Origin of the sequence: Paenibacillus sp. FSL R5-0749 (assembly GCF_038595085.1) — a bacterium.
GTDB lineage: Bacteria > Bacillota > Bacilli > Paenibacillales > Paenibacillaceae > Paenibacillus.
Genome location: NZ_CP152005.1, coordinates 1557127 through 1614797 on the forward strand (window position 1 = coordinate 1557127; position 57671 = coordinate 1614797).

42 protein-coding genes (2 of these 42 only partly in view) are annotated in these 57671 nt (G+C 46.4%); 26 read left to right on the top strand and 16 right to left on the bottom strand.

What is annotated here, in order from left to right; genetic code table 11:
• Nucleotides 1-31 carry the 5' portion of a glycoside hydrolase family 2 TIM barrel-domain containing protein gene (locus MKY85_RS06770; protein WP_342572164.1) on the bottom strand. 3089 nt of this gene lie to the left of the window's left edge, so only the first 31 of its 3120 coding nucleotides appear in the window; it begins with the start codon at nt 29-31; its stop codon lies beyond the left edge, outside the window.
• Between the two features lie 126 nt (nt 32-157).
• Between MKY85_RS06770 and MKY85_RS06775 the strand changes: the two genes are divergently transcribed.
• Nucleotides 158-991: an AraC family transcriptional regulator gene (locus MKY85_RS06775; protein WP_342572165.1), complete on the top strand. Its 834-nt coding sequence runs from the start codon at nt 158-160 to the stop codon at nt 989-991.
• Nucleotides 992-996: 5 nt separating this feature from the next.
• Here MKY85_RS06775 and MKY85_RS06780 read toward each other — a convergent pair whose 3' ends face one another.
• On the bottom strand, nt 997-3051 hold the full coding sequence (locus MKY85_RS06780; protein WP_342572166.1) for a helix-turn-helix domain-containing protein: 2055 nt from the start codon (nt 3049-3051) through the stop codon (nt 997-999).
• Nucleotides 3052-3537: 486 nt separating this feature from the next.
• Between MKY85_RS06780 and MKY85_RS06785 the strand changes: the two genes are divergently transcribed.
• The 7 genes from MKY85_RS06785 (at nt 3538) to MKY85_RS06815 (ending at nt 9649) form a co-directional block, all read left to right on the top strand.
• Complete coding sequence (locus MKY85_RS06785) at nt 3538-4758, top strand: amidohydrolase family protein (RefSeq protein ID WP_339240328.1); 1221 nt, start codon at nt 3538-3540, stop codon at nt 4756-4758.
• A gap of 62 nt (nt 4759-4820) precedes the next feature.
• On the top strand, nt 4821-5987 hold the full coding sequence (locus MKY85_RS06790; protein WP_342572167.1) for a hypothetical protein: 1167 nt from the start codon (nt 4821-4823) through the stop codon (nt 5985-5987).
• Between the two features lie 215 nt (nt 5988-6202).
• Nucleotides 6203-7138 (top strand): helix-turn-helix domain-containing protein, encoded by a 936-nt coding sequence (locus MKY85_RS06795; RefSeq protein ID WP_342572168.1) that lies wholly within the window; start codon nt 6203-6205, stop codon nt 7136-7138.
• Nucleotides 7139-7169: 31 nt separating this feature from the next.
• Nucleotides 7170-7658: a DinB family protein gene (locus tag MKY85_RS06800; protein WP_342572169.1), complete on the top strand. Its 489-nt coding sequence runs from the start codon at nt 7170-7172 to the stop codon at nt 7656-7658.
• 187 nt (nt 7659-7845) lie between these two features.
• Entirely contained in the window at nt 7846-8133 is a 288-nt protein-coding gene (locus tag MKY85_RS06805; protein ID WP_278296354.1) for a hypothetical protein, read from the top strand.
• A gap of 175 nt (nt 8134-8308) precedes the next feature.
• Nucleotides 8309-9001, top strand: a complete 693-nt coding sequence (locus MKY85_RS06810; RefSeq protein ID WP_342572170.1) for a hypothetical protein — start codon at nt 8309-8311, stop codon at nt 8999-9001.
• A 120-nt stretch (nt 9002-9121) separates the two neighbouring features.
• The gene (locus tag MKY85_RS06815) at nt 9122-9649 is read left to right on the top strand and encodes a GNAT family N-acetyltransferase (protein WP_342572171.1); all 528 of its coding nucleotides are present in this window, start codon (nt 9122-9124) and stop codon (nt 9647-9649) included.
• 24 nt (nt 9650-9673) lie between these two features.
• Here MKY85_RS06815 and MKY85_RS06820 read toward each other — a convergent pair whose 3' ends face one another.
• Together MKY85_RS06820 and MKY85_RS06825 are read right to left on the bottom strand one after the other, a co-directional pair.
• Nucleotides 9674-10918, bottom strand: coding sequence for a hypothetical protein (locus MKY85_RS06820; protein WP_342572172.1), 1245 nt, complete (start codon nt 10916-10918; stop codon nt 9674-9676).
• Nucleotides 10919-10932: 14 nt separating this feature from the next.
• Nucleotides 10933-11283, bottom strand: coding sequence for a hypothetical protein (locus tag MKY85_RS06825; RefSeq protein ID WP_339259462.1), 351 nt, complete (start codon nt 11281-11283; stop codon nt 10933-10935).
• Nucleotides 11284-11705: 422 nt separating this feature from the next.
• On the opposite strand from MKY85_RS06825, the gene rhaD reads away from it, so the two are divergent.
• From rhaD to MKY85_RS06860, 7 genes are all read left to right on the top strand, one after another.
• Entirely contained in the window at nt 11706-12551 is an 846-nt protein-coding gene (rhaD, locus tag MKY85_RS06830) for a rhamnulose-1-phosphate aldolase (protein WP_342572173.1), read from the top strand.
• 326 nt (nt 12552-12877) lie between these two features.
• The gene (locus MKY85_RS06835; protein WP_342572174.1) at nt 12878-14695 is read left to right on the top strand and encodes an APC family permease; all 1818 of its coding nucleotides are present in this window, start codon (nt 12878-12880) and stop codon (nt 14693-14695) included.
• Nucleotides 14696-15038: 343 nt separating this feature from the next.
• Nucleotides 15039-16001: a sugar ABC transporter permease gene (locus MKY85_RS06840; RefSeq protein WP_339240340.1), complete on the top strand. Its 963-nt coding sequence runs from the start codon at nt 15039-15041 to the stop codon at nt 15999-16001.
• Nucleotides 15998-16819 carry a carbohydrate ABC transporter permease gene (locus MKY85_RS06845; RefSeq protein ID WP_342572175.1) on the top strand — a complete coding sequence of 274 codons (822 nt, stop codon included), beginning with the start codon at nt 15998-16000 and terminating at the stop codon, nt 16817-16819. The genes MKY85_RS06840 and MKY85_RS06845 overlap by 4 nt, the downstream gene beginning before the upstream one ends.
• A 401-nt stretch (nt 16820-17220) precedes the next feature.
• Nucleotides 17221-18579 (top strand): ABC transporter substrate-binding protein, encoded by a 1359-nt coding sequence (locus MKY85_RS06850; RefSeq protein WP_342572176.1) that lies wholly within the window; start codon nt 17221-17223, stop codon nt 18577-18579.
• A 431-nt stretch (nt 18580-19010) separates the two neighbouring features.
• Nucleotides 19011-24587 (top strand): 5'-nucleotidase C-terminal domain-containing protein, encoded by a 5577-nt coding sequence (locus MKY85_RS06855; protein WP_342572177.1) that lies wholly within the window; start codon nt 19011-19013, stop codon nt 24585-24587.
• Nucleotides 24588-24719: 132 nt separating this feature from the next.
• Nucleotides 24720-24938, top strand: a complete 219-nt coding sequence (locus tag MKY85_RS06860; RefSeq protein WP_339240345.1) for an immunity 17 family protein — start codon at nt 24720-24722, stop codon at nt 24936-24938.
• A 545-nt stretch (nt 24939-25483) separates the two neighbouring features.
• Here the strand turns inward: MKY85_RS06860 and MKY85_RS06865 are convergent.
• Both MKY85_RS06865 and MKY85_RS06870 read right to left on the bottom strand, forming a co-directional pair.
• A complete protein-coding gene (locus MKY85_RS06865; RefSeq protein WP_342572178.1) occupies nt 25484-28072 on the bottom strand; it encodes a glycine betaine ABC transporter substrate-binding protein in 2589 nt (862 codons plus the stop codon).
• Nucleotides 28038-29267, bottom strand: a complete 1230-nt coding sequence (locus MKY85_RS06870; RefSeq protein ID WP_339240348.1) for a glycine betaine/L-proline ABC transporter ATP-binding protein — start codon at nt 29265-29267, stop codon at nt 28038-28040. Before MKY85_RS06870 ends, MKY85_RS06865 begins: the two co-directional genes overlap by 35 nt.
• 501 nt (nt 29268-29768) lie before the next feature.
• On the opposite strand from MKY85_RS06870, the gene MKY85_RS06875 reads away from it, so the two are divergent.
• Nucleotides 29769-30344, top strand: coding sequence for a GbsR/MarR family transcriptional regulator (locus MKY85_RS06875; RefSeq protein WP_339240349.1), 576 nt, complete (start codon nt 29769-29771; stop codon nt 30342-30344).
• Between the two features lie 128 nt (nt 30345-30472).
• Here the strand turns inward: MKY85_RS06875 and MKY85_RS06880 are convergent, their stop codons facing one another.
• Both MKY85_RS06880 and MKY85_RS06885 read right to left on the bottom strand, forming a co-directional pair.
• A complete protein-coding gene (locus MKY85_RS06880; RefSeq protein WP_342572179.1) occupies nt 30473-32098 on the bottom strand; it encodes a helix-turn-helix domain-containing protein in 1626 nt (541 codons plus the stop codon).
• A 186-nt stretch (nt 32099-32284) separates the two neighbouring features.
• Nucleotides 32285-33571, bottom strand: a complete 1287-nt coding sequence (locus MKY85_RS06885) for a DUF5050 domain-containing protein (RefSeq protein ID WP_342572180.1) — start codon at nt 33569-33571, stop codon at nt 32285-32287.
• Between the two features lie 266 nt (nt 33572-33837).
• On the opposite strand from MKY85_RS06885, the gene MKY85_RS06890 reads away from it, so the two are divergent.
• A complete protein-coding gene (locus MKY85_RS06890; protein ID WP_342573290.1) occupies nt 33838-34824 on the top strand; it encodes a Gfo/Idh/MocA family oxidoreductase in 987 nt (328 codons plus the stop codon).
• 3 nt (nt 34825-34827) lie between these two features.
• Here MKY85_RS06890 and MKY85_RS06895 read toward each other — a convergent pair whose 3' ends face one another.
• The 3 genes from MKY85_RS06895 to MKY85_RS06905 all read right to left on the bottom strand — a co-directional run bounded on the left by MKY85_RS06895 (nt 34828) and on the right by MKY85_RS06905 (nt 37442).
• Nucleotides 34828-35622, bottom strand: coding sequence for a MurR/RpiR family transcriptional regulator (locus MKY85_RS06895; RefSeq protein WP_342572181.1), 795 nt, complete (start codon nt 35620-35622; stop codon nt 34828-34830).
• A gap of 88 nt (nt 35623-35710) precedes the next feature.
• Nucleotides 35711-36544, bottom strand: a complete 834-nt coding sequence (locus tag MKY85_RS06900) for an ABC transporter permease (protein ID WP_342572182.1) — start codon at nt 36542-36544, stop codon at nt 35711-35713.
• Nucleotides 36537-37442, bottom strand: a complete 906-nt coding sequence (locus MKY85_RS06905; protein WP_339259476.1) for an ABC transporter ATP-binding protein — start codon at nt 37440-37442, stop codon at nt 36537-36539. The genes MKY85_RS06900 and MKY85_RS06905 overlap by 8 nt, the downstream gene beginning before the upstream one ends.
• A 328-nt stretch (nt 37443-37770) precedes the next feature.
• Here MKY85_RS06905 and MKY85_RS06910 point away from each other — a divergent pair, with 328 nt between their 5' ends.
• On the top strand, nt 37771-39606 hold the full coding sequence (locus tag MKY85_RS06910; RefSeq protein WP_342572183.1) for an HSP90 family protein: 1836 nt from the start codon (nt 37771-37773) through the stop codon (nt 39604-39606).
• Nucleotides 39606-40661: a hypothetical protein gene (locus MKY85_RS06915; protein ID WP_342572184.1), complete on the top strand. Its 1056-nt coding sequence runs from the start codon at nt 39606-39608 to the stop codon at nt 40659-40661. Before MKY85_RS06910 ends, MKY85_RS06915 begins: the two co-directional genes overlap by 1 nt.
• A gap of 162 nt (nt 40662-40823) precedes the next feature.
• Here MKY85_RS06915 and MKY85_RS06920 read toward each other — a convergent pair whose 3' ends face one another.
• From MKY85_RS06920 to MKY85_RS06935, 4 genes are all read right to left on the bottom strand, one after another.
• Entirely contained in the window at nt 40824-43031 is a 2208-nt protein-coding gene (locus tag MKY85_RS06920) for a serine hydrolase (protein ID WP_342572185.1), read from the bottom strand.
• Between the two features lie 51 nt (nt 43032-43082).
• The gene (locus tag MKY85_RS06925; RefSeq protein WP_342572186.1) at nt 43083-43853 is read right to left on the bottom strand and encodes a DUF3169 family protein; all 771 of its coding nucleotides are present in this window, start codon (nt 43851-43853) and stop codon (nt 43083-43085) included.
• Nucleotide 43854: 1 nt separating this feature from the next.
• A complete protein-coding gene (locus MKY85_RS06930) occupies nt 43855-44064 on the bottom strand; it encodes a helix-turn-helix transcriptional regulator (RefSeq protein ID WP_017690042.1) in 210 nt (69 codons plus the stop codon).
• 162 nt (nt 44065-44226) lie between these two features.
• Complete coding sequence (locus tag MKY85_RS06935; RefSeq protein WP_342572187.1) at nt 44227-45522, bottom strand: MFS transporter; 1296 nt, start codon at nt 45520-45522, stop codon at nt 44227-44229.
• 129 nt (nt 45523-45651) lie between these two features.
• Between MKY85_RS06935 and MKY85_RS06940 the strand changes: the two genes are divergently transcribed.
• Complete coding sequence (locus tag MKY85_RS06940; RefSeq protein ID WP_342572188.1) at nt 45652-47538, top strand: ABC transporter substrate-binding protein; 1887 nt, start codon at nt 45652-45654, stop codon at nt 47536-47538.
• Nucleotides 47539-47592: 54 nt separating this feature from the next.
• Here the strand turns inward: MKY85_RS06940 and MKY85_RS06945 are convergent, their stop codons facing one another.
• Entirely contained in the window at nt 47593-49086 is a 1494-nt protein-coding gene (locus MKY85_RS06945) for a serine hydrolase (protein ID WP_342572189.1), read from the bottom strand.
• 248 nt (nt 49087-49334) lie between these two features.
• On the opposite strand from MKY85_RS06945, the gene MKY85_RS06950 reads away from it, so the two are divergent.
• From MKY85_RS06950 to MKY85_RS06975, 6 genes are all read left to right on the top strand, one after another.
• Nucleotides 49335-50534 (top strand): DUF4367 domain-containing protein, encoded by a 1200-nt coding sequence (locus MKY85_RS06950; protein ID WP_339240365.1) that lies wholly within the window; start codon nt 49335-49337, stop codon nt 50532-50534.
• A gap of 393 nt (nt 50535-50927) precedes the next feature.
• Nucleotides 50928-52115, top strand: a complete 1188-nt coding sequence (gene alr / locus MKY85_RS06955; RefSeq protein WP_342572190.1) for an alanine racemase — start codon at nt 50928-50930, stop codon at nt 52113-52115.
• A 260-nt stretch (nt 52116-52375) separates the two neighbouring features.
• The gene (locus MKY85_RS06960; RefSeq protein WP_017690037.1) at nt 52376-52657 is read left to right on the top strand and encodes a ribbon-helix-helix protein, CopG family; all 282 of its coding nucleotides are present in this window, start codon (nt 52376-52378) and stop codon (nt 52655-52657) included.
• Between the two features lie 3 nt (nt 52658-52660).
• Nucleotides 52661-53011: a type II toxin-antitoxin system PemK/MazF family toxin gene (locus tag MKY85_RS06965; protein WP_024630714.1), complete on the top strand. Its 351-nt coding sequence runs from the start codon at nt 52661-52663 to the stop codon at nt 53009-53011.
• Nucleotides 53012-53245: 234 nt separating this feature from the next.
• Nucleotides 53246-55435, top strand: coding sequence for an alpha-galactosidase (locus tag MKY85_RS06970; RefSeq protein WP_342572191.1), 2190 nt, complete (start codon nt 53246-53248; stop codon nt 55433-55435).
• Between the two features lie 469 nt (nt 55436-55904).
• Nucleotides 55905-57671, top strand: partial view of a Tex family protein gene (locus MKY85_RS06975; protein WP_339240369.1) — the 5' portion only. It continues 453 nt past the right edge of the window; 1767 of the gene's 2220 nt are visible here — the first part of the coding sequence; it begins with the start codon at nt 55905-55907; the stop codon falls past the right edge of the window.

Below are 57671 nucleotides of genomic sequence, written 5' to 3' on the forward strand. Positions count from 1 at the left end.
CCGGAGGGGTGTATACCAATTTGTTTCGCATAACAGCAACTCCTTCTGAAATGTTATAATATTGTCATTATAGAATTGAATGATGACTTAGAGAATAAAGAATATTGCCCATATATATCACAATATGAAACTAACGATGGAGAAAGGGGGGTACTGGATGGATACCCGGATTTTTTTTGGTAAAACAGAAGAAGCTGCTCGCCTGCCCATCTATATGACCACGGTTGGTTACTGGGAACACCAATATGAAACCGAGCGTCCAGAGGGATTCCCGGATTATCAGATCCATCAGATTATTCATGGCCAGGGGAGACTGATTATACAGGAAGAAGAGTATATCGTCAGCCCGGGAGACGTTTTCTTTCTGTATCCTGATATTCCGCATCGATATATGCCCATCAGTGATCGTTGGGAGCTGGCTTGGGTGTCGTTCCAGGGGAGAGAGGCCAGCCAGTTATTATCTTACGCGGGGATAACCGGTTCAAGCGTGTGCAGACTCAGAAAAGCCACGCTGTTACGTGGCCTAGAGCAACTTCTGGTTAGAGGAGAGCATGGGGATACGACGGATTACGCAGATTACGATGTGGAATGCTCCAAACAATTATATGCCCTGCTGCTGGATCTAAAGCCAATGCTCATCGCTTCCGCCAATTATAATGATGAACTGGAGCGATTGAAGCCTGTGCTGCGTTATATTGCAGAGCATCTGGATCGTTCATTGTCGCTGAAGGAACTGGCCGATGTGGCTGTAGTATCTCCCCAATATTTGTGCAGGCTGTTTCAGAAGGCGCTCCATATCAGGCCTGTATTTTACGTGAACCAGGAACGGATCAATCGGAGCAAACAACTTATGTTCAGTGAAAGAGAGCTGCGAATCTATGAAGTGGCTGATCGAGTGGGTTACGAGAACGCCAGTTATTTCTGTGCGATGTTCAAACGGCATACAGGCATGAGTCCCGAACGTTTTCGCAAACTGCATGGACTGAATTGATGAAGTTACAATTTTGATGCTCCACCTGCCCTAGGGGCAACAGAGTACACATCACTTAAATGACATGCCAGATACACCTTCATCCAACCCTCGGAATCGTTCAGATCCACGCGTAGAATCTCCTCTATTTTGCGCAGACGCAGGTACAGCGTATTGGTATGAATATGAAGACGTTCGGCTGTGACTTGCACAGATCGATTTGCGGCAATGTAGGTTTTGAGTGTGAGTTCAAGCTCTCCTGATTTTTGCTGTTGAAGAGGCGACAGAATTTCATGAATGTAGTTCTCAATATCAGACGGTTCCTGATTCAGAAACAGCCGATTGATCCCGATTTCTTCGTAGAGCATCAGGCCCGCTTTGTTTTGTTTCAGCAAAAAGGATAACGAGCGTGTAGCCTCGTCATTGCTTTTGGACACGTACTCAAGCCCTTGATAAAGTCCGCCGATACCGATAGATAGGGCAGGGGTTTTGGAGGTGGTCCATTTCTCTACAGCCGTTTCCAACCTGCTGATGATCCAATGTCTGACCTTGGGCTCGGGTGCCGCAGCCAGAATCGTAATTTTGTGATGTGCACTGAACAACAGATGTTCACGGGTGCCTAGTTCCTTTTCGATAAAACCAATCAATTTGCGCACCCAATTTTCAGTGGTTTTCATATCGGGATGTTCCCCATAGAGCTGCAATTGTGCGACGAACAAGGACTGATGGGCTGGCAATTGAAAGCTGGAAAGTCGTGCCTCCAACTGCTGTGGATCTCTATATTGCACGAGATCGCTGAAGAAATCCTGGTTTTTTCGATAGGACATTTCGGTGAGGGAGTAGGTGTTCATCATCTCCAGCATGACAATAGCTCCGCCTTGCTCCAAAATCACATGATCCAGCTGACCTAACGGATGATCTAATTGGATGGCAAAACAGCCAAGCATCAGTGATCCATTCACAATCGGATACAGGTAATAATCGCTTTGATCCGTTCCACCGGATAAGGTGATGGGGTTAAATTGACTGTCCAGAGCAGTGTAGATATCTAGCTCACTTAGCAAGACACTTTCTGGGAGAACGGGGTACCAGTCATTTCTGGCCATGTCCACATAATAGGTAGGAAGCTTCAACATCGATCCAACCGTCTCAATGATATGTTCAAGGCTCACATGTTCAATGGAAAGGGCCGTGAATTGATTATGAATTTCATTGCGGCTAACGAGATATCGGTTCGTTTCCAGCAGTTCTGAATACATGGTGGCATTGGAGATCGCAATGGCTGCCTGATCCGCGAATCCCTGCATCACATTCAGATCATGTGGGGCAAATCGTCTGTGTTGTTCAAATTGGTATACCAGCATCACTCCGATTTTATGGGTGTTCATCGTCACAGGAACGGCGATAAGCCCTTTCGCCATAACACCATCAGGCAATGAACGTACAATGATATCCGCATTCTCCTGACTGACATTGCCCATATCCTTAAAGGCATCATCCGGTGTGCTGTACATTCGGCCAATGCCTTTCTCGTATACTTTTCCCGTAATGCCCTCATCCAGCTCGCCCTGATATTGATACACACTATCCTGAAAACCGACCTTGGCTCTAGGGATCATCTTGCCAGAGTCCGGATCAACCATCATGAACAGTCCACAGGAAAGAGAAGGGATGACATGCAGTGCATTCTCCATGATTTTGAATAACAAGTCGTTCAACTCCAGGGAACAGGTCAGCTCCCGCAGTCCGGTCAACCATCGATCATTGTGTGCACGTTCCATCTCGATCTGCTGCTTCAGCAGTCCTTCCCGAATCAAGGACTCCAGACGTTCACTTTGTAGCAGGGTGAGTTGTTTCTGGGTATCGATCACCACACGAATGTTGATATTGGACAGAAAATCAAACGTATACCTGAGAATCTTCCAGGATGGCTCGATCTGTTCTTGATCTGTATATTCAGGTACCTCTCCTTCGCGCAGCCAGTTATTCCATTGGAAATCGTATTCGTCCTTCATCCAGATTCCGTACGAAGCAGATCCAAAGACCTGAACCATAAATGAGCGAACCGCTTCATGAATCATAGCAAACGTACTCCTTTCGTGTTTACACGGTGGCAAATGCTTACATATATAACATGACCTTCACTATGCTGTGTAATTTATATTCGATATTGTGTATATCACCATAATAAATATCAAAATGCTGTTGTTATCAACAATGACATTATACATTTGCAACTTATATAATGTCATTAACTTTAACACTATACAATTTTATCGTAGTACAGCAATAGAGCTATAAATCAATAATATTGAAGTTCAACTTAACTTTTTACACGAGAACGGAGAGGACAGAAATAACGTGAAGAAGCAAAGCGTTCGCCTAAAAGCTTTCTGAAAGAAAGCTGCTTCGGAAGCATACGCCATCCCCGGATTTTCCCTTTGGAGAAGGGGATCAAAAAAATCTGGGGATAACAGCGATCGGAAGGTTATTCTGTCATCGGAGTGGAAGTGTAAATATTCTTTAGTTGAACTGACAACCAAGTCTGAAAATGAGGTGGAGTACAGATGAGTCAAATTACTGCTTTTGTAGGTGCATTGTTGATTGATGGACAAGGTGGAGAGCCTGTTTCCGATAGTGTGGTCCTGGTTGAGAACGGAAAATTCATAGCTGCGGGTGCGAAGGCGACCGTTCCAGTTCCGGAAAGTGCCAAGCTTGTTGATGTAACAGGCAAAACGGTGATGCCCGGATTAATTGATGCCCATGTCCACGTGCACGGGGCCAAAAACTTGAATATGGCTGCGGTGGCGCTCGAAGCCAATGAACTTCAGATGGGAAGAGCACTTCAGGATCTGCCGAAACTGATCAACGCGGGCTTTACAACCGTCAGGGATGTAGGCAGCCACGTTGCTGTGTACATTCGTGATCTGATTAAGGAAGGTGTGGTGAAGGGGCCGCGAATTAAAACATCCCGTCACATGCTCTCTCAGACGGGTGGACATGCAGATATTCATATGATTCCAACGGAACTGAATATGTTTACCGTGTGTGACGGCGTTCCCGAAGTGATTAAGGCAACACGTACGCAGTTCCGTGAAGGGGCGGATTTCATTAAAGTGTGTTCCACAGGCGGGGTGCTTTCGGAGAAAGATGACCCTCGCTGGTCGCAATTCCGCTTGGATGAGCTGAAGGCGATCGTGTATGAAGCGGAAGCGGTACAGTCATATGTGGCTGCACATGCGCAAGGTACACAGGGGATCAAAAATGCGCTGGAAGCGGGCGTGCGCACGATTGAACACGGAATCTACATTGATGAACAAGGTATTGGCATGATGCTGGATCAAAAGGCGGTTCTGGTTCCAACGTTGGCCATTGTACATCGGATTATCAAAGAAGGGCATAAATACGGTGTTCCCGAATTTGGCATCCGCAAAGCTAAAAGTGTATATCAGGAGCATATTGAGAACATGATTATTGCGCGTAAGGCAGGCGTAACCATTGCAGTAGGGACAGATTTCTGCACGTGTGCACCTGTTGAACATGGCGGGAATGCACTCGAACTGCGATTGCTTGTGGAAGATGTTGGATTTACGCCGATGGAAGCGATTGTTGCTGCAACACGAGATGCAGCAAGAGCGATGCAGATGGAAGCGGAGATCGGCACGATTGAGCCGGGGAAAGCTGCTGATCTGCTGGTATTAAATATGAATCCGTTAACGGATATCGGACTGCTCGAAAACACAGAGAATATCGAACAGGTCTATTTATCAGGTGAACGCTTGAAATAAGAAAGAGAAAGATGGTTCTGCATGTACTGCACTGACAACATAGAGAATGGGGAGAAGACACCATGTTTAGTCAACCGATATATATCGCCACGGTATTACTTGTTATTTTAGCTATAGGGGAACTGGTTTCGATCTGGTCCAAAGCACGAATTCCTTCCTTGCTTGTGATTCTGATTGGATATTTGCTGCTGAACTGGGCGGGGTTATTTCCCAAAGGAGTAGTATCGAGCTCCGCTCTCACTGCGTTCGGGGCTCTCATGGTGGCTCCGCTGATTGTACACATGGGCACATTAATACCGCTGAAGTTAATACGTTCCCAATATAAAGCAATACTGATCTCTTTGTTCGCCTCACTCACGGCGACAGGTCTTATCCTGTTAATCGTATCACCGTTCTATGGTTATCCTACCGCTGTTGCCGGATCAAGTCCGGTTGTCGGTGGCATTATCTCATATCTGATCACAACGACGAAGTTGCAGGAGATGAACTTGGGGCATCTGATTACGATACCAGCCGTTATTCTGGGAATTCACTCTCTCGTGGGAATGCCGATTGCAACCAACATGTTACGCAGATATGCGCTGAAACTACAGAAACAGGGTGCTTTTGAGAACAAGGTTGCAGGCGAATCCAATGTGAACATTAAAGAAGCGAATGCCAAAACATTCCTTCCACAACATTTCCAAACCGCACCTATTCTGCTGTTGCTTTTGTTCATTATGGGCAGTCTCTCCATTTATCTGGGCAATGTAACCGGACTTAGCTACAGTATCTGGGCTCTGTTGCTTGGGGTGCTAGGACATCTGATTGGACTATTCCCATCTCGTATTCTGGATAAAGCAAGTACATCGGGGATTGCCATGACAGGTCTGATCGTAGTCGTGATGACAAGTATGGAGTCGATCACTTTCGATGCGGTGGTTAGTTCCATTATTCCGGTGTTATTCATTATCGCAATCGGTGTAGTTGGGGTGCTGATCGGTGGATTTGTCGGTTCCAAGCTGTTCAAATGGGACCCGCTCAAAGGTCTGCCTGTAGCACTGACCGCACTATTCGGTTTTCCGGGGGACTATATTATCTGTGAGGAAGTAAGCCGTTCGGTTGGACGTGATGAAAATGAACGCAAAGCCATCCTCGATGAGATTTTAACGCCAATGCTGGTGGGGGGATTCACAACGGTCACAACAGCATCTGTGTTAATTGCGTCCATACTGATCAAGACACTTTAGAAAAATTGATGTTCTTTTCATCCCAATTTCAGTTTCTATTAAGGTTACGGAGGTAAGATAAGTCTTGTAAACCCCTTCTCGTGTTAAATAGATGTGTGACTGGCCCTATCGGATTGTCCTCCGGTAGGGCACTTTTTTTCTTCATTTGTGCGGTTGATGGTATGATAGATGAATACATAATGTGTAACCAACTCTAGTGATCGGAGGATTGCATAGTGGATCACAGCTTGCACCCGTTGTTTAAGCCGATTCAGATGAATGGAACGTATTCGAACAGTTATTATGTTGAGAAAATACCCGCCACCGGCTTAATGGCATATGTGGCCTGTTATTGGGAATCGGGATCTCTTTCAAGCACACGCAGGGATGTTGCTAAGGGAGCAGGTCGAGATCAGTCGGTGATATCTGTACCTGCCCGAGTATTGCCTGATGGTTGCACGGACATGCTGATTAAATATGATCACGTCCGTTCAAAGTACGCCTATGCATATTGTGGCAATTATACACAGCCATTCACTATACCTGAGCCATCTGATGATGGTCCTCCTGCTGGAGATTATACTTTTGGTGTCCGGTTCTTCCCAGGTGGAGCGCATATCTTCCATGGCATGCCTCTGGAGTGGTTTACGGATAAGCGAGTTGCCCTTCAGGAATGTTGGCCGGAGGGGCTGAACGAGCTTCAGGAACGGATGGCTGAAACGAATAGTTTTGCAGAACGGGTAGAGGTCATGAACGCATATTTGAATCCGTTGTCCGTGCAGACCAGCACATCTGAGAACGATCTGATGAAAAACGTGTTGCACCGTATTTTTATAGATGGGGGACGTATGAGTGTCCAGGAGCTGGCAATGCGTGAAGTGATCAGTGAACGGCAGTTGCATCGCAGATTCTCGGAATGGGTCGGAATCAGCCCCAAGCGATTCAGCGAGGTGGTTCGTTTTCATCGTGTACTGAGCGATATTCATCAGGGGAACACGGCAGACTGGGCCATGCTTGCCCAGAATCATGGTTTTTTTGACCAAGCCCATCTGATTCGGCAATTTCGCAAGTTTTATGGAGAGACTCCGTTGACGGCAGCCAGAGAGCATGGCAGGATGTTGTCCGATTTGTACAATAGATCTGTAGAGTCTTCAGTTATACTAAGATCATGAGTGAGAATAAAAGATAAGGGAGACATCATATATGAATGGAACATTGCAGATTCGGGATCATTTGTTAACTGAACTGGAAACAGGAGTACGGACAGGCGCTTCGTTAATTCGATTGATCCGTCCGGAGGATTGGTCGTATCGTCCACAGGAGAATATGCGTTCATTGGTGGAGCTTGTACATCATTTTATCCAGATTACCGCATCGGACCTTGCCATCATGCAGGAAAAAGATGAAGCTGAGGTTGGACTGGTAGAGAATAGCCTGTCGGGGACTCAGGATATCGAGAAGCTTGAAGCAACATTGTGGAGTAATTTCGAATCCTACAAAGCCTATATCACGGGATTAAGCGAAGAAGATTATCTGAACCGCTCTACCAAAGCTTTCTATATGGAACACGGTCACTTGCAGGCACAATGGCAGATTGAAACGTTAACGCATGTATTCCATCACCGCTCGCAGCTCTATAATTATCTGAAGCAGCAGGGCCATGAATTAAATTTCTTCATGCTGTATGCGTAGTTAAATCTGTAATATTAAAGTAAGAGTAGTTGGCTCCATCGGACGTTCCGGTGGGGCTTTTGGCGTACAGTGGTCTATTAATCTATGAAGTCTATCAAAAATGGACACTATGACAAGGGTATTCACCGTTGCTTTAATAGATTTCAAACATAGAATACCGTATCAAAGCAAAAGGAGGTGATTTCAAATGGCCATCCTTTTACCATTACAGTATTACAATCTTCCAGCTGGCGTAGGCAAGTCCTACTACGAAAACCTGGCTGGAGGCACCAATGCCAGCGCTACAGTGAACAACTACGGACCATTTCCCGTATCTCTCGTAATCACTCGTGTTAATGCACCCGTAGTCACTTACACGGTTCCAGTAAACAGCAGTCTTACGATTTCTGCAGGTGATGTTCTTGTTTTTGCATTACAAGCGAACCTTGGAGGCGCAGCTTCCGGAACAATTCAATTCGCCGTAGCAGACTTCTAATTGGTGTAATACAGTAGATTGACCTCTGCCGGACATGTTGTCGGCAGGGGTTTTTCTTTATTTTGTGTGGAATCTTCTGGATTGTAAGTGATATTATACTAGAGGTCGTTATTATTGATTAATAGGTTGTTATAAGAATGAATTTCTTATACAACGAGAAAGAAGGAGAGATTTGATGTTTAGAAAGATGTTCAACTGTATTTTGGGGATAACGTTAGGATTGACTGTAATCCTGTCACCACATGTTGCTCAGGCAGCGACTGAGATGACCACCCTGGAGTATGGCAATGGGGCTACATATTATGGAGAGACAATAAATGGAAAACCTCACGGGAGTGGAACCATGAGCTGGGGGAAAACCAAAACTTACAAGGGGAGTTGGGCACAGGGGAAACGATCAGGACATGGGGTTTATAAAGTTATAACACGCGGAGAGGACAGAATCACAGAGTCCAAGTATGATGGGAATTGGAAGAATGATAAAAAGGATGGTAAAGGTGAACTTTGGGTTAATGAAATAGCTTTGACTGGAGAAAGGCTGGAATCTCGAATCCAAACGGGGACATTTGCCAAAGATCAGTGGATCGCAGGCTATGATGTACGAAATGGAGAATATGATCCGCCATATTCATTTCTTTACAAAGATTCGAAATTGAGTCTCGAAATTTGGGGGGATGTCGGAAATATTTTGAATGGGTTGAAAGACAATTATTTCTTCTCGTTTACATATCAAAAGGGAAAAGTATATAAAAGTGTTGGTGTTGGAGATGAGTATAATCCCAAGCAATTTAGTTCTTTTATAAAAAGTGTAGAGAAAGAGATCAAGCCTCACATCAATCAATTTGAGAAATTGGCTAAGCAATTATAAGTGTCACTAGAAGGAATGCACGTATACAGAATATGAATTTTGTTTACCCTGACGCTCATTCGATTAATTTAAGGTATAGACGGCACAGACTTGTGTTGGCATACAGGAGGTTAGTCGATAATGAACAGAACCATTTTATTTGAAACCGAACGGCTGGAGTGTGCGACGTGGAACGAAGGGGATCGTGCACTGGCATTTGCGCTTTGGGGCGATCATGAGGTTGCCAAATGGATTAGCAGTAATGGATCACTGAGTGAGGATGAAGTAGAAGCGAGATTAACACAGGAGATTCAAAGGCAGAAGGAATCGGGGGTGCAGTATTGGCCTTTCTTTGAGAAAGAATCGGAGGTGTTTGTTGGTTGCTGCGGTCTGCGTCCGTATTCGCCAGAAGAGGATATCTATGAACTCGGATTTCATCTAACCCGAGATCACTGGGGGAAAGGATACGCGCAGGAAGCTGCACAGGCGGTGATTGATTATGCGTTTGACGAAAAGAACGTGAAGGCACTGTTTGCCGGACATCATCCGGATAATGAAGTGTCACGTCATATCTTGATCAAGCTGGGATTCGAGTATACAGGTGATGAACGCTATGAACCCACCGGAAATATGCATCCATCATACATGTTGAAAATAAGCAACCCCTGACCAATGAAGGACAGGGGTTACTTGTTAGGCGATGCTGAATAATACGGTTTTGCTTCCCACAAGTGTAGAGCCGCTGTTCACAAAATAATAGTTGGAGGCGGTATCCAGTGTTAAAGGACCTGTCCAGGTAATGGTCCCAAATTGACTGCTGAATATGCCTGTTGGCGGGACGTCACTCAAGGCGAGTGTAACTGTCACATTGCCATTCATTGTGGAATTGGTAATGTGAGAGTATCCTCTAACGTTAATGGTACTGTCTGACACACTGTCTACCATACGTTGAATATTCAAACCGGTATGGACCATGGTGTTGATGCGACTGTGATACAGGTACGTGTTCAGATTGCCCATATGACCGGATTGTACGATATTACCCACGACTCTGGCATTGAGCAGTTGAAACTCAATGGTTGTGAACGGGTCAACCGGAGCAACGTTCTGAAAAATGACATCGCCGCTTATAATGGCCCCGTCAGTATAGTTGGTGTGTGTGCTGACGGACGTGCCGTCATTAAACGTTCCTATGACCGTAACAGGACGAGCATCAAATGCAGGTCCTTGAACCAGATAGACATCTTCTGCAGCCTGGCTCGTTTGGATCGTGACGTTGCGGGGGATGGAAGAAGCAAAGTTGGCCAGATCAGAGTTGCCCAGTTGCCATGGACCTAGACCCAGAAGCTGCACATGCCTTGCTGGTGGAATGACAATATCCTCATTGAAGGATGAATTGCCAGCAATGAGAATAATTAGACGGGCTCTCATGCCAAAAGTAACCGCAAGTGGACTATTTGTCGCTGCATCAATAGCAGCCTGGAGAGAATTAAAGGGATCAAAAGGTGATCCGGTGCCCGGTCCTGGAGCACTCGAATCAGCCCAGTAGATCGTCTGTCCCCACTCGAAGTTGGGAGTTCCGCCTTCAGCACCAAGTAACTCAGAAGTTACCAGTCGGTGGGCAGCGACCAATTGTCCAGTGTTATTTTTACCCCACATGGAGATTTCCGTTGAGCTTTCTGCCAAGCCGCCAGTGGTGAAAATAAACTCGAAGCCATTCAGGTTGGCATAGTAGTTCCGGGTGGCAACTGCATTGGGGCCAACTGTTATAGATTCCAATACATATAACGTCCGTGTTCCGTCCAGGACATATCCTTCGATAAGAACATTTGAGGAGTTAACTGGATCGGCATTATCAATTTTGATCGTTACTGTCTGGGTGGCCCTTTGTCCAGTAAATACAGTGTTGTCAATGGGACCAGATGAGATTGTAGCCATTATAATTCCCCCTTTTATGGAGATAGTTCTTTTGAAACAATGCGTTGTGCGGTAACGATTTGCCCAGTGTTGTTTTTGCCCCATACTGAAATTTCGGTTAGCGCAGCCGCACCTCCACCCGTGGTAAATACATATTCGTATCCATCCAGGTTGGCGTAATAGGTTTGGGAGAAGACTTGTCCGGGATTCAGATTGACCGATTGTTGAACATACAATGTCCGCGTTCCATTAAGAGAATAACCTTCAATGAGTATATTGGACGTATTAATGGAATCAGTGTTGACCATTTTGATGGTGACTTGTTGCGTAGGCCTGCTGCCACCAGAGAGGTTATTCTCGATTGGGCCGGTAGAAAGAACTGCCATAGGTTCATCTCCTTTTTTATGAATGTCTTTTCCTGAGAAAAGCTAGAATAGCATATGCTAGAATAGACAAAATAGTTTGGACTGAGAGACATATGTACTGAAAGTAAAGAAGATACTGAACCCCTGTATGTTTTCATGCTTTTTTTATTTCGCTTTCAGCTTCTATTAAGGTAGCGGAGGTATGATAACTCTTGTAAACCCCTTCTCGTGTTAAATAGATGTGTGAATGACCCCGCCGAGCGCCGGCGGGGTATTTTTTTGTTTTATTTTCAAATAAACAAAACTAAACAAAAATAAATAAAAGATTATTTCTTTGTTTGTTATTGACTATCAAAGATAAACAAAGGTATAATGAATGTGAAAAAAGGAACTTACTATGTACGTGGCAAGCATATGATTTTTAATATAAGGAGAGATTGATCATGAACGTGACCCTTACCAACGTCAACACACAGGCTGCAGGTTTCCATATTCCATTTGTTCGAGAGATGGCGGAGATTACACAACATATGTGGAAGAATGGCTGGGATGAGCGCAATGGAGGCAATGTCAGCTATCTGCTGGAGGAAGAGGAAGTAGCACCATATATCGATATCCATCATGTGATCCGCAAGATCAAACCAGCATTTTCGGTGCAGGAGCTGGCAGGCAAGTATTTTATCGTGACAGCATCGGGTAAATATTTCAAAAATGTACTCGCTGATCCGGAGAGTAATCTAGGGTTGCTGCGTGTATCGCAAGATGGACAGGAGCTGGAAGTGCTCTGGGGATTGAAGTCGGGGGCGAATCCAACCAGTGAATTACCTACACATTTTATGAGCCATATTGAACGTTTGAAATTGGACCCGAACCATCGGGTGGTCATGCACAACCATGCCACTCATGTATTGGCCATGACGTTTATCCACGAATTGGATGAGGCCAGATTTACGAAGACCCTCTGGCAGATGTGCACCGAGTGTGTAGTTGTATTCCCGGATGGCATTGGCATTATTCCATGGATGATTCCTGGTTCGAACGAGATAGGCCGCGAAACGGCGGAGAAAATGAAAGAATACCACGCGGTCATCTGGCCGCAACATGGCATCTTTGGAACAGGCACAACGATTGACGAGGCTTTTGGTCTGATTGAGACGATTGAGAAGGCAGCTCAAGTGTATATGCTGGTTGCTGGTCACGAGATTCGGCAGAGAATTACGGATGAACAACTGATCACCCTGGCGCAAGCGTTTGGCGTAACCCCTCGTCCCGGCATTCTCGGCAGCTAAATATAAGCTGAATAAGGAAGCTGCACAGGTCTGGACAAGGCAGATGCAGGGAAATTACATTGCTGTACAGTCAACGCATAGATCAAGGAAGTGGTCTTTGGTTCATTGAACCGAAGGTCATTTCCTTTTTTTTGACGAACAAACGTCATTTTGGTTCAAAAAAGTTCAAATTGCTGAACAAGAATGGCTTTGTTATCGATTATTGAATCGTAGAATGCATTATCACGCGCTGGCGAAATTCGGGTGAAATGACGTATTGTCAATGGCTCTGCGATTTTGCATAATAACAATGCTTCACAGATGAGAGATGGAAGGAAGTTATAATCATGCTTGGCAAAATGAAGAGAATCTTAATAGGCAAGCCAATGAAATCGGCTGAACTGGATGGAGAAAAATTGGGGAAATGGAAGGCGCTCGCCATCCTGTCCTCGGATGCCCTATCGTCCGTTGCCTACGGTACGGAACAGATTTTGCTGGTGCTTGTTGCGGCCGGATTCGCCGCCCTGTGGTACTCTGTTCCAATTTCCATCGCCGTGCTGGGATTACTCGTCATTTTAATTTTTTCCTATCGCCAGACGATATTTGCTTATCCAACAGGGGGCGGCGCTTATATCGTAGCCAAGGATAACCTGGGTACAACATCCAGTCTGATTGCCGGAGGATCTCTGCTGGTCGATTATATTTTGACCGTTGCGGTAAGTTCGTCCGCAGGCACGGATGCGATTACATCGGCTTTTCCTATGCTGCATGACTACAGTGTTGTGATTGCACTCATTATGATTGTTTTTCTAACCATCATGAATCTGCGGGGAGTGACGGAGTCGGCGTCTGTGCTGGCGATCCCCATCTATCTGTTTATCTTTTCAATTGCAATTCTGATTATCTCGGGTGGAATCAAATTTCTTGCCGGGGGCATGGAAGCAGCTGCAACAGAATTCGGAACAAGTCTATCCCATGTGAGTATGTTTCTGTTATTGAAAGCATTCAGCTCCGGATGTTCGGCCTTGACTGGCGTGGAAGCGGTAAGTAACGCGATCCCGAACTTCAAGCAGCCAGCCGAGAAAAATGCCGCGGGTACATTACTGCTTATGGGTTGTATATTAGGAGCCATGTTCATCGGTATCACCTTACTGGCTTATGGGTACGGAGTGAAGCCTGATCCCAAAGCAACGGTCATTTCCCAGATTGCTGAAGCGACGTTTGGCAGGGGCGCGATGTATTTTATCATTCAGGGTGTAACAGCATTGATCCTGTTCCTGGCTGCCAACACAGCATATTCGGCTTTTCCGCTACTATCTTTCATGATGGCAAAAGATAAATTCATGCCACATGCATTTATGGTCAGAGGAGACCGCCTTGGTTTCTCGAACGGAATCATTTTTCTTAGTGTGATGTCTGCCTTACTGGTGGTTGGGTTCAAAGGAAATACGGAAAGCCTGATTCCGCTCTATGCGGTAGGGGTGTTCATTCCATTTACCCTGTCACAGCTCGGTATGATGATTCGTTGGATCAAAGTCAAACCATCTGGCTGGCAGATGAAACTGCTCGTGAATACGATCGGTATGCTGACTACATTATCGATCACCCTGATCTTTATTTTCACCAAGTTCACGCAGACATGGGTCATTTTTATCTTTTTGCCGGTTGTTGTCTATGTGTTCATGCGTATTCACCGTCACTATTGCAACATTGCCGATGAGCTACGAATTGACATTCAGGTGGAAAAACCAGCCCACAAAGGCAATACCATCATCATTCCCGTTGCTGGCATTACCCGGGTCGTCATGAATACGATCAGTTATGCGCAGACGATGTCGGATCACGTGGTCGCGCTGTACATTGGATTCGATGATGAGGCGATACGCAAGATGGAGCAGAAGTGGGAAGAGTGGAATCCCGGTGTTCGTCTGGTCGTGATCAAATCGAGATACCGCAGTATTATGGGGCCGCTGAAGAAATTCATTGATACCGTGGAGTGGAAAACGGCCGAGACCGATCACATCACCGTATTGATTCCGCAATTCATCACCAAGCATTGGTGGCAAAATGTACTGCATAACCAGACCAGCTTCATGATCCGGGCCTATCTGATCAATTACAAAGACGTGATTGTCACCACGGTGCCCTATCATCTGAATCGTTAACTTGAACAGCTCATCGCTTCATCCCGTTTGAAAGATTTACAGATTATTGTAAAATGAGTCACGTTCTTTAATAGGTATACGTTCATATTCCATTAACACATCGAACCGCAGGGATATCTCCAAAAAGGGGAGTTCTTGCGGTTTTTTATCGTGAGGTCCGGTCTGGATACCGCTTTCGAAAGGATGCACATTTGAGTAAAGTCCCTTGTCCATGATTAACGTTACGTTGATTCAGAATGAATTTTGCTGTGACATTCGACTCTTACACTAGATAACGTGGTGCTGAAGTGGATGTAACCTTTCACACACACTGAATGCGTGAAACAAGGGGGAAGAAAATCCGATGAGTGAGCTTGATAACCGGATCAGCTTGCCCGCGGCCAAACGGCGTGTATCAGGTACGAGTGAGCGCCGGGCAACCTCGCTGCGTGTGCAGCGAATGCGGGAGAATCTGCTGGCCTATGGTTTCCTGGCACCATCGCTGCTTTTGTTTGCAGTGTTTCTGTTTTACCCGATGTTTAAGTCCGTGTACCTTAGTCTGCATTCCACAGATCCGACGGGGCAGATTGCAGCTTATGTAGGAATGGATAACTTCAAGGCGGTGTTCCAATCGGGGCTGTTTATGCAAGGCATGAAAGTGACATTACTATTTGTCCTGTTTACAGTACCTACGGGTATGTTGGCCGCTCTGATTCTGGCTGCACTGACTCACAACCGTTTCAAGGGTATGCGTGTATTCCAATTTGTGTTCTCTCTGCCCGTGGTATTATCCGTCGGTTCGTCAGCGGTCATCTGGAAGTTTCTATTCCATCCGACCCTGGGCATGCTGAATTATCTGCTTGGCAAAGTAGGCATTGACCCAATCCCCTGGCTTACCAGCCCGGACTGGGCACTGATCTCGATCTCCATCATGACCATCTGGATGAACCTCGGATTTAACTACATTATTCTATCCAGTGGCTTGGCAGGCATACCGGATGAGATCTACGAGAGCGCCAAGATTGATGGTGCAGGAGCAATGCTTACGTTTCGTAAAATCTCGATGCCGCTACTGTCACCAACGTTATTTTTTGTTACGGTCGTATCGATCATTGGCGCTTTTCAATCGTTCGGTCAGATCAACATTCTAACCCGGGGTGGCCCGATGGACAGTACGAATGTGTTTGTCTATTCCATCTATCAGGAAGCCTTCGTTAATTTCCGCTTTGGTACAGGTAGTGCACAGGCACTGATTCTGTTCGTGGTAATTATGCTGCTGACCCTGATCCAGTTCAAATGGGTAGAAAGGAAAGTGCATTACCAATGAGTGCGAGATGGACAAAAACGCTGTTGTACGGAGCACTGACGATCTGTGCGGCACTGGTACTGTATCCGGTGATGTATACCTTTTTCATGGCTGTCATGACGCCAGAAGATGCGAGCGCTTATCCGCCGCATATCATTCCGAATTCCATCGATCTGTCCAACTTTAGCGAAGTATTCGATATTGTTCCGATCGGTCGATTTATCGGCAATACCTTCCTTGTCGCAGGACTGACGACACTTGGTCAATTGATTACAGCGAGTATGGCAGCCTATGCTTTTGCGAAAATGCAGTTCAAAGGCAAAAACGTCATCTTCAGCATGTTTGTGGCAACGATGATGATTCCATGGGAAGTCACGATGATCCCGAATTACCTTACGGTTCGCAGCTGGGGCTGGCTGGATACTTACCAGGGGCTTACGGTGCCATTTCTGGCGACGGCGTTTGGTACATTCCTGCTCAGACAGTTCTTCATGCAGCTGCCCAAGGAGTTGTTCGAAGCAGCGAGGATCGACGGTTGTGGTCATATTCGTTATTTCATATCGCATGTTCTGCCTTTGTCCCGTCCGGCACTTGGAACACTGGCAATCTATTCATTCTTAAGCATGTACAATTCGTATCTCTGGCCGCTGCTGGTGACCAATACACCGGAGATGAGAACCGCACAGATCGGGATCTCGATGCTGGAGTTCCAGGAATCCACCGCGTGGAATCTGGTATTTGCCGGAACCGCAATGGTGATTCTACCATCCTTACTACTCCTGATCTTCGGCTTGAAACAGCTTGTCCGCGGAATGGCCGTAGGCGCGTTGAAGGGGTAAGGAGATAGTATTTCACAAGTATTCAAGTGAATGGAATATCTGAAGGTTTTGATCTTAAGGTTTTGATCTTAAGTTTTTAATCTAAAGGTTCCGTATTAAAGATTTTGATTTAAACCTTGTATCTTCGTACAAGGTCTTAAGGGTTGGATACCAGGAGCGAATAAATGAGGCTCGCATTTTCAATAAGTCTCTTGAAGAGCTGCAAAAGTAGTGAAGGAGAAGAATCGATTCTGAAGAAGCGAAGCGTTCGCCTTTATCACCGGATTTTCCCCTTTGAGAGGGGGAATGAAAAAATCCGGGGATAACAGCGATCAAAAGAACGATTCATATCCGGAACGGCCATCTTGCAGCACCTATGCACTTATGATTGCGCGAGCCATATAAAAGGAGAGCGATTTCGGTTGAAAAAAAGAGGAACATTTGCATTAATGCTGGCAGCACTCATGTTGGTTATCTCCGCTTGCGGAACAAAAGCGGAAACAAGTAGCCCGGCGAGTGGAGCTCAAGCAGAAGCGGCTGCCGCCGAAACAACACAACTGACGTGGTGGCACTCCATGTCTGGCGCAGGGGAGAAAGCCATTAATCAACTCGCCTCTGATTTTAACGCCAGTCATCCGGACATTCAGGTGAAGCCCATCTATCAAGGGAAGTACGATGAGAGTCTGAACAAACTTAAAGCATCCATGGGCTCGGACAGCGGTCCTGACATTATCCAGGTCTACGAGATTGGCAGCAAGTTCATGATTGATTCAGGCATGATTACGCCGGTACAACAGTTCATCGACAAGGATCAGTTCGATCTGTCCCAACTGGAACCAAACATCATCCGATATTACACCATCGATGGCAAATTGAACGCCATGCCGTTTAATACATCGAACCCAATCCTGTACTACAACAAGGATATGTTCAAAGCAGCAGGTTTGGACCCGGAGAGCCCGCCGAAGACGTATGAAGAGTTTGAGCAAGCGGCGAAAGCACTGGCGAAAGACGGTAAGCCAGGTGCGTCGATGGCGATCTACGGCTGGTTCATGGAACAGTTCTTTGCAAACCAGAATGCAGATTATGTAAACAATGGTAACGGAAGAACGGAAGCAGCTACAGAGTCTCTGTTGAATTCCGATGCAGGCGTGAAGACGTTAACGTGGTGGAAAAAGATGATCGACGAGAAAACCCTCTCCAATCTGGGGCGTAGCACAGACGATACAACAGCAGCATTTACCGCTCAGCAGATTGGTATGACTCTGGATTCCACGGCGGGCCTGCGTAAAATCGTAGAAGGTTCAGGTGGCAAGTTTGAACTGGGAACAGGCTTCCTGCCTCGTCCGTCAGATGCCAAAGAGGGTGGCGTTGTGGTTGGCGGAGCAAGCCTGTACATCATGAACAACAAATCGGAAGCGCAACAGCAAGCAGCATGGGAATTCATCAAATATTTGGCTACACCAGAGGTACAAGCGAACTGGAGCGTTGCGACAGGATATTTCCCTATTACGACAGCAGCCTACAATGAGCAAGTATTAAAGGATAATATGGCGAAGTACCCGCAATTTCAGACAGCCGTCGATCAATTGCACGCTTCCGCGGATTCGACAGCAACATCCGGGGCATTAATGGGTGTATTCCCTGAAGCGCGACAACTTGTTGAAGGAGCGATTGAAACGGTCCTGAATGGACAAGGTACACCGCAAGAAGCATTGGATGCAGCAGCCAAACAAATTACGGACAAAATTGCGCAGTATAACAGTACGGTGAAGAAATAATTGTAGACTAACTCAAAATAAAGATGCGGCGATCATTCCTGATCGTCGTGTCTTTATGATTATATGAATTTTAACAGTGAGACTTAAGTTGGAATTTTCATGATGTATGGAGTCATAGGTGTTATCACAAAATGTCGAAAGAAGATATGCTTTACACTTTGTATGTTAGTTTAGATGACGCGAATTAGTTTTTTATGCACAGGCATGGTAGATATAAGGTTCAAAAAGTCACAATTAGTACCCGTTATTAGTCCTATATGAAAGAGAATGATGTGATTTTGTTTATTTTTGTAATGTGCATGTTCTATTTTCTTTCATAACGAAGAAATATTGTTTACACAGGTCGCTTATTCAGTTATCTTATATTTGAACTAATGTACAAGCTGTCTGAACAAATGATTGAAAATTCATAACATGGGGGTAGGAGAAAGATGCAAAGTAAGCAAATAAAGAGTTGGCTTCGATTATTCTTAGCTGTGGTGCTGTTGATTACCGGAGCTATACCTGCTGGCTTATTCAACAGTAAAGCCGCCGCAGCTGACGAGCCATTAACGGTTACACAGGCGCTCGCTCTTGGTTCGGATGATTCAACCGCTACAGTTGAAGGTTATGTTGTAGGGACCTACAGCAACGGTCCAAGTGTAAATTCGAATCCACCCTTTACTGTAGACACCAATTTTGCTATTGCGGATAGTCCAACCGAAAGAGATATTAGCAAAATGATGCCTGTGCAGGTACCCACATCTGTTCCTCGCAGCACGTTCGGACTACTAAGCAATCCCTCCTTGTATCAATCCAAAGTGCGTATTAACAACGGTACGTTATCTCAATATTTCACTTCTAAAGGTATACGCTCCGTTACATCAACAACCTTTCAACTCATGGATGAGACACCCGAAACGGAAGTAGCCAATGTTACAGCTAACCCATCTTCAGGGGAAGTTCCGGCAGGAACACAGGTGGCCCTAGGAACAACTACAGTCGGTGCTGCCGTATATTACAAGTTAAATGATGAAAATGCGTTTCTTCCTTACACAGTTCCCATTACGGTAAATGATGCCATACACATTGAAGCCTATGCACATAAAGAAGGCTTGCTGGATAGTGCGATTGCTTTGTTTAATTACACCATCGTGGACAACACCCCAATCTCAATCTCTGATGCCAGAAACAAACCGGAAAATACTTCAGTTACCGTTCAGGGGATTGTCACCTATCGAGAGGAATCCGGAGGGATGGCAAATCTATACATTCAGGATGAGAATGCCGGTATCGTCATTCGGGGCACGGATTCAACTGTGGAGCCCGGTGACCGGATAGAAGCATATGGTCCGCTCACCATTTATAACGGTCTGCTCCAGATCGAGAAGGATAAAGCAGGATTTCCAGGCGGATATATCAAGATTTTAGACAAAGCACAAGAAATTCCTGAACCGCTTGTATTGACCTCCAAGGATTTTACACCTGCTGAAGGCGGAGGTAAGGGTGCGGGCGGCATTTATGAAGGAATGCTTGTCGAAGTTCATGGGGTTACAGTGACAAGAAGCAGTAGTTCCACCTTTTTTGCGACAGATGTCGATGGTGGAGAGATCACGATCTATGCCAAGAATAGCCCCACTGCACTATCAACAGGCAAAACATACGAAAAAGTGACAGGTGTCATGACTTACCACGCAAGCTATGGACTGGAACTAATCCCGCGTACAGCAACGGATGTTGTCGAAAATCTGCTTTCTGTTACAGCTAGTGTTCCGTCAGGTGGTATTGTCAAAGGATCAACCGTGACCTTATCCTCACCAACAGCTGGAGCGGAAATTTATTATTCGGTTGATGGAACAGAACCAACCCAAACATCTACACTGTATAGTGGCCCGATTACAGTAGACGAAGATACCGTGGTTAAAGCGATCGCCGTATCAGGCGGCAATACAAGTCATGTATATAGCTTTACGTACACCGTTCTTCAGGAACTGGACAACCTGAGAATTCACGATATACAAGGCGCATCTCATAGCTCCCTGTATGATGGTCTGGCTGTCCAGAATGTTGAAGGTATCGTGACTCATATTGTCAATGCAAGTTCGTTCTATATGCAGGAGATTCCTGGCATGGAAGATGACGATATAAAAACATCTGAGGGTATCCTTATTTATAAATCCACTCATGGCATGGCGGTAGGCAACAAAGTCAGCGTATCCGGTCAAGTGAAGGAATATGCGACAGCAACGACCGAGCTGGCGACAACAGAAATAGTGGCTACAGCGATTACGGTTGAGGGTGAAAATCAGACACTGCCTGAACCTGTGATCCTTGGGAAGGACGGACGAATGATCCCTAACGTCATTGATTCGGATCAGTTCGGTGAGTTTAATCCGGATGTGGATGCAATCGACTTTTACGAGAGCTTGGAAGGCATGAGGGTGCAACTCGATCAAGCCACGATTGTCGGTCCGTATTCAAGTGAGCCAGGGCTGGCAGTCGTAATCGATAATGGTCCGAACAATCCGTTACGAACACCTGCAGGAGGCGTCATTCTGACAGGAGATGGTGTAGAGCCGTTTGAGAGTTCACTTAATCCGCAACGACTGTTCATCAATAAAAAACCATCCCAAGCGGTCAAAACGGGAGACAAGCTGGATGGCTCTGTGAAAGGGGTTATGACATACTCCAATGGGAACTTTAAAGTGATTCCTGAGGGTAATCTTCCGGCAATCACACCGAGTTCTCTTGCACAAGCCATAACCAATATTCAACCTACGGATGACAAATTAACGATTGCAACGTTCAATGTAGAGAATTTCAGTCAAAAGGATGCGGCTAGAGCGGTTAAAATTGGCGGTATTGTTGTGAATAATCTGAAAAATCCAGATATTATTGGCATTATGGAAGTACAAGATAATGATGGAGCAACCGACAGTGGAAACACTGCTGCGGATGCGAGCTTCCAGACTTTAATTGATGCAATTGCTGCCAAAGGTGGTCCCACGTATAAATACACAGATATCGCTCCGGAAAATAACAAGGATGGCGGAGCACCAGGTGCCAACATTCGAGTTGGGTTCCTATATAAGGAATCACGAGTGTCCTTGAAAGAAGGAATTAAAGGTAATGCGACAACAGCAATTCAGGTAGGCGCTGACGGCAGTCTATCCAATAACCCGGGTCGTATTGCACCAGGGGATGAGGCGTTCGCCAGCTCCCGCAAACCACTTGCCGCTGAATTCGAATTCAATGGTGAACGTGTGGTGGTGATTGCCAACCACTTCAATTCCAAAGGCGGAGACCTGAAACCGTTTGGAAGCATACAGCCTGCCACTCGAAGCAGTGAAGTTCAACGTGCGAAGCAAGCTGCGCTGGTGAATGGCTTTGTGAAAGACTTACTAGATAAAGACCCAGAGGTAAATGTTGCTGTTCTCGGTGATTTCAATGACTTCCAATTCTCAAATACCTTGAACATTGTTGAGGGTAATGAACTGGACAATCTGGTAAACGAACTGCCAGAAAACCAGCGGTACTCCTACATCTACGACGGCAACTCTCAGACGCTGGATCACATCCTGGTGAGCAAAAATCTGACTGAAACGGCAGCCATCGAAGTGGTGCATGTGAATGCAGATTTTGAGGCAGCGGATGGACGGGTGAGTGACCATGATCCACTGCTCGCACAATTAAGTATTGGAGAGCCGGTGGAAGAAGGGGACTTCAACCTGCGCGTACTGCACACGAACGATACCCATGCGCATCTGGATAACATTCCGCGCCGAGTTACGGCAATCAAGGAAGCACGCAATGATAACACGTTGGTGCTGGATGCAGGGGACGTTTTCTCAGGCACATTGTACTTCAATCTGTTTAATGGTTTGGCTGATCTGGAGTTCATGAACATGATCGGATACGATGCCATGACCTTCGGTAATCATGAGTTTGATAAAGGTCCGAGCGTACTGAAAGAATTTATTGAGAAAGCAGAATTCCCATTCGTGAGCGCCAATATTGATTATTCAAAAGATGCGAATTTGAGTGGTTTGTACAACAATAACATCGGGAATCCGGGTGAAAAAGCCGAGATCTATCCGGCGATTATTACGGAAGTGAATGGTGAGCGAGTTGGTATTTTCGGACTGACGACACCGGATACAGTATCTCTTTCTTCACCGGGAGATGACTTGAAGTTTGTAGATTATAAGGCAAGTGCACAAGCAACTGTACAGATGCTGCAAAATGAAGGTATCAATAAAATCATTGCTTTGACTCACCTAGGCTACTCAGAGGATCTGAAATTAGCTGAGGCCGTAGAAGGAATCGACATTGTGGTAGGTGGGCATTCACACACCATTCTGAAAGAACCGATTATGGTGGGCAGCCAGGATGAGCCGACATTGGTTGTACAAACTGGTGAATATGACGTGTCTCTTGGTCAATTGGATGTTACGTTTAATGAAGCAGGTATATTGAAAAAGTGGAACGGCAAATTGCTGAGTCTGGATGCAAAAGATGCTAACGACCAATTCGTCTATGCTGATGATGTGGAAGCCGCAAACAAGCTGAAAGATTATGCGCCTCAGTTGGAACAATTCAAGAAAACGGTTATCGGTAAAACGAATGTCTTCCTGGATGGAGAACGGGGCACTGTGCGGAAACAGGAAACCAATCTAGGAAACCTGATGACAGACGGCATGCTGGAAAAAGTGAAATCCATTGTAAAGGAGAATGATGTCAAAGGATACGTCGCGATTCAGAACGGCGGCGGCATTCGAGCTTCATTCCAGACGGGTGATATTACGCTGGGTAATCTCTTAACTGTGATGCCATTCGGTAATAACCTGTCTGCGTTAAAAATGACAGGTAAGGAAATCACAGCTGCGCTGGAAAATGGAGTAAGTGGTGTGGAAACAGGAGAAGGGCGCTTCCCGCAAGTGGCAGGTATGCGGTTCTACTACGATTCCACGAAACCGGGCGAAAAAATTGATGCTACGTCCAACACCGTAACCCAAGAGGGTCAACGTGTGGTCAAAGTTCAGATTAAGAATACAGATGGTACGTACTCGGATATCGATCCGAACGGGTATTATATCGTTGCTACCAATTCATTCATGGCTAACGGTGGAGACTTCTATCGTGCGATGAGAACGGCGAAAGATGATAATCGATTCTACGAATTAAATCTGGTCGATTATGAAATCTTCCATGAACATCTGGACCGTGTAGGTACAGTTGATCAAAAGACGGAAGGACGCAGTACGGATCTGAAAGGCACGCCACTTCCTGGTGACGGAAATGGAAGTAACCCTGGTAATGGTGGCGGCAATAATGGAAGTAATCCGGGCAGTGGTAACAGTGGCGGAGGGTCTACAACACCTACTCAACCGGTAACTCCAACCACACCGACTACACCAACCAATCCTACGAACCCAACTACACCAACCGTTCCTGGTAATGGAGGAGGTACGAATCCAACCACTCCGGTTGTAGACCTGAAAGATATCGGGAATCACTGGGCAGCAGCTGCCATTGAGCAGGCCATTTCCCGGGGAATTGTGAACGGGTATCAGGATGGTAATTTCCGTCCAAATGCACCAGCCACACGCGCCGAATTCATTGTTATGCTGGCAAGAGCATTTGAACTTCCGGCCAGCAACAAGGCATTGACGTTTAAAGATGCTGCTGGCATACCTGCGTGGGCGCAAACCTTTATTGCCCAGGCAGTGGAGCAAGGCATCATTAGCGGGTATACGGATGATACCTTCCGTTCATCGGGCAAAGTATCTCGTGTAGAAATGACGGTTATGCTTGTCAGAGCACTCGGTCTTCCGGTATCGTCCAATCCGGCATTGAGCTTTGCGGACGCAGATAAAGTACCAACCTGGGCTGTTCCATATATCGCTGCTGCTTATGATGCAGGTCTGGTGAAGGGAGCAGGGCAAAATAGATTTAACCCTCTCGCTGAAGCAACACGTGCGGAAGTGGTGACCTTGTTATTGTCGGCAATTGAATTGCAAAAGCAATAAACGCATATACAGACGGTTTAGAACAGCTCGCAGGCTTCCATCTGCGAGCTGTTTTTTTACTAATTAATGCCTGTTCATTTTCACCAAGCGAAGGTATAGTAGACAGGATTATATTGAAGGAGTGTTGACGAAATGCAAGAACAACCCGTATTAATCGCACTATTTGCCATCGCGGCAGGAATTTTTAGTTTGCTCGGTGGGATCAACAATTGGGACTGGTTTATGAAGAGCTTTCGAGCAGGGATTTTTGTGAAGACCATTGGACGGCAGGGCGCAAGAGTGGTATATGGTATTCTCGGTGTTGTCATGATTGTCATTGGTGTATTACTGCTACTGATTGATAAAGTGTAGGAATAGAGAAGAATAGAGAAGAATAGAAAAGAAAAAATTTGTAGAGCCTGAGTACATAATTCAGTTTCACAGTCTTTAATGTAGAAGGTAACAATTAGTACGTCTAGCTTTATGCTTGAGATTTTCGAGACTAGTTAGGGTGTGTAGATTAGTATTTTAAATGTCTTTAAGTCAATGCCTTTATCCTTGGGGAAAGGTAGTTAATTTTCTAAGGAACTCAGGACGTCTTATTTTGCCTTCAGCTCTTCTTTTTAAAATGTAAGGAACATCAGACACGTTATATGCTGGAATCCCTGACAAAAACACCCCAAACGACTGTTTTATTCTGATATAGCGTGTCTCAGGTTCTTTAGATTACTGGAATCACTTCATATCCTTGAATAAGGCGTCTCCGATTCGTTAGCGCGATCCTACTAATATGCTTGGGTACAATCAGGCTTCATTAGGTTTGAAGACATTTCCAAGTAAAAGTTACAATCAAAAAAACCACCGAAAAATTTCGGTGGTCTTTTTGCCAAATACAGGTTTATCCATCTCAATCTGGTTTAATTATCTTTTAAATCTGCAATGGAGTTGATGTCCATATAGGCTGGTACAACCAGACCTGTTTTGGCACCGTCCATATTCGGACCCAGATCATCGATCTGATCCTTGTACTTGTTGTAATAATCGGATGAAGTCAGTGGCAACCATGCGGCTGGCGTAGCATCTACATCACCGTTGGCGATGCCCGTCCACATTGGACCGATTTCAACTTGAAGGGAAGTGACATTGTAACCGAGTTTTTCCTTCAGAACATACTCCAGCAAGTTGGTACTTGCAATTTCGGAGTCCCAGGCTACATAACTTAGTTTGATGGGGTCACCATTCACTGGGGTTAGACCTTTGGTCCACTCAGCCACTTGGTCACTATGCTTTTCTACATAAGCGGCAGCAGCTTGCTGAGCATCTTCTCCATTTTGAATAGCGATCATCATCTCACCCATCTCTTCAGTTGTCCAAGAGAAGCGATCAAGGAATTCATAAGCGACAGGTTTGTCTTCCTTTAACCCTTTACGGGCAATGGTATGAATCTGTTCGGCTTCACCGTAGACGCCTTCCGGATCCTCCAGATATTTCAGGTCATATGCGTTGAACATCCAATGTGGTGTCCAACCGGTAACGATGACCGGTTCCTTATTTTTAACTGCTTTATCCAGCGTAGCTGTCATTGCGGCTCCTGAACCTTCAACCAGTTTCCAGTCAGACAAACCGTATTTCTCAATGGCACTTGCTGTAGATCTCATAATTCCGGCACCCGGATCGATACCGATAATTTGATGATTGACCTCTTTACCCACATTGGCACTTGCCGATGGAGCGGAGGAAGTAGCACCTGTCTCCAGATCTGCAATCGAGTTTACTTCAGTCATATATTTAGGAACCACGAGACCTGTGCGTACACCGGTCATATTGGCACCCAGATCGTCGACCTGATCTTTGTAACGTTCCCAGTAGTCAGCGTGTGTCAATGGCAACCAAGCTGCTGGAGAGGCATCTACATCGCCTGAGGCAACACCTGTCCACATTGGCCCAGCTTCTACTTGCAGAGCGTTAACTTTGTAACCAAGTTCGTTTTCCATCACATATTTCAGCAAGTTGGTACTTGCGATTTCGGAATCCCAAGCCACATAGCTTAGTTTAAATGCATCACCGTTCACGGGAGTCAGACCTTTGGTCCACTCAGCAACTTGATCAGCATGCTTCTCGGCATATGCTTTAGCTGCTTCTTCAGCAGAGGTACCTTCCTGAATGGCAGTCATCATTTCACCCATTTCATCAGATGTCCACTTAAATCGGGACAGGAATTCATAGGCAACAGGGTGATCTTCTTTCAGACCTTTACGGGCGATGGTATGAATCTCTTCCGCATCACCAAAAGATTTCTCTGGATCTTCCAAATATTTCAGGTCATATTTGTTGAACATCCAGTGCGGAGTCCAACCTGTAATGATGATAGGTTCTTCATTTTTGATTGCTTTGTCCAGTGTGGCTGTCATAGCTGCACCAGAGCCTTCAATCAGAGTCCAGTCAGTCAGCTTGTAGTCTTCAATCGCTTTTGCAGCGGACTTCATGATACCCGCCCCTGGATCAATACCAATTATCTGATAATTAACTTCTTTACCTACAGCGTTGGCTGCTGAATTGTTGCCACCAGCTGAAGTTGTGCCACCAACGAAGTATTGTGAGAAACCAGCGACAAGCACAAGGAATGTTGCTGCAGCCGTGATCCATGCTTTTTGCTTTGCTGTTACGCGTGAGGTCTTTTTGCGACCTGGCATAAACAGATTTTGTGTAAAACGGTCCAATACAATCGCGAGTACAACAACGGCAAGACCGGCTTCAAAACCTTTACCGATTTGCAGCTGTGTTACCGCACGATAGACTTCCGCACCAATACCTTGTGCACCGATCATGGATGCAATAACAACCATGGACAATGACAGCATGATCGTCTGGTTAATACCGGACATCACGGTAGGCAAAGCGAGTGGAAGCTGTACTTTGAACAACTTCTGCATGGAGGTTGAGCCGAATGCATCGGCTGCTTCAACCAATTCGCCAGATACTTGTCTGATACCCAGATGAGTCAGACGAATCGTTGGTGGAATCGCAAAAATAACGGATGCGATAACACCTGGAACGACACCAAGGCTAAAGAATGTAACCGCAGGCAGCAAGTAGACAAATGCAGGCATTGTCTGCATGAAGTCAAGCAGCGGTGTGATTATGCGTGCTGCAGTTTTGCTATATGCCAGCCAGATTCCGACCGGAACACCAATCAGAATGGAGATTAATCCTGAAGTGATAACCAGGCCGAGTGTGTCCATGGATTGGGACCAGTACCCAAGGTTATCTACCAGCAAGAATCCAATCACCGTAAATAGTGTCAATGGGAGGCGACCTACGAGGAACGCTAGAACACCCAGTATCGCAATGAACAGAAGCGGATGGGGCAACATGAACAGCCCGGAGAAGAATCCGACTACTGCCTGAATAACAACAGAGATTACATTAAACAATCCGGAGAGCGAGGAGCTCATCCAGTCAACGATGGATTCAATCCACGATGCTAGTGGTATTTTGGGAATCATTCACAAGTTCCTCCTTTACTGCAACTTCACCGCTAAGTGCACCCAGCAGGGCACCGCGGACGATAACACCTTGCAGACGGCCGTTCTCACCAACAACAGCGAGAGGCACATGGGCTGAACTTACCATTTCGAATAATTCATGAATCAGGGTCTCAGGCGCAACAGTAGGCCCGTCTGTGATCAGAATGTCGTTTAATACTTTATTTTCGCGCATCGCACGGGTAGCATCTTCAGCTGTGATGACACCAAGCAGTTTTTTCGAACGGTCAATGACAAACAGGTTGGAAATTCCGCGTTCGCGCATTAATTCGAGGGCAACACGAGGACCACGATCAAGTGTAATCGTTTCAGGGCGACGCATTACGTGGGATGCTGTAAGGACCTTGGACAGATCCACGTCTTCGACGAAGCGGGCCACGTATGAGTTGGCCGGTTGAATCATAATCTCTTCCGGTGTACCAATCTGCACAACTGCGCCGTCTTTCATGAGGGCAATACGATCGCCGATGCGCAGCGCTTCGTCCAAGTCATGGGTAATGAAAATAATGGTCTTTTTCATTTTATCCTGAAGCTCGATCAACTCATCTTGCATATCACGACGAATCAATGGATCAAGTGCACTGAAGGCTTCATCCATCAGTAGTACTTCCGGGTCATTGGCAAGTGCACGCGCCAAGCCGACACGTTGCTGCATCCCGCCACTGAGTTCATCTGGCATTTTGTCTTCCCAGCCTTTCAGGCCAACCAGCTCAAGTGAGGTTTTTGCCTTCTCCCGGCGAACTTCCTTATCTACTTTTTGTATTTCCAATCCATACTCCACATTATCAAGAACGGTACGGTGCGGGAATAACGCAAACTTCTGGAAGACCATGCTAATCGTTTTCCGGCGCACTTCGCGCAATTGTTCTTTGTTCATCTTGCGTAGATCCTTACCATGGACCAGAATTTCTCCGGAGGTTGGTTCAATCAGACGATTGAACATCCGAACCAGTGTGGACTTACCACTCCCGGACAGCCCCATAATAACGAAAATCTCGCCTTCCTTAATATCCATGTTGACCCGGTTGACACCAACCGTTATCTGTTTTTCTTTGGCCAACTTTTCTTTACCCCAACCTTGCTCCAGTAATTGCAGACCTTGCTCGGTTTGGGGCCCAAACAATTTACTTACGTTTTTCACTTCAAGTATGGTCATGTTTTCACCCCTTCTGATGTGTTGTGCACTTCGAACGGCTTTCAGCATCCATAAGCCCATACACTTATGCGCCCAGCCACGAAATCCGGTAGTTGTTGCTTCGCTTCCCGTCTTTCTGGGTAACGAGTTTAATACTAACAATACTTAACCAGTATATCAACCGAATAAACAGTACATAATGTTTGTACAGTAAAAACTGTACAAAGTTTTTCGTCCAAATACTCCGTCATTCTCCTTATTCTGGCTAATAAGGCAGCTTTACATTTGACAATGCTTTTCCTACAATAGAAAATGAGCTGAATTGAAGCTGAATTTTTTGGTTAAAAGATAGTCATAGGCAATTGTAGCCTGGTAAAGTTCCCATTTTCATACATTGGGTGAATGAAAGCCCTCTGGCATATATGATGTCCGGCCGAGAGCTTTCCCATGTAAGCAGGACTTTTAAAGTGTTGCAATGATTTCGCCAAAGACTGTGGAATGTTCAGAATGGAGGTTGCAAGCATGGGCTTGGACCATTTACAAGAGGAACAGCAGGCAACCGTGCTGAAGATTCGTAAGCGCGTTATTGAAGCCATTGGACGTAATATGGATCTTTACGGGGTTACGCTGTCTACGGGGCACTTATATGGATTGCTATTTTTTGCAGACAAACCAATGACCCTTGACGATATGGGACGGGAAATGGAAATGAGCAAAACGAGTATGAGTACAGGTGTACGAACACTGCTGGATTTGAAAATGGTAAATAAAGTGTGGAGCAAGGGCTCCAGAAAAGACCTATATGAAGTGGAATATGACTGGCATCAGACGTTTACGGATTATTTTGCGATTAAATGGAGAAAAGCCGTGGAGAGTAACCTTCAGGTTCTACGCAAATCGATTGAAGAACTGAATCGACTAGTTGAAGATCTGGATGAAGAGACGGATGTTGAACTAATCCGGACCCTGATGGAAGACAAACATAAGATTTTGCAAGCGGAAGCATATTACAAATGGTTGGATCGATTGATTGATACCATGGAAGATGAAGAGATATACAAGCTGGTTCCGAAGGAAGAGATCAAGGAACATCTATAATGACATGCAAAGGGCCCTTTCCGTTAGAGGAGAGGGCCCTTTTGGCTTGTGCTATATCTTACTGAATTATAATGAAGGAACACGATGTAAAAGATAACTTTGCCCATCGTATTGACCTATGTTCACATTTAATGTCCAATCAGACCTGCATGAGGAAAGGCTACAGGCTGCTGTGAAATCTGTTGCAGTTCATTCAGTATCTGCATTTGGCCACCTGGAGTCCAGCATAACTGATGCCAATTCGAGATATCATGAACGTTACCTTGTAACACGGCAGGGGAGCGATTCCAGGATGCCGTTTGCTTCATGCGCCGGAACACCTTTTCACTGGCAGGCTGAAGCGAAGCACGGTGAATCAACAGGTAATCCGTGTCCAGCACAGGGATACTATCTGCTGCATAATCATTTCTGGAATTTTCGGGAGATATAAGCTGGGCAGGGAGCAGTCCCAATTCAGCATACAACAAATGATTTAATGGATGCTCGCCAGTTCCTTGTAAGCGAATGAACTGATTCGTGACCTCCATCAGAGTCAACCGTTTTTGTCGGAAATAAGGTTGTAGGTTCAATCCTGCTTCAAGTTTGCGAAACTCAAGTTCCTTGAAATTCAGCAACGCTTGTTTCTCGCGTCCGACCAGTTCGGCTATGCGAATATGGTTCTCTTTCCAGTCATCCGTGGATTCCAAGATGACGGTGGGTGCAATATTTTTCAGGCGATCGTAATAGGACTTATGGTAAAAGTCACCGATGATCAGGTCTGGCTTCGCCTGCCGAAGTTGATCTAATTGTCTGGTTAATTGACGTTCATGTTCATATTCATCCGATTCCCGGTCAAGAACTCCTTCCAGCACAGCTACAGGGCGCAATCCAAGCGAAGTCAGATTCTGATCGAATCCCATGTTGGATACCGTAGCTACGCGAAGTTGATCTTTTTTCATATATACGCTGGGGGCAATCCCCAAGGTTTGTTTGAATTTGCGGCTAAAATAATACTCGTTGCCATACCCTACAGATACCGCGACGTCTTTAAGAACACAGTTTTCTTCGGTCAGCTTTTTTTTGGCTTCATCTATCCGTAAACGATTGAGATAATCGGTCGGCGACATGCCTTTGGCTTTCTTGAAACTGCGTGAATAGGAGCTGGGTGTGAGACCGGCAATCTTCGCAAGCTGATCCATGCTGATTCCTTCACTCATGTAGCGTCGCATATACATAATACTGCGTTCCAAGGCAGGGTCCACTTTCTCATGATTGGCTTCCAGCCGGTTCTCCGAGAGAAACTGCAGCAGTTCATGCAATTGGCTATGTATGCTGATAAAGTGATCTGGCTGACAGCCCCGATAGGTCTCATACAGTTGTTCCAAACGTGATACAGCCTGCTGCTCGTGACGAACTAGCAACCTGCCTGTTTGCCAATCCAGCGGAAAGCCAGGTGAAGAGGTCATTTTCCACTCGCCTCGCACTTGCTGCAAACGAACGGTATCCATGCTTAGCAAAATACATTCGGTCACCTTCGAGCGAGCAGCGGCCTCGATGGTTGTACCTGGCTTCAGTGCATATATGCTGCCCGCTTGAGCCGGATAGGCTGTATCATTCAGGACCAGAACACCGTCTCCTTGTAAAATAAGACAGAGCATGGGCCGGGACACCGTCTTGCCTTGCACACGGAAATTCTCCCCGCGACGCATACGGCACATGGAGGAGAGGAGCGGTAGAGATGAGGTTTCAGCAATGAAGGGAAACTGTTCAGTCATACGGACCATCCTTTTGTCTTATTTTCTTAATGATAACAATTATCATTCTCATATGGAAGATGTTTTTTTCAAATAGTTTTCGACAACCAAAAAAGGATTACCGAGAGCCACTAGGGCTGCAGGGTAATCCTTTTTGTTATAAACAAGTCCGTAGAATGAGCTACATACTTGAATCAACAGGATATATTAGTATGGTGTCACCAATAGAATATTGTCCAGGAAAACGTCATTCATGACTTTTTTGCCTGTTCCGCCCGTTTGCACATGATACAAGCGATACTGATCTTTGGCATTGATGTAGAACAGGCCTGTAACATCATCTCTGATATGGAATGCATCCCATTCGTCACTGGTAAGTTTGGTTACCTTGAGAGCAGTATTGACCGAATAGAGACCATTGTTGCCCGAGATGTAAGCAGCCGTAGGCGTGCCGTTGGTCAATTGATTCGCAACATACGTTACATTGTTCAGGTTCAGGTTGGCGGACTTGGTTACTTTGTTGCCGGAGACCGTTTTGGCATAAGCCTTCTTGTCTGCATCAATAAGGACAACCTTGTCTGTACCTAGAGCACTTACTTCCCGAACGCTTTTACTATGAAGCTGAAGTGTTTTGGCTGAAGTTGTTAACGCAAACGCTTTGCCTTTGGCATAATTGTAATCCTTGTTACTGTCGAGCTCGATTCCTTTGTTATACACGTAAAGGTTGTTACCCCAACCACCGGAGTATACTGCATTCACATCCAGTTTGGCTTTGGGATTTACCGCAGTGGCCTTGCCCGTGTTGTAATTCACCTTATACATGACAACAGCATTGGTAGAGTAGTACTGCTCATATGGGTCTGTATTGACCATGAGTTGAAGTTCGTTTTTGGCCAGATTCGTAAAATAACGACCTTCCACTGCACCTGCGGCAATTCGCTGCACAGCTCCAGAGCCGTTGGATGTTTTGGACACGATCCACGTGTTTCCATTAACCAGTGCGTTATAGTAAACCCGCCCTTTGGTTACCACGAGAAACGGAAAGTCGGTATCAGCCTTGTCCGCAATCTTGGTAACAGCTGAAGCGTCACTATTGCCATTAGCGCGATATATCGTGCCTGTAGCATCCAGATAATAGATGAATCCATTATCCGTATAATAGCTGAGCACATCTGTTGCAAATGTCTCTGCCGCATCGCTGGACCCGTCATTCGGAACCCGAAGCAATGTTGTGGAAGAAGCAGTCTGGGTGTAGTAGAGATAAGAACCTGCCGCGAGCAAGTCCACCCCTTGGAAATCAATTAATACTTCTGTTGTATTGCTTCCATCCGCGGATACTTTGTACAAAACGCCGTCGGACTCATAATACACAGTGGATTGGCTAAGTGAAGCTGCCTGGGCTTCGCCCCCGCCTCCAAATGCCACTGCTGCAATGAGTGTAAATAACAGCAATGTACAGATGATGCGTTGTAAATATGTATGCCCTGTTTTCATGCTTTCCTCGTCCCTTTCGTTCTATATGTATGTCGTTAATTTCTTATGTTATATCGGTAAACTATGGAAGATATGTTAGATCTCAAACATGAAAAAAGAAGCGAATGAAATTGAATTTCATACACATTCAAACCTGAAATGGAATTGCGAATGATGCTGCCAATCCGGCTCCAAAGCATTCTCCGCCTGACTTGATCGTGATAACATAACATTTAATCAGCGAAGAGAGTCAACTGACTAATCAACGACAGGAGCGAAACGATATGATGAATATAGCAACGATCGGTACAGGGTCCATTGTGGATGCCGTTCTATCCGCGATCAATGAACTGGAAGATGTCATTTGTACTGCGATGTACTCCCGGAAGAGAGAAACAGCTCAGGAGCTTGCGAGTAAATATGAAGTAAATACAATCCATACGGACCTGGGGTCACTATTTGCAGATACAAATGTAGATCTCATTTATATTGCTTCACCAAACAGCATGCACTACGAACAGGCTTATCAGGCACTTCAACATGGTAAACATGTTGTCTGTGAAAAACCGTTCACGTCCACGCTTCAGGAAGCAGAAACCCTGATTGCACTTGCAAAAGAAAAAAATCTGTTGCTGTTTGAAGCCATCTCGAACATTCATCTGCCCAATATTAAAGTCATACAGGAGCAGCTGCCAAAGCTTGGCCCAATCAAACTCATCCAATGTAACTACAGTCAATACTCACGCAAATACAATGATCTGCTTGCAGGGGGAACACCGAATGTATTTAATCCACAATTCTCTGGCGGAGCGCTGATGGATATTAATATATATAATCTTCATCTGGTCATGAATCTGTTCGGCAGTCCGAATACCGTATCGTATACTGCGAACCAGCATGCAAACGGCATTGATACGTCAGGCGTTGTCGTTCTCCAATATCCGGAGTTTATTGCGGAATGTGTGGGTGCCAAAGATACAAGCAGCATGAACTTTGTGCTTATTCAGGGAGAGAAAGGGTATCTTCAGGTTGTCGGGGGAGCAAACGGTTGCCGGGAGATCAAGCTTCAGATCGGAAATGAGTCTGCTGAGGCGTATAATGCCCAGACCAAATCCAATTGGCTCTACTATGAGTGGGAAGTGTTCAGGGACATCCATGCAGGTGGGGATTACAACCGGTGTTACGAACTGCTCGAACACAGCCAGTCTGTGATGAGTGTACTCATGGGTGCGCGTAAGGATGCCGGAATTGTATTCGCAGCAGATCAGCGTTAATCGTTAATACGTGTCACTAATGCTACTCATGTACAACATGTCGAAAATATAAAGTACCGAGACCATCGAAGACATTTTGGACAGCCTTAATTGTTCATTGTATCCGTAAGCGAGTAACGTTTCGTCACAATGTTTGGACAAGGTTGAATGGTTGCTGCCCGTGACCGCGATAACTTTCATCTGTTTGTTGCTCAGCACTTTGGCCGCTTCAATCATGGATTGGTTCTCACCTGTGTGTGATATAACAAAAGACAGCGTCAGGCTGTTGGGATTCATCGTATTCAAGTAATGCATGTTGGCATTATTGTGAGCAATTGCAGATATGCCGAGTTCATTCCATTTGGCACAAGCCTGTTGAGCTAGATAATAATTCATATCACTGCCATAGATATCGATACGTCCGGATTCTTTGACCCAGTTTGCGATTCGTAGTAAAACGGGGGCCTTTAACATCCCGCGTGTATCCTCCAGCGCTTGCTGATATAGGTAAGGAACCGAGTCGATGGCAGCCAGCACATTGCCTTGTTCTGCGAATGGAGAATCCTGCTTCTGCAACGCAGAAGGTATCCGTTGATATTCAAGAGCAAGCTTTAACTGGAAGTCTGGGTACCCTTTGGTACCCAGCTTTTTGCATAAGCGAACAATGGTGGATGAGCTTGTATAGGTCTGCTGAGCCAGTTCATGGGCTGTAGAATCAAATACAACTTCGGGATTGTTCAGGATATAGTCCACAATATGCCTCTCCTGTGCCGTTAATTGTGAAGCATATTTTAATTTTTGAAGCAGTTTGGATTCCATGCGGTTGTTCCATTCCTCTCTATAATCATCCCAAAGCATATATCTCCACATCATAACCTGCGTTTATTGATTTCTCAATCTGCACATCTCAGATCTGACTTTCCGCCAGTTGCTGACGACTATTCCATTGGGTGACGAAACGAAGAAGAACCATACTTATGAGCAGGAGCAATGCACCGATCAAGAGTAACATCCAAGGACCGATCAGCAGCATGCCACTGGCTTGACCAGCCACTAAGGCGATCAGGGGAAGGACAATCAATCCGCCGAGCTGATAGGCTTCCTGGAACCCGCGAACCTTGGCCGAGATCAATACGTTTAATAGAATGACCATAAGACTGCAAGCCGGAACAACCCACACCACAAGTATGATCCAGTTCAGATTGGGAAACATCAACGTTCCAAACAAGGGGTACATCAGAATATTGGCAATGATTCCATAGATCAGGAAAGTAACCCAGGATAATAGAAGGGAAGGGATTAGGGCAGCCAACACTTTGCCTTTGAAAAGTGTGTCCATACTGATCGGTGTGAACAATAAACCTTCCAGCGTCTTGCGTTCCTTCTCACCAGCGAAACTATTGGCCGTCAGAATACTGGAGGCCATCACCGGAATGATGAGAAACAAGGGCGCGAACATATACATGGCCAAATAATAAACAATACGATGATTATCTGTAGGCATGGAAGCAAGCTGAGGAATCTGTCCACCATGGGTTAATGCATCCAATGATTCGAGCAAAAAGCTGATGTTGCCCAGAGAACGAAGTTCCATTCTGGAGGCCGCCCACAGAAGGGCAGAGGGCATGATGATTCCGATAATCAGTGGAACGATCAACATGGGCAACCAGAGCTGAACGCTGGCTGTGACGGACCGGATATCTTTACGGATCAGTGCACGTATGGCTTGGCGATTATTCATGGTGGTGTGCCTCCCTTATGGCAAAATAGATACTCTCCAGATCACTGCCCGTGATGCGGGCCTGATAGACTTGACCAAGCTCCGTTAATTGCCTTAGCAGTAATGGAATATCTTCACGAGATGTAAGCTGAAATGTCGCTTGATGTGCAGAGATTATTTCAGGTGTGTAGTCAGTTGCTGTGTTCCATCCATCGGGCATGTCGGCTTCAACTTCGAGTTTTGGAGTGGACAGGTACCGGCTAACAATCTCCTTTTCCGTGCCTTCCTCAACGATGCGCCCCTTTTCCAGGAAAATATAACGATCACAGACGGCTGACAGTTGGGACAGCACGTGGGATGAGACCAGAATCGTCATCTTTTCTTCCTGATTTAATTGACGGATGATACGCAGTACCATCTGGATTCCATCCGGATCCAGGCCATTGGTGGGCTCATCCAGAAACAGGATGGAAGGACGATGCAGGAGTACTCGTGCAAGGCCCAGGCGTTTCTTCATGCCTGTGCTATAAGTGCCGACCTTTCGATGCTGATAATCCTGCAGCTCGAACAGAGTTACAAGCTCGTCGATACGTTCTTGGGCATGCTTCAGGCCAAAAACATCTGCGAAGAAAGTCAGATTGTCACGGCCACTCATATTTTCATATAGTCCACTTTGTTCGGTAAGGGTGCCACATATGGCCAGTACTTTCTCGGCCTCACGAGCGGTGTCCAATCCGTTAATGGTTACCTGTCCACTGGAAGCACCCAAGACCCCATTCATGATGCGGATCAGTGTGGTTTTGCCCGAACCGTTAGGTCCAATTAATCCGGTGACACTGCCTTGTTGAACTGTGAAACTGACATCATGCAGTGCTTGATGTACCTTGAATTGCTTGGATATGTTGCGTGCTTCAATCATCTATATTCACCATCCGATCTGAGTTTGGAGATTATACGTACAGTAGGCTGATATCGTTCAAATGGACGACAAAAAAGATCTATTCCTGCTTCAATAGTCCCGAATGCAGGGTGCATATTTACCCTGAAGTCTGGCTGAAATCGGGTCTCAGGTTTGTTTTCACTATGGCGTGTAACATGTATCCTTATTTTATGGTAGAACATCCGTTTCATTGCTATTCATAATGTGGTAATGAATTGAATTACATATGAATTCGTCTAACACATCCATATGAATACATCATATGGGTACATATAGTGTTCTGGACGTAGAGGAAGGTGAGTGACTCATGGCAGCATCCAATGAATATCGTTTTCAAGTGAACCTGAGCGGGATGATTCAGATTTTATCCAACCATCTATATAGTAGTCCCAAGGTGTTCTTGCGTGAACTTATGCAAAATGCAACAGATGCGATCACGGCACGCAAGGAAGTGGAGCCGGGATATCAGGGCGAAGCAAGGATTGAGCTGACAGGAACCGGTGATCAATTGACGATGATGGTGGAGGACAACGGAGTTGGCCTGACCGAAGCGGATATCCACGAGTTTCTGGCGATGATTGGACAATCCTCGAAGCGGGGGCAGCAGGCACTGCTGGATGGCGAGACATCGTTTATTGGGCGTTTCGGTATTGGTCTGCTCAGCTGTTTCATGGTAAGTCATGAGATCGTTATGCTGACTCAATCGATTAAGGGTGGTCCCTCGATGGAGTGGAGAGGTAAGCCGGATGGTACATATACGATTAGACAATTGGACACACAGTTGTCTCCCGGAACGAAAGTATATCTGCGTTGTACACCGGATGCAGCACATTATTTTGAAGCGGAGTATGTGAAAGAAGCTTTATTTTACTACGGCGCTCTGCTTCCTTATCCAGTCACGTTGATACATGATGGGGTGCAGTCTGTTGTCAATCAGGATTCTCCGATCTGGCTAACACGCCCAGAGCTTGCCCGTTCTTGCCGAGCGGAAGTGCTTGCTTTTGGTGAACGTCTGCTTGGGGAGAAGTTTCAGGATTTCATCACGCTGACAACGGCTACGGGCCGTACGGGAGGCATTGCGTATGTGCTGCCGCATGCAGTGAATCTGAATGCCAAGCGTTCTCACCGAGTGTACCTGAAGCGAATGCTGATCTCGGAGAAAGCCGAGAACATTTTGCCGGAGTGGGCGTTCTTCGTGAAATGTCTGATCTGGACCGATGAGCTTCAACCGACGGCGTCAAGAGAACATTTCTATGAAAATGAAAAACTGGAAGAAGTGCGCTCCGAGCTTGGAGACGCTCTGCGTACGGGGCTGGCTGACATGGCTGAGAATCAGACCGAACGCTTGCAGAAGCTGATTCGTCTGCATGCTCTTTCGATGAAGGCGTTGGCTGTTCAGGATCAGGCGTTCTACGCGATGATTCACCGCTGGCTGCCTTTTGAGACGACGAGAGGACACCGGGAACTGGGTGAACTGATTGATGAAGGGGATACGCTGTATTATACCGGCTCCATTGATGAATATCGTCAGATACACCATGTGGCTTCAGCACAGTCCATGCTGGTCGTCAACGCAGGTTATATCTACGATAAAGAACTGATGGCGATGCTGCCTGTCATACTGAACCATGTACAGACCGAGCGAATTGAGCCAGATCAAGTATCGATGACATTCACGGATGTTGCACCGGCTGAACGTAACCAGTACTATGATGCGCTACGGTTGGCAGATTCGGCATTACAACGTTTCCGCTGCCGGGCTGAAGTGAAAGGTTTCAAGCCATCGGATCTGCCGGTGTTGTTTACCCTTTCGCAGGAATCATCCACGCTGCGTGCGTTGGAAAAAGCAAGCGAAGAGAGCACTGACTTATTCTCCTCTGTTCTCGGTTCGTTGTCGGCAGGCATTAATTCGGCAGGGTACTCGACGTTGTATCTGAATGTAAACAATCCCATCATTAAACGGGTGCTGACTTCACCGGATAATCAGATGACACCGATTGCTATAGAAATGTTGTATGTCAACGCACTGATGATGGGCCATTACGCCATGAACAAGCAGGAACTTGAAGTATTGAACCAGGGAATTGTACGGTTTATTGATTGGGGTTTACGCGCAAATATGAATCATGAGGGAGATGCCTGATGAAGACAGAGATGGATTTTGAAGATTTGATGGAAGAGGCCTATCAACTGCCTAGTGGTCCTGCGAAGCTCGGTTTTTTGGAGGAAGCAGCGCGGGTAGCCGATGTCAATGGTATGGTTGAGGAGGCGTACGAAGCACGCTCCGAGATTGTGGATGTAGCCACCTTCTGTGGATATCCGATGAAAGCTTTGATCGCTTTTTCCTGGCAACTGGGCAAGTTCGATCAGCAACCAGAGCTGTATGATGAAGAGACGTTATTGTGGTCATATAAATGGATTCTCGGTAAAATGCCCGATTTCCCTGAAATCTCACGCGAGAAGATTATGGAGCTGTTGGAGGACTTCGGAGCACGGTTCAAGTCTTATGGTTACAGTGAGCGTTCTTACTGGTACTATCGTTTCCGCATCTTTATGGATTTTGGAGAGCTGGAGGAATCAGGGCGCAGTTATGACAAGTTCAGAGCATTGGACCGCGACTTCATGAGTGACTGTGAGGCATGTGAGCAGGATGAGATTATGCGTTATTTTATGCTAAAAGGAGACGACGAGAAGGTGCTGGAATTGGCCAAGCCTATTCTCAAAGGACGCATGAGCTGTGCGGAGATTCCGCATCTAACGTTGTCGGAAATTCTGATGCCGCTATATCGTCTGGGGCGGACGGAGGAAGCCGATAAATATCAGGTCAAGGGATACCGCTTGATCAAGGGTGAGAACGATTTTGTGCAGAGTTTTTCCGAGCAGATGGAGTATCTCACACTTACGAATCCGGCCAAAGGCATTGATGTCCTCGAAGAAACACTGGTACTCGCAGCCGATCATGAAGATGCATATGCCAAAATGTTGTATTATGCGAAGGCAGCCCCGTTATTGCGGCGTTGGGCTGAAGAAAAAGAGTCGGATGGGTATCGCATGCGCTTGCCAGCATCCTTCCCGTATGAAGGCGATCCCGGCGACTTGCTCAAGTTGGCTGATTACTTTGCGGAGCATGCTCAGACCGTTGCAGCCAAGTTTGATCAGCGTAACGGAAACACACATGTATCCTCGTTGATCGCATAGAGACGGTTATTACTCCGTAACATATAATAAATTTACTAGTAGCGATAACGTAAGAAAAGTAACGAAACAGGCTTGTTCAAGAAGGTTTATATCCTTCTGAACAAGCCTGTTTTTCTCATTTATAAGCATGATAAATCTTATCAATATGGAGATACTTTGTTTTTATTGTGCCGATACTTCAGAAGGGACCGTCGCTGGTGAAGGAACCGGTGCAATTTCTGATGTATCTTCTGCAGGCTCTGCTCCTTCAGCAGGTTCGGCTTGCGGCTGCTGAGCAGCCATTAACTCAGCGACGATGCGATCTGTCGGCTGTGTGATTAAAGCATACATGATAGCAGCCTCTTCTTGACGAATCAGAGGTTTGCGAGAAAGAAGATCAATGGAACCATCCTCCATCACCTTCGCCTCAGGTCCATGGATACCAAGCTTCGCCATCATCTGAACAGCAGGTACAGCCCAGGGATCTGTGTGCCCCGCAAGTTTCACATCATTGAAAAGTTCGCTAGGATATTGCAATTGCATAATTCTCCACATCATGACCATGGCTTCCTGTCGGATAATCACTTGATCCGGCTTAAACTGCTGTTCGTTCGTGCCCGTAATCATACCCAATTCATATCCAAGTTGAATATATCCGGCTGCTGCATGGTCTGCCCAGTCGGTGCCTGCAGGTGGCGTTGTTTTGCTGGGCTTCAATCCACTGAGTTTAAGCGTATTTTCAATGAATTCAGCTCGTGTTACAGCTGTCTTCGGTTGGAAAGACTTGTTGGCATCATTCTCATAATATCCAAGAGATTGTATTGCATAGATGGCTTCAGCATAAGGACTGTTCTCACGAACATCCCGGAAGCCCGCAGGCTTTTGTCCTTTTTTCTCATAACCCATAGGGTTGAGGTAAGGTTCTTTCAGGTAGGTGGTGCCATCTGCATTTTCTTTGAATGCTGTGAATTGACCGGTCAATTCGTCTTTGAAAAGATTATCTTCCACTTGAATCAGATTGCGTTGGCCCAGGAATACATCGTTAATGCTCAGATGTCCTGGCTTATCGTCGCCACCTTTCAGAGAACTTACAATCGTGCTAAGTCGAAGGTCTGCGTACAATCCGGTAAAGCGTTGCAGCTCAGCTACGGATTGTGGCGTGTAATCCTTGAACTGCACTGGCTCTGCATATTGCGGGAAGAAATTCTGGATGAATGCCGGGTAGAACAGATTACGAAGTGCTCCATTTTGATTATAGGTCAGGAAGACGCCTGTGTTTTGCTCAGGAATAAAAAATAGATAAGAGCTGAATCCTGTCAGGTCGCCTGCTTTGGTAATCACGCTCGAACTGCTTCCTGCCCCAGGAAGCTGAAACGGTGCTTCGAACCCGTAAGTGGTATCGGGCAGTAATGGATGAATGGAGGAACGGTACTGTTCCATGCTTTTCACTGTAGATTCCTTGAGAATACGTGTGTTGTCCTTCACGCCATCATTCAGGAACGCAATCATGAACTTCCCGATGTCCTCAGCGGTAGACAGCATGCCACCTTGAGGCATTGGTGATGGAGAGAGGGTATACAGATCAAGCGGGTTGTGTGCCGCATCATAGCCTACAGCAAGTTGCTTTTGGAATTTTTCGTCCAGTATGAAACTGCTGTTATTCATTCCTAGTGGTTTGAAGATATGCTGCTGCATATAGGATTCAAAGGGCTCTCCGCTAACATTCTCCACAATCATGCCGAGCAGCAAAAACGAGAAATTATCGTACATGTAGGCGCTGCCAGGCTCTCGAACGACGGGAGGCATGTGTTGCTGAGCGTAATCCTCCATCGTTATGTATTTGTCAAAATCAGTATGGATGTCTTCCTGCTGCGGATCACGGATCTCGAATCCGGTCGTGTGTGTGAGCAGGTTCTCCACAGTTACAGGTTTGTCAAAAGGATTATCGAATTCGAGCCCTTTTACATAGGTTTGAAAATCAGCTTGCAGGTCAACTTTGCCTTGCTCCGCCAGCTGCATCACGGCTGCTGCCGTGAATGTTTTGGAGACAGAGGCTACACGGAAGGCCGTATTTTTCGGATCAATAGGCGTTTTGTTCTCCTGATCAGCATAGCCGTATCCTTTTTCCGCCAGCACTTTACCATCCTTCACAACAACAACGGAGGCTCCAACATAATGAGCTTTTGCCTCAGCGGAATCAAAGAATGAGTCGAGAAATGCTGTAGCTGATTCGCCTGTCAGCGCTTTCGTTTTCCCCTGTTCAGCAGTTACTGGAGTCGCGGTCTCCGCCTGGACTGCGGGTACCCATAGACTAAGAGACAGAACAACAGCCATGAAAGCTCCGATTAGGGAGGTGAACCTGACGCGGGTCTTTCGTTTGGATAGATGCATGCAAACACTCCTTTTATGAAAATATTTACAAAATAGTTACTTATCCATGTATTACTGATTACTCGCACGATAGGTTTCACGATAATAGATTCCAATGTTGACAATCCAGATGACGGAGAGCATTACAATTGGGAATGGAGCAAAGCTAAAGAGGGCTGAATATAACACCATGGAGACCATGCCGATCCCAAGCAAAATGTTCATCATCAGGAAAGAACGATAGGCTGCACGGTATACGATCCATTTCTCACCTTCATCCAGTTTCTCGAAATGATCCCTCTTCATGTTGCGTGAATTCAGATCCAGTGCGCGATCAGGGAAATAGCGATTGTATCGCTTCACAGTCAGTGTTTGCAGTATAACGACGATGATAATAGAGATACACGCAGCAAAGAGATTCATGAGGTTAAACAGTTCGGGAAAATTCGGCATGTTTCTGTTGGAAGCGTTTAAGGACAGAGCAAGTGCGATCCAGGTAAACGCAACAATAACGCTCAATCCGCTGAGGATCATCGCTTTTCCGAGGGAACGCTCAGCGGGAGAGATGAGTGAGTCAGAATCTCCATACACCTCATCTTCCGTTGGAGGCACAGATGGCGTACGAACAAGACTGAGCGTGTTCCACAACATCATAACCACCACTGAAGCAGCCAGTAATGCAAATAAAAGATCATAGTCATAGTAAACGGACAACGTCCAATTCAAATTAGATGGAATTTTGTTGATTCCGCTGGCTCCGAGAAAACCGACTACAGCACCACCTGCCGCATACAACGGAAGACGCATCTTGTTCTTTTTGGACGGGGAAGTTGTTCTGTTCATCTTAATCTCCACCTTTCAATTCAAAGATTTTTTCTACAGGTTCACGAAAGACATGGGCTATTTTTAATGCCAGGACGACCGATGGGGAGTAATCTCCGCGTTCAATCAGGGCAATGGTTTGACGGGATGCGCCGATGAGTTTGGCTAATTCCGCTTGGGACAACCGGTCTCTGGCCCGTAACTCCCTAACATGATTGTGCAATTCTTCCACTTGCTCACCTCCATGAATAAAATGTACATGATATTTTACTAAATGTAAACTATAATATACAAAATGTTAATAATAATTTACTTGTATGCGTTGAGTTTGGACATGAAAAAGAGAGCCTGCCATGGCTCTCTTAGTGATTATGTTGTTGCCGAAAAAGTAATATCATGATGCCTCTGCACACGCCAGATGTTGATGCTGTTCCTCTGTCTTCCGAAGTGACATTCGGAAAAAGACGAGTGCTGCAAGCCCCATGAGTACATACAGAACAGCCATTACGTATGAGGGCAGGAAGGCTCCAATGGTTAACCCGATACTTCCGAGTAGTGCAGCCACGTTATAGCTCAACCCGTCAGCAGCCATGTAGGCAGCCCGGTCCGAATCTGGGATCATACCGGCTAGCATGACCTGACGAACAGGGGCGTACATCAATTCTCCAATGGTCAGCAATATAGCGGATGATATAAGTAGCCAAGCCCAGTTGCTGAAAGCAAGAACGGCGAAACCTGCGGTATACAGGCACATACCGACAGTCATGATCGCTCGGGACTGGAAGCGGCCCATCCATCTAGAGAATGGGATTGCAACCAATGCAACCAGTACAGTGTTGATGATCATAATCAGGCTGAACATACGCAGACCAGAGATATCTGAGCCGAACAGTTGGGCGGTGAATTCACTTTTTAGACGAACCGCAATATATTTATCCAACTGGAATTCCAGGGAAACGGCAAGGACCGTAGCCGTGAAAAATACCATGAAACGTTTGTCCTGAAAGACCGCCCGGTACGTTTTCAGTATGTTCCTCTGGATGGGAGCATTGGATTCCAATATTCTGGTGGATGGACCGGAATGATTGGATTGATCTCCATGATTGAGTGCGCGTTTTTCCATTGTTTCCCGAATCATAAAGACTAATATAAACAGCGTAACCATACTTTCCAGGCACACCAGACTGAATAATAAGAAACGAAATGATTCGAAAAATAGCCCGCCCAACAGTGCGCCAAAGGTTACAGCAACGTTTGTTGTCCAATATTGTAACCCATATACATAATGACGTTCATGTTCACTGCTCACGTCGACAATCATGGCATTCGCAATCGGCACTGTGATCCCTGAACTTAGACTGCTGAGCAGAAACATGAGACAAGTGACGATGATCGAATCCATCCACGGCGAGTTGGCAATAGCCAAACAAAGTAGAGCCACGACCTGCAAAGTTTGTGCAATCACCATTAATTTCTTCCGTCCTATTCGATCCGACCAATATCCTGCCCACAAACCCACAATCATGGAAGCCGCAATATTGACCGTTAGCAATAACCCTGCCACACCTGCGCCAATCTGAACACTCAGATAGATCGCCATGAATGGAATGATGGACTTCTGAGTCAGATCGGTGAAAAAATCTGTAATGATACGTATTCGGATGTTAGGGTGCAGATCGGCGTATTTCATAAATTGTTCTTCTTCCTTCCCACTGGTCATGTTGATGTTACTGAGTATAATGGAGGAAAACCTGAAGAAAAACTGTAGAAGCATCCGGGTGGATTTCGTATTTTAGAATGAGAAGAAGGAAGGGCATATATGGACGTATCAGAACATTACATTCAACTGCGGTTGAACTTCCCACATGTGCATGATGAACAAGAAGTACATACAACGGTAGGTGAACTCGCTGATCTTTTATGTTGCACCATGCGTAATATGAACCTCATTATGAACAAATTCAAGGAGAACGGATGGGTCAGGTGGAACCCACAGCGTGGCAGAGGCAAAAAATCGATGCTGTTATTTTGTGTCCCTTTGCTTACTGTGGCGCGTAAACGGTTCGACGATTTACTGAATGGCAACAGGATGGAGGATGCCTATGAACTGGCCGCCACCTTGCCAATTACGATGCGAGAACATTTGATGCAGCAAATGCAGACTCAATTCGGCCTGCTTTCGAATGAAGGAGACAGAGGCCGGGTGGATACATTGCGGATTCCGCAGAATACACCTTTTAAGACTCTCGACCCTACGCAGACGGGGATGTGGGGAGAAATATTCATTATTACAGAGGTCTTTGATCGTTTGGTTCGTTATAATGGGGAACGCCAAGTCTGCGAACCGAGTCTGGCTATGGCATGGGAGAGTGATGCGGATGGAAGGGAATGGACCTTTTATCTGCACAAAGGCATACCTTTTCATCATGGAAGGATCCTGGATGCAGAGGACGTCAAGTTTACCTTTGATCGAATTATCTCTAATAAGAGTAACCCGTGCAGGCCGCTGTTTGGTTCCATTGAGAGCATAGAGGCGTATGACCTGTTGACTGTACGTTTTGTGTTGAATAAGCCCAACTTCATGTTCCCGGATCTGATGAGCAGTATGTGTGCATCTATCCTGCCTAGAGATGTGGAGATGAACCCGCTTCATCCGATTGGAACAGGACCTTATCGATTGACTCGTCATGATTCGAAGCTGCTTGTACTTGAGGTATTTCCGGCCTATTTCAGAGGGCGTGCTTATGTAGATCGCGTTGAAGTATGGCAGCTTCCCCACTCGGCAAAGGCGGAGTCCATCATCAAGCATGATTTATTTCCGGATGCGGAGCCTCGTGCAGTGCAGCATGAGATACAGGGCGGTGTGTATATGACGTTTAATATGCAAAAGGAAGGGCCGCAGCATGATGTGAATTTTCGCCGGGCTGTTCAACAGTTATTGAATGCACATGAGCTGTCGGAAGCGCTCGGGAGCACAAACACACAGGCTGCTTACAGTTTGATTCGAGGACGAGTACAGGAACAGCAACCAACAGTGGGTGCGGATCAAGGGGAGTTATGGAAAAAGCAATCGGAACAATCGAATTTTTCTGTCACACCTATACCCGCACTTTCCGTGGAGACCTCACTGGCGCAGGCCGCGGCATTATTACGTCGTAGCTCATACCAAGGGCAGAGTTTAAGTCTATGGGTGGAAGAAGGAGAGAAGATGGAGGCAGACATGGTCTGGTTTGCAGAGAGATGTAAACAGATCGGCCTACATATCAACATTATGCCGGGAGATCCGGTCCATGCAGTCTATCAAGATGGGTTCAGGGACTGTGATCTGATCTATACAGGAGAAGTCTTCAATGATCATGTCATGCTGAGCCTCGTGACGATTTATACCTTCCGGAACACGTTATTCCTGATTGCGATGAATGATTACTGGAGACATGAACTGGAACAGGAATGCGGACGTGTGGTGATGATTCAAGAACCTGAGGAGCGGTTGGGAAGATTGATTCAGCTGGAAGATCGACTGATACAGGAGGCGCTGCTTCTGCCAACCTACAGCTTCAAGGAAGAACATGCCCATCATGATTCGCTGCGAGATTATCGTGTTGCGGGGTATGGTCTGCCTGATCTGCGCAGACTGTGGGTGAAAAGAAAGCCTGGTGCCGAGCAAGAGGATGCGAATTATCCGGTGTATATTCCGTTGTGGTAGGTATGGATACCTACCACAACGGAAATGAAGCAGATGTTCACCAGTTCAGATCATTTACGAAATTCTGTTGAATTCAATAGGCTTTGTACCCGGCTCAAGCAACAAAGGAATGGAGATGGATTGAGCAACTTCTGATGATTCGTTCAGGGTGAACGTATATGTGACCTTCAGACCGAATGTGACCAGTTCGACAGAGAACGTATCTTTTCCGGTGTATTCCATGGGCATTTCGAGGGCGTTAAAGGTTGCCTGCAACCCGTTCGTTGTTTCCTGAATAGACATCTCGCCATAACCAGGATGCGTGTAAATACCCACATAAGCGGTGAGAGCACGATCACAAGGTATGATGAGAGGTTCTTCCATTTTTTCCTCAGTGGCAGTGTCTGCTTGAATAGGTACTTCCAAAGGATTTTCCGGATTAGCCTCCGTTTCTTCTGATTCGTTCCCCATTAATTTGCTCAATTTGGAACTCCAATTGACGGGCTCAAGTCCAAGCAGTCGGTCCATGATATGAAAAGCAACCGTATACGGAACTATACTTCCGTTGGTATTGCTCAGAACCACGATTCCAATCTGCTCCTCTGGCAAAAAGGCAACTTGTGATGCAAAGCCATCAATAGCCCCACCATGATGAATCATGGCATGTCCACGATAAGGCTCAATCATCCAACCGAGACCATATGTACTCACAGGCAGCTCTTGGCTTATGAACGGCGAATCACTAGTCATCTGAGGACTATGCATAATCTTCATCTGTTCCTTAGAGATCAGTGACGCTCCTTCCCATTGACCTTGTTTCAATTGGAATTGAAGCCATGCGATCATATCGACTAGATTACTGTTAATGGAACCAGCAGGTCCTATGGCATCAATGACACGAAATGGTATTCTCGTATTCTGACCCTCTTTCTCTAGGTAAGGGTAAGCATAGTCTGACTGGAGTTGCATTTCTTCAACTGAGAACAGACTTGAGTTCATCCCGAGCGGATTAAATAGGGAATTTTGAACCATCTGCTCCCACGAAGTTTCATTGAGCTGTCCAACAAGGTAACCGGCTGTCATGTACATCAGGTTTTGATACTGCCATTTGTTACGGAAATCTTGATTTGGCTCCAGATACTGTAATGCGTGTACAAGTTCTTCTCTTGTACGTGGGGAGTTGTACCATACCAACTCATGCCTTGGAAGACCGGAACGATGACACAACATGTCGCGAATAGTTAGACGTTCTGTTGCGACCGGATCGAACATTTTGAAGTCTTTCATGTACGACTTCACGGGGGCATCCCAATCCAGTATTCCTTGATCAACCAGGAGAGCAGCGGTTGCTGCAGTAAAGGCTTTGGTACTTGAACCGATGGCAAACAACGTATTAGGGGTAACTTCAAGTTTGGATTCCAGGTCACGATAACCGTAGCCTTTTTGCCAGATGACCTCATCCTTATGGATCACAGCCACCGCTGTACCGACACCATTCCATAGTTGAAGTTGATCATCAATGAACTCATCCAGTCCTTCCAGTGATGTGCGAAGCTTTGTTCTTGTCATATCCTTCCCTCCCCATAGTCAATAAAACGAATAATTCCCTACAATTCACTATGCCTTTTCTGGATAAAGTTAACATCCTACCCGAGACTGATTTTGCGTAGCAATGCCGTATTAACCGACTTCACCGATTGCTTGTCAAACTAGTCCGCATATATCGAACAAGTCCCTCATAACATGTACTAATCAAGTAGGGGTTCTGCTGCAAGCACAATCCTGAAGTGAAAACATGTGCTAAAGGGGATGATGTCATGCGCCGAATATCATGGATGCTTGCCATGGTATTGGTCTTATCGGCCTTACTTGCCGCCTGCGGGAAGAAGGATGCGGCAGCTGTGGTCAAAGATCTGAACGAAGTCGTAGGAGAGATGGAAAGTTACCAGGGGGCAGGCGTGATGACGCTGCATACCGGAGATGCGCCGCAGCAGTACAAGGTCGAGGTGTGGCATCAGAAGCCTTCCTATTATCGTATTGCATTAACGAATGCCAAAAAGGATGTAACACAGATTGTACTGCGTAACGATGAAGGCGTGTTTGTTTTGACACCGAGCCAGAACAAAAGCTTCCGTTTTCAGAGCAATTGGCCGGATAATCAAGGACAGGTATATCTCTATGAAACATTGATTCGGAGCATTACGGGGGATACAACCCGCCAGTTTGCGGATGAGAAGGAGAGCTATGTATTTGATGTAGCTGCCAATTATAATACACATGCACTTGTCAGACAGAAGATCTGGCTGAACAAAAGTGATTATGCACCTAAACAGGTGGAGGTATCCGACTCCAATGCCAATGTTGTGGTCGATGTGAAATTTGACTCCTTCAAATTCGGGACTGAATTTGAGAAAGATGCCTTTGACATGCAACGTAACATGACAGCCGGTACTGAAGAAGGCGGCAAGACAGGAACCGACTCCGGTGTGACTCCTGTGGAGCAAACCGGTAATGAGGGCGGCAAAGAACCAGCCAATCCTCAGACTGCGCCTGAACCAGAAGGAGCTGTCACTGATGGACAGACGGGTGTGGGTGGGGACACAGAGCAGCAAGGTACAGAGGGGGCCGCAACAGGTCAGGAAGGCGAAGAGCCAACACTTGCTGAACCGGAAGGGGCAGACAGCTTCGGCGTGATTCAACCAACCTATGCACCGGAAGGCGTACAGCTCAAGGATGATCAGATCCTGGAAGAGGCAGGAGACTATTCGGTCATGCTTCGTTATGAAGGAACCTATAATTACACGATATTCGAAGCCAGACCTCAGGATCGAGCTGTATCGCTTGCTCCATCCAGTGTAGTGGATCTTGGATTCACATTGGGAATGATCAGCGGAGATGCATTGAAGACTCTGACATGGATGACAGATGGCATAGAATATCGGATCACCAGTGCAGACCTGCCTCAGAACGAAATGGTACGCATCGCAACATCAATGCAGGAAGAGTCAGGCAAATGATTTTTGCACAAAAGAACGAATAGTTGCATAAACATAAGGAATGCTAAGAAGCATCGGAGACCCGTTCTCCGGTGCTTTGTTTGATGAGAGACAGGTATTTATCTGGAACCATTTTTCCTGCTCCATCATCCAATAATGCAAAATGCGCTTCTATGCAGAGGGAACCGGGTAAATAATCGATATAAGCAGCTCTTTGATGGGGTGAAAAGTGAAATTATACCCTGTCAATCTCGCTTATCGGTCTTCTTCTGTATTCACATTGGTTCCTCAAACGGCGCGCCTTGCACCTGTTTTTGAATGTGAAACTTCGGTTCATTTGACAGTCACATGCAGGAGCATTACGATGGAGTCTGACGTGAGCCGGATTAAGATGATTAGAGAAGGTGACTTAACGTGCAAGGACAATATCGGCCGACCCAAGCGGACATCAATTTGGATCATTTGTGTACTAACGTAGAAGCTTTCCGCAAGGCATTGCCTCAGGGCATGAAATTCCTCGCCTGTGTGAAGGCCAATGCTTATGGGCACGGAGCGGTGGAGATGGCCAGAGAACTGGAACGAGTGGGTGTGGATTACTTAAGTGTTGCTTTTCTTGACGAAGCTCTGGAACTGCGACAACATGGGATTACGATTCCAATTCTGGTGTTGGGTTATACGCCGCCTGAAGGGATCGCTGCTGCATGGAAACATGATGTGACCATCACGCTGTTCAGCAGGGAAGTGCTTGACGCCATTCGACATTTGGATGCGAGCACATTCGCTAACAAACTGAAGGTTCATATTAAAATTGACAGCGGTATGGGCCGATTAGGTCTATTACCTGGCGATGAGGCATTGGCTTTCATCCAGGAAGTAGCTTCGCTTAATCAGGTGATGCTGGAAGGCATGTTTACCCATTTTGCCAGAGCGGATGAAGAAGACAAAACCTATACACTGGAGCAGTATCGACGGTTCCAAGGCGTGGTTCATGCGCTCAGGGATCAGGGATGTTCCATCCCGATTATACATACGGCGAACAGCGCCGCTGCCATTGATACACCTGAATTGTCTTATGATATGGTACGTGTGGGAATAAGCCTGTACGGACTGTATCCTTCGGCTGAGGTGAATCATCAGGTGGTGAAGCTGTCCCCGGTATTGACGCTGAAGACGAAAGCGGTTCTGGTCAAAACACTGCCACCCCATTGGGGGATCAGTTACGGAACCCGTTATTTTACGCAAGGGTACGAACGAATAGCGACCCTGCCAATCGGATATGCAGACGGATACTCAAGAATGCTGACAGGTAAAGCACAAGTGCTTGTACGCGGCAGCCGCGTCCCTGTCGTCGGTACAATCTGCATGGATCAGTGTATGGTGTCGTTACAATCTTTCGCAGAAGAAGCGGAAGAAATTCAAGTCGGCGAAGAGGTTGTCCTCATCGGTCATCAGTCTGGTGGTGTTATAACCGCAGACGAGGTGGCATCCCAGCTCGGTACGATTGCTTATGAAGTGATCTGCATGATGGCGCACCGCATTCCACGGGTATATACCCGTGGGGGAGCAGTAGTCGCCAAAATTAATCCACTTTTGACATCCTGACAGGTAAACTGGACGTCATTACCAATAAACTTTTTTTCAGAACAGAAGGAAAACTGTCGGAGCATCTCGAATGTTGTATGACAGTGAGGATTTAATTCCTGAATTGAGATGTTTGGTCTGTACGAATATTGTTCCCCGTGTTTATAATGGAGTACAGCATACTTGATATACTCGGGGCATATATATTCCTTTGTATAAAAGTTCTGGAAAAACGTAATACTGGTTCACAATGGCGAAAGGTTTGTGGGGGTGGAAGAAAGGTGGCCAACTTGCAGAACACCAAGCGGATCATGATCAGTTTACCTGATTATCTTTTGCAGGAAGTGGATGGCATCGTAGCGCTGGAGAATTCCAACCGCAGCGAATTGATTAGGCAGGCTATGAAGCTGTATTTAACGGAGCGTAAGAAACGTTACATCCGTGAAACGATGCAGCGAGGGTACATGGAGATGGCAAAAATTAATCTGACCATGGCATCCGAAGCCTTTCATGCGGAGGAAGATGCGGACAGCACTCTGGACCGCTTAGTTAGCGGGGTGTAGACATTGATCGTAAAACGTGGTGACGTTTTTTTTGCGGATCTTTCTCCCGTTGTCGGTTCCGAGCAAGGTGGAGTCAGGCCGGTTCTGGTGATCCAGAATGATATCGGCAACCGGTTTAGTCCAACTTGTATTGTGGCGGCTATCACCGCCCAGATCCAGAAGGCAAAGCTGCCAACGCATGTTGAAATTGATGCGGCGGCTCATGGCTTTGACCGGGACTCGGTTATTTTGCTCGAACAAATACGGACGATCGATAAGCAGAGGCTGACTGATAAGATTACCCATCTGGACGAGGAGACCATGAAATTGGTCAACGAAGCCTTGCAGATCAGCCTGGGATTAATCGATTTTTAGGCAGTAACCAGCGTTTTGTACGCTGCCCTGCTGTCCGTTGGCAATGGATGTTCCTGTAAGGGAACACACTGAATTCAGACTGTAACCAAAAGAGCGTATGACATCCTTCGGGCTGTTGTACGCTCTTTTGATTAAAGCTTGATGAAAGCGTAGAACATTGGCGATCTTTTCGCTATAATGAAACCTGAGAAACCGTTTACCCGAAAGACCTATATATAGAGGTGGAGGAGACATATGAGCATTTACATCAATCAGGAGAAACTTCAATTTCATTTACAGACCCGTGAGGCCAGTTACGTATTTCAGGTACTGCCTTCAGGATATTTGGTGCATTTGTATTATGGCAAAAAATTACGCGACACCGATCTGAGCTGGTTGCATGTACGGACAGAACGAGCGTCCTTTAGCCCTAACCCGGTGCCAGAGGATCGTACGATCTCCTTCGATACGTTGCCAGTGGAATTGCCAGTGTATGGCACAAGTGATTTCCGTAATCCGGCAATCCAATTGGAACTTGAGAATGGCTCAACGGTTTCGGAGTTTACGTATACAGGTCATCGATTGGTCAAAGGAAAGGCAGCACTTACCGGACTGCCAGCAACATACGTTGAATCCGATGACGAAGCAGAGACGTTGGTTATTGAGCTGGAAGACCGCGTCGCTGGTATCAAGATCGAGCTTTCTTATACAGCCTTTACGGCATTTAATGCAATTACACGCTCCATGCGTATCGTGAATGAGAGCGCTACCGCTGTGAATGTGGTGCGTGCGCTCAGTTCTTCTGTCGATTTCCCGCATGCGGATTATGAATTGTTGCAATTGTCAGGGGCTTGGACACGGGAACGTGATATCGTGCGCAGACCGCTTGCGTCAGGCCTGCAAGGCATCGAGAGTCGTCGCGGTTCAAGCAGTCACCAGCAAAATCCATTTATTGCGCTGATGACACCAGGTACGGATGAAGATCAAGGTGAAGTCTACGGATTCAGTCTCGTCTATAGTGGTAGCTTCACCGCACAGGCTGAAGTGGATCAGTTCCACACCACCCGTGTATCGCTTGGGATCAACCCGTTCGAGTTCAGCTGGAAGCTGGAGCCACAGGAAGCTTTCCAGACACCTGAGACCGTTATGGTGTATTCGGCTGCAGGTTTGGATGGCATGTCACAGTCCTACCACGAATTGTATCGGGAGCGTCTGGCACGCGGCAAATTCCGCAATGCGGAGCGCCCGGTACTGGTTAATAACTGGGAAGCGACTTACTTTGGTTTCAATGCGGACAAGATTGAACAGATTGCTCGCGCTGGGCAGAAGCTGGGTATTGAGCTGTTTGTTCTGGATGATGGTTGGTTTGGACACCGGGACAGTGATAACTCCTCGCTGGGTGACTGGATTGTCGATAAAAACAAATTGCCACAGGGGCTGGATGATCTGGCAAACCGCGTAACAGGTCTGGACATGCAGTTCGGACTGTGGTTTGAGCCTGAGATGATCTCACCAGACAGTGAGTTATATCGTGCGCATCCGGACTGGTGTCTTCATGTTCCTGACCGTCGCCGGACAGAAGGACGTCAACAATTGGTGCTCGACTTCTCTCGTCAGGATGTACGTGATGAGATCGTGCGCATGTTAACAGACGTACTTGGTTCTGCACCAATCACTTATGTGAAATGGGATATGAACCGCAATATGACGGAGGTGGGTTCCGCATTGCTTCCGGCAGACAGACAGCGTGAGACTGCGCACCGTTACATGCTTGGATTGTATGACGTTATGGAACGAATCACTTCGGCGTTCCCGAACATTCTGTTCGAGAGCTGTTCAGGTGGTGGTGGCCGCTTCGATCCAGGTATGCTCTATTACATGCCACAGACGTGGACAAGTGATAACACGGATGCGATATCCCGTCTGCGGATTCAATATGGTACCAGTCTTGTGTATCCGGTGAGCTCCATGGGATCGCATATCTCGGCGGTACCGAATCATCAGGTGAACCGGATCACTTCTCTTGAGATTCGGGGACATGTGGCGATGTCGGGCAACTTCGGGTATGAGCTGGACCTGACGAAATTCACGGAGGAAGAGAACGACATCGTGAAAGCCCAGGTTGAGCTGTACAAGGAGATCCGTGGAACGGTGCAATATGGAACGTTCCGTCGCTTGCTCAGTCCGTTTGAAGGCAATGAGACGGCGTGGATGTTTATTGCACCAGACGGAAGTGAAGCGGTTGTATTCTACTTCCGTGTGCTCTCCGAGCCTAATGCGCCTCTTCAGCGCCTGAAGCTGAAAGGATTGGACCCGAATGCGGATTATCGTCTGAAAGGCGGATCAGAGACCTTTACCGGCGATGCCTTGATGTATGGCGGTATTTCGGTAGGCAGTGCATCAGGAGACTATCTGAGCGAACTGTTCCGCTTTGAACGCGTCTAGATAAGTGAACTACAATTTATTTACACGGGTACTACGATGACAGAATAACCTTCCAATCACTGTTATCCCCAGATTTTTTGATTCCCTTTCTCAAAGGGAAAATCCGGAGATAAAGGCGAACGCTTCGCTTTTTCAGGTTTTTTCTGTCCTCTCCGTCATAGTGTAAATGAGTAGTTTCACTTATTAGATTGCTATTGTATATAGAGTTTTTAAACAAGGGAGGATCGAGGAGCGTCGTGATGACGTTTTTCGGTCTTTTTTTGCCGTAATGGGGAAGGCTGGAGGATGACATCATTCTGTCAGAACTTGTATGCTTGCGGATTGATGGAAATCTGGATGTGAATTTGTGATAATATAGGATAGAGTGGAAAAAACAAATGGTTCAACTATACTGTAATTACAGCAGCAAAGCTGCCCTGAAATGATTGTAACGAACGATTCAGATTCAGGAAGGAAAGAGGGATTTATTTTGTCTGAACAGGAAACGGTTCTGGAACCCAATGAAGAAACAATAAAGGCAGAACGCCATGAACGAATCATCAAACAGGTAGCCAAGGAACTGTCACTGTCCTTGAAGCAGGTCCGTACGACATCGGAGCTTCTGGACGAAGGCAATACGATTCCATTTATCGCCCGCTACCGTAAAGAAATGACTGGAGAGCTGGATGAGAACCAGCTGCGATTGATTGAAGAACGCATTGTCTATCTGCGCAATCTTGAGGATCGCAAATTGGAAGTCATCCGTATTATAGAGGAACAGGGCAAGCTGACCGGAGAACTGAAGAATTCCATTACCCAGGCTGTGAAGCTGCAGGAAGTGGAAGATTTGTATCGTCCGTTCCGTCAGAAACGGAAAACGCGTGCAAGCGTGGCTAAGGAAAAAGGTCTTGAGCCCCTTGCTGTATGGATCTGGGGTCAACCGAAGCAAGGCAATGTACTCCAGGAAGCTGCGAAATATATCAATGCTGAACTGGGCGTAGAAGATGCGGAGTCGGCACTTCAGGGAGCCAAAGACATTCTTGCTGAGAACATCGCAGACGATGCTGCCATTCGTGCATGGATTCGTCGGTACACCTTGGATCACGGAATGCTGACTTCAGAAGCGAAGGATGCTCAAGAAGAGTCCGTGTACGAGAATTATTATGATTACCGCGAACTGGCCAAAAAGATGCCTCCACACCGAATTCTCGCGATTAATCGCGGGGAACGTGAGAATATTCTGAAAGTTGGCCTGGACGTACAGGCAGAACCGGCCCATCGTCATATGGAAGGACAGATCATTCGTGGTGCTTCTGCCGTGCAGGATATCCTGCGTGATGTGATTGAAGATGCATACAAGCGGCTTATTGCGCCTTCCATCGAGCGTGAAGTTCGTGGAGAACTGACGGAAAAAGGCGAAAATCAGGCCATCTCGGTATTCTCGGCCAATCTGCGTAATCTGTTGCTTCAACCACCGATTCATGGCAAACGTGTGCTGGGTGTCGATCCTGCCTATCGTACGGGCTGTAAACTGGCTGTCGTAGATGATACGGGCAAGCTGCTGGAAGTGGCTGTGACCTATCCAACGCCACCACACAACAAGAAACGTGAAGCTGCGGAAGTATTCCACCGCATGATCAAGCAATATGATATCGGACTGATCGTCATTGGTAATGGTACCGGCTCGCGTGAAACGGAGCAGTTTGTTGCCGAGATCATTCAGGAGAACGGTGATGAAAGTCTGGTGTATCTGATTGTTAACGAAGCAGGGGCGAGTGTGTATTCTGCATCCAAACTGGCCCAGGAAGAGTTCCCGGATCTGGATGTTGCGGAGCGCAGTGCAGCTTCCATTGCACGCCGGGTACAAGATCCGCTTGCGGAGTTGGTTAAGATTGATCCAAAAGCTATTGGTGTGGGGCAATATCAGCATGACGTTTCCCAGAAGGTTCTGGAAGAAAGCCTGAAGGCTGTCGTCGAATCTGCAGTTAACCATGTCGGTGTGGACGTGAATACGGCTTCACCTTCGTTGCTGTCATATGTGGCTGGAGTTAACGCTACGATTGCCAAGAACATTGTGAAGTACCGTGAAGAGAATGGCCGGTTTACGAACCGCCGTCAGCTTCAGAAGGTGCCGCGTCTGGGTGCCAAAACCTATGAGCAGTGCGTAGGCTTTATGCGTATTGGTGAGGGTGAGAATCCATTGGATCGTACGCCAATTCACCCTGAGTCCTACAAGGTTGTCGATCAGCTGTTCAAG

Coding starts and splice junctions, on each gene's coding strand:
- MKY85_RS06905 (WP_339259476.1), bottom strand. CDS start 37,442: ATGATTGAAGCACGCAACATATCCAAGCAATTCAAGGTACATCAAGCA.
- MKY85_RS06940 (WP_342572188.1), top strand. CDS start 45,652: ATGGACGTATCAGAACATTACATTCAACTGCGGTTGAACTTCCCACAT.
- MKY85_RS06840 (WP_339240340.1), top strand. CDS start 15,039: ATGAGTGAGCTTGATAACCGGATCAGCTTGCCCGCGGCCAAACGGCGT.
- MKY85_RS06815 (WP_342572171.1), top strand. CDS start 9,122: ATGAACAGAACCATTTTATTTGAAACCGAACGGCTGGAGTGTGCGACG.
- MKY85_RS06890 (WP_342573290.1), top strand. CDS start 33,838: ATGAATATAGCAACGATCGGTACAGGGTCCATTGTGGATGCCGTTCTA.
- MKY85_RS06775 (WP_342572165.1), top strand. CDS start 158: ATGGATACCCGGATTTTTTTTGGTAAAACAGAAGAAGCTGCTCGCCTG.
- MKY85_RS06920 (WP_342572185.1), bottom strand. CDS start 43,031: ATGCATCTATCCAAACGAAAGACCCGCGTCAGGTTCACCTCCCTAATC.
- MKY85_RS06820 (WP_342572172.1), bottom strand. CDS start 10,918: ATGGCTACAATCTCATCTGGTCCCATTGACAACACTGTATTTACTGGA.
- MKY85_RS06875 (WP_339240349.1), top strand. CDS start 29,769: ATGGGCTTGGACCATTTACAAGAGGAACAGCAGGCAACCGTGCTGAAG.
- MKY85_RS06870 (WP_339240348.1), bottom strand. CDS start 29,267: ATGACCATACTTGAAGTGAAAAACGTAAGTAAATTGTTTGGGCCCCAA.
- MKY85_RS06785 (WP_339240328.1), top strand. CDS start 3,538: ATGAGTCAAATTACTGCTTTTGTAGGTGCATTGTTGATTGATGGACAA.
- MKY85_RS06825 (WP_339259462.1), bottom strand. CDS start 11,283: ATGGCAGTTCTTTCTACCGGCCCAATCGAGAATAACCTCTCTGGTGGC.
- MKY85_RS06805 (WP_278296354.1), top strand. CDS start 7,846: ATGGCCATCCTTTTACCATTACAGTATTACAATCTTCCAGCTGGCGTA.
- MKY85_RS06835 (WP_342572174.1), top strand. CDS start 12,878: ATGCTTGGCAAAATGAAGAGAATCTTAATAGGCAAGCCAATGAAATCG.
- MKY85_RS06855 (WP_342572177.1), top strand. CDS start 19,011: ATGCAAAGTAAGCAAATAAAGAGTTGGCTTCGATTATTCTTAGCTGTG.
- MKY85_RS06860 (WP_339240345.1), top strand. CDS start 24,720: ATGCAAGAACAACCCGTATTAATCGCACTATTTGCCATCGCGGCAGGA.
- MKY85_RS06900 (WP_342572182.1), bottom strand. CDS start 36,544: ATGAATAATCGCCAAGCCATACGTGCACTGATCCGTAAAGATATCCGG.
- MKY85_RS06925 (WP_342572186.1), bottom strand. CDS start 43,853: ATGAACAGAACAACTTCCCCGTCCAAAAAGAACAAGATGCGTCTTCCG.
- MKY85_RS06790 (WP_342572167.1), top strand. CDS start 4,821: ATGTTTAGTCAACCGATATATATCGCCACGGTATTACTTGTTATTTTA.
- MKY85_RS06800 (WP_342572169.1), top strand. CDS start 7,170: ATGAATGGAACATTGCAGATTCGGGATCATTTGTTAACTGAACTGGAA.
- MKY85_RS06950 (WP_339240365.1), top strand. CDS start 49,335: ATGCGCCGAATATCATGGATGCTTGCCATGGTATTGGTCTTATCGGCC.
- MKY85_RS06810 (WP_342572170.1), top strand. CDS start 8,309: ATGTTTAGAAAGATGTTCAACTGTATTTTGGGGATAACGTTAGGATTG.
- MKY85_RS06915 (WP_342572184.1), top strand. CDS start 39,606: ATGAAGACAGAGATGGATTTTGAAGATTTGATGGAAGAGGCCTATCAA.
- MKY85_RS06880 (WP_342572179.1), bottom strand. CDS start 32,098: ATGACTGAACAGTTTCCCTTCATTGCTGAAACCTCATCTCTACCGCTC.
- MKY85_RS06885 (WP_342572180.1), bottom strand. CDS start 33,571: ATGAAAACAGGGCATACATATTTACAACGCATCATCTGTACATTGCTG.
- MKY85_RS06895 (WP_342572181.1), bottom strand. CDS start 35,622: ATGGAATCCAAACTGCTTCAAAAATTAAAATATGCTTCACAATTAACG.
- rhaD (WP_342572173.1), top strand. CDS start 11,706: ATGAACGTGACCCTTACCAACGTCAACACACAGGCTGCAGGTTTCCAT.
- MKY85_RS06865 (WP_342572178.1), bottom strand. CDS start 28,072: ATGATTCCCAAAATACCACTAGCATCGTGGATTGAATCCATCGTTGAC.
- MKY85_RS06845 (WP_342572175.1), top strand. CDS start 15,998: ATGAGTGCGAGATGGACAAAAACGCTGTTGTACGGAGCACTGACGATC.
- MKY85_RS06945 (WP_342572189.1), bottom strand. CDS start 49,086: ATGACAAGAACAAAGCTTCGCACATCACTGGAAGGACTGGATGAGTTC.
- MKY85_RS06970 (WP_342572191.1), top strand. CDS start 53,246: ATGAGCATTTACATCAATCAGGAGAAACTTCAATTTCATTTACAGACC.
- MKY85_RS06910 (WP_342572183.1), top strand. CDS start 37,771: ATGGCAGCATCCAATGAATATCGTTTTCAAGTGAACCTGAGCGGGATG.
- MKY85_RS06780 (WP_342572166.1), bottom strand. CDS start 3,051: ATGATTCATGAAGCGGTTCGCTCATTTATGGTTCAGGTCTTTGGATCT.
- MKY85_RS06935 (WP_342572187.1), bottom strand. CDS start 45,522: ATGAAATACGCCGATCTGCACCCTAACATCCGAATACGTATCATTACA.